Below are 55,731 nucleotides of genomic sequence, written 5' to 3' on the forward strand. Positions count from 1 at the left end.
TGCTGCCCTGTCGGGTAGCTACACCCACCTGACTGGGGAAGTCACCCTGTCCCTCGCATGTTTCCAGGATGAAGCAAGGAGTGGATTGGCACTGCCGCGGAGAGTGGATTTCTGTCTATTTTTAAATCCACAACTGTAGTGCAATGGGGCGGCGGGGGGCACTGCCGTGGCGGAAAGGCAGGCCCCCGGTCGCGGGCTCCCGTGGCTCAGGGTGTCGAGGCGGCGGTGGTGTTGCAGATGCCCGCCGTGACATCCTTGCGGAAGATGGCACGACCGTTCCACTCACAGTAGAAGCTGGTCGAGGGATTGGCGTTGGCGTTGAGGATGCAATTGTCCTTCGCCTCCTTGCAGGTGATGCCGTTCGTCTTGATGAAGGCGCTGTTGCTGTTGCAGATGTAGCCCGTGTAGCTGCCGAGCAAGGTACTGGTCTGGCAGTCGACCTGGTTACAGAGACCGGCACTCAACTCCCGGCGATAGATGACGTTGCCATTCCAGGTGCACAGCAGGCTCCTCGTGGGGTTGTTGTTGGCGTTGAGCACACAGTTGTTGTAGGCGCTCGAGCAGTCGATGTTCCGCGTCTCGATGAATTGGGAGCTGGAGTTGCAGAAGAACCCCTCGTAGGTGCCGGTGCCGCTCTTGCCCGTGCAAGGATTCGCCGGGTCCACCACGGTGATGGACACAGCGGGCGTGGCCGCACCGAAACGGGTGACCGCCTCCTGCAGCATCTGCCACTGGAAGGTGTAGGTGCCCGGGGTGGAGGGCGCCACGAGTGACAAGGTGAAGGTCTTCTGCCCGCCCTGCAGCACCTTGTCGCTCGAGGACAGGAGGATGCGTTGAGTACCCCAGGTGGTGTTGTCCTGCGGGCTCTGCGAGCCCAGCCGGATGTTGTTGGCCGCCGTCCACGCCAGGGTGCCCGTGTTCTTCATCGTCACCGTGGCCGTGAAGGCCGTACCCTTGCTCACCTGGGAGGGCACCGTCTGACTGACGAAGTCCGCGCCCCTCACGGGCGTGTTGAGGAACCCCTCCAGCACACCCTTGCGGAAGGGGAGGAAGGTGTTGAGCAGCGCCGGGGAGATCTGGAAGCGCGTCGGGTCCACCGGGTCGCTGGCCTCACTGTTGTGGACGAAGCCAGCCGAGGCGGGCCAGGTGAGGCCACCGCCGAGGGTGTTGGCGGGGGAGGAGGCGCTGCGCTGGTGGCAACCCCCACACGAGAGCGCCTGGGCCCGACGGACGATGTCATCCGGCGTCAGTGGACTACCCAGGCGGGTGAGCTCGTTCTGGATCCGGGTGCGGAAGGGACTGGCGCCCGTACCGAATTGGGCCGGGTAGTCGTCCACCACCCCGGGGGACTGGGAGTTGCTCTGACCACTGTTGAATGCGTCCAGCACCACGTAGTCGAAGCGGTTGATGTCGCCGCGGGCCAGACTCGCCACCTGGGTGACGAAGTGATCCTGGAAGCTCGTGGCCTGGGCACTGGTGTTGGTGGGGTTGAACAAGCCTCCAAAGAGATTGACCTTCACCGTGGCTGGCGTGAATTTGATGATGCAGCCTGTGCTCGGACAGGTGCGCTGCAACTTGAACTCGCGCAACATCCACGGGGAACCGATGAACTGATTGGTGCGCACCTGGCCTACGCCCCGCGCATTGTTGCCATAGTGGTTGATGTGCACCACGGGCGAGAAGCCGGGCAGACCCGTGAAGTAGAAGTCGCGGAGCCTGGTAGCGCGCGAGGCCGGGTCCGCATCGCTGGAGAGGTCCGCCCAGAACCGGGCCACCGGACGGCAGCCCTCCAGACCCAGGCCGGGGTTGGGGTTGGGAAGCACAGCCTCGAAGATGAGGAAGTTGCGGCCGCTGCCGCCACTCGTCTTGCCGAAGACGATGCGGTACTCGCCGCAGTCCGAGCCATCCACCGGGGCCAGGTCGAAGCGGTTGAACAGGCCAATGGCCGAGTACGAGGCCAGGGTGGTGGGTGAGGAGGTACTGGCCTGGGCGCCCTCCCCCGGGCGGCAGGCATAGGGGAAGCCGTTGAGCGTGTTGCCGTTGTCCGTACAGTGCGCGCTGGCCGTCACGGCGTTGAGGTCCGCCTGTCCCGGGGCCGCGTTCTGCGTGTCCCACAACTGACGAAACAGCTGCTCGCTGGTGAATCCCGTACCACCATTCTGTGCCACCAGTTGGTTCAGCACCGCCTGCAAGGTGAAGTTGGCCAGAATCGTCTTGTCATTGACAGCCAGCGAGCGGCGCATGTCCACCGCCACCGCTTGAGCGGACACCCGGCCTGGCTCGGGTGGCAGCAGGCCAATGCCCCCACGCTCCGAATGCAGGGCCTCCTTCCCTCCCTCCTCCTCCACTCGTGCGTCCTGCCCCTCGGGATTGATCCCCAGATCCTGACTGCACGCGCACATCAACGTCAGCGTCAGCAAAACCAGCTGCTTTTTGAACACAAACAACCTCCCCCAATATAGAGTGGCGCCCCTTCTAACACTGCCATGCCAGGGTTTGCGTCAGCGACAGAGGAATCACCTGCTTGTTCACCTGGTTGCTGATGAAGCGGTTCGACGTGTCGGCACGTCTGTTTCGACTCGTCGAAGCCGGCCGCCAGGAGTCCATCGGCGAGTAGATGCCGGGCGCGCCCCTCTGAGCGCCGTACTGGTCCACCGCTTGCTCTTCCCCGGAGCCAGTCACACCGGGGCCATCGCTCCGGGAGCAAAAGGGGGAGACATGCGGTTTCATTGGGCTCTGATGAGTGGCGTGTTGCTCGTGGCGCAGGTGAGTCAGGCCAGCATCACCGGCAGTTCCGGCTCGGCCCTGGCGGATGTGACGGGGGATCGCCGGGCCGACTTCATCACCGTGACCCCCTACGGTCTCAAGGTCAACGTGTCCAACGGGGGCACGTTCCTGGGCACGGCCTCATGGACCACCGACCCGTACTACGGCAGCCGCGGCACCTGGTTCGCCGACGTGACCGGGGATGGACGGGCGGAGGCGCTCGCCATCAATGAGTGCGGCAGCAATTGCGTCATCGTGAGCATGAGGCGCTCCAACGGCTACGAGTTCCTCCCGAATGAGTCCTCGTACGCGGTGAACGCACCCTCGACGGCCAGCTTCGACTTCGCGGACGTGAACGGAGACGGCCGGGCGGACTTCATCCAGGTTCCCAGGGACGGCAGGCAAGGCGTGCTGGTGTCCCTCTCCGTGGGGGCGGGTTTCGACTTCCCCGTGGCGTGGACCGACATCCCCTACCACGGCACCTACGGCACCTGGTTCGCCGACGTGACGGGGGACGGCAAGGCAGACGCCATCGTCTCCAATGAGGGCGAGCTGGTCGTGCGCCGCTCGGATGGGACGCGCTTCCTGCCGAACGAGAAATGGAGCTGGAGCTCCTACTCCGGCACGAAGGGCACGTGGTTCGAGGACGTCACGGGCGATGGCAAGGCGGACGCCATTGTCGAGAACGCGGATGCGGTGGTCGTCCGGCGCTCCAACGGCTCCGGGTTCCTCCCGAACGAGGTCTGGTCGGGCCCGCTCGCATCCAACACGCAGAGCTGGTTCGGAGACCTGACCGGTGACGGCAAGACGGACCTGGTGTACCGGGCCGGCATCACGACGTGCTACTCCTGGCCGGGCCATCCCTGGCCCCAGACGTACTGCACCTACACCTTCAGGTGGTATCTGGCGTATTCGAATGGCACGGCCTTCGGGCAGCCCTTCGTCTGGCAGTGAGCAAGGTGCTCCTGGTGGTCAACGTGGCGAGCCGAGGACGGCGAGCGACCGTGGCGCTCACCGCCGGCGCCGGCGTGCTCCGGCATACAGCGGCAACAGGAAGAACAGGAGCCCGGCCGTGAGGCCCGGGCCGGCATTGCAGCCCCCACAGCCCTGCCCCTCCCCGTCGCCGGTGCCCGGGAGGGGATCCGGGTTGGTGCCGGCGTCGGACTGACTGCGCGTTGAAGTCGCGGATGCGGCTGTTGCGCAGCACGAAGCCTTCGGCGTGGCCCGTGACGTGGAACGCGTGCTCGCAGTTGTCGTCCTGGGGGCAGACGCCCTCGACGGTCAGGCCGTCGAAGGTCCAGTACCGGCCCGACACCTTGAAGCCCTCGAGTGCGTTGAACCGGATGAGCGCGGCGTGCCGGTTCGCGGCGCGCACGGTGATGGGCTGGGTGACGGTGCCCTCCGCCGCGCAGCTCAGGTTCACGTTCACCGCGTACGTGCCGTCCGCGAGGACGATGTCATCACCCGCTTGCGCCGAGGCGAGCGCGGACTGCAACTGGGCAACCGTCGAGACGTTCTTCACCGCGGCCACGGCGTGCAGCGGCAGGAGCAGCAGGACCAGGGGGGTCATTCGCATGAGCGGCGAAGCTACCCGATGCCCGCTTGGATGGGCGGAGTGGATGGCGCGACAGCCGCGTCCTCACTGGCAATAGGGGCAGCTCGGCATCTTCGGGTTGTCCGCCTGCATCTGGCGGTAGATGGCGCAGTTGGCCTGGACCTTCTCCGTGTCGCCGCTGCACTTGTAGTTGTAGGCCGCCTTGCAGAACGAGTCGGACTGCGGGTCCCCGGTGGGGCCGGTGTACGGGGTGTTGCCGCACGCGCCACCGCCGCCCGTGGTGCCGGTGCCATCGCAGAAGGCCTGCGCGGCATCATGCGAGGTGGCGCACCGCCCCTCGATCCACAGGCTGTCGTCGGCGCCGTCGCACAGGTAGCAGTACTGGTTGGAGTCCCCACAGAGGGTGAAGGTGTCGTCGCACCAGTCGCCCTCCACGGCCTCGCAGCCGGCGATGAGCGTGAGAAGGAGGACTGGAATCAGCCGGCGAATGGGGATGTCGAGCATCCCGGCAGATTAATCCGAATGCCATCTGGCCTGTTTCTTTTATGGATTAGCCTGCCGGTGGAGGTCCGTCCCATATGGCGAAACAGTTTCCCCGGCTCGAGCCCGCCCACCGTGAGTTCATCCAGCGCCAGCGGGTGTTCTTCACCGCGTCCGCCGCGCCCACCGGACACGTGAATCTCTCGCCCAAGGGGCTCGACGCACTCCGGGTGCTCGGAGACAGGGCAGTGGCGTACCTCGACCTCACCGGCAGCGGCAACGAGACGGCCGCGCACCTGCTCGCGGACGGGCGGCTGACCCTCATGTTCTGCGCCTTCGAGGGGCCGCCCATGATTCTGCGCCTCTACGGCCGCGGCCGGGCCCTGCGCCGCGGCGGTGAGGAATACACGCGGCTGCTCGCCTCCGGCTTCGGCGGCGTGGAGCCACTCGGTGCGCGGCAGCTCATCCTGCTCGACATCGAGCTCGTGCAGACCTCGTGCGGCTACGGCGTGCCGCTGTACGAATACGAAGGCGAGCGCCCCACGCTCACGAAGTGGGCCGAGGCCAAGGGCCCGGAGGGGCTCGACGCCTACCGGCGCCAGAAGAACACGCGCAGCCTCGACGGGCTGCCGACCGGCCTCTTCGACGAAGGGACCTGACTGTCCCGTCTGCCCGAGACGCGACATGAATCCCTTGAATCTGGTGAAGACTGAGGGGGAGGCGGCTCACGGGCGTGGGGCTGGACGTGGCCAACCTGCACGCCAACACATGCCTGCTACAGTGGCGTCCCCGCCACCCCGGCCTTCCCTCCCGGCGGGCCCGAGCACGCTATGGGACACCCCACCGTCGAGAACGAGACCCCCTTCGCCTTCGACATCATGGGCCTCGCCGATGAGGAGGGGCGCCCACTGCTGCTGCTCGTGGTGAAGGCCACGTACATCATGGGCGAGTCGGGGTTGAAGCTCGCGGACGAGCAGGTGCCGGTGTGCTGGAGTCCCCAGCCCTGGGGCAAGCCCGGCGAGTCCAGCGACAAGTACGAATCCGAGGGCGCCTTCTTCAAGCCGGCCACGGACGTGGCACTCATCGGTCATGCGTACCCGCCGCAGAAGGGCGCCACCGAAACGCTCGTAGTCCTCCAGGTGGGCCCGCTGAAGAAGGCCGTGCGCGTGGTGGGCGAGCGCACGTGGTTCCGCAGCATGAGCCGGGTGGACGCGACCCGGCCGCTGCCCTTCGACAAGCTGCCCCTCACCTGGGAGCGCGCCTTCGGCGGGTGGGACCGGACGGACGCAGCAAAGCCCTCGTTCGAGCTGCGCAACCCCGTGGGCACGGGCTTCCGCGCCAGCCCGCGCCATTTCGAGGAGGGGCTGATGCTACCCAATTTGGAGGACCCAGCGGAACCGCTGCGCGAGTTCGGCCAGCGTGTGACACCCGTGGGTTTCGGCTTCACCTCGCCCCACTGGCAGCCGCGTGCGAAGTACGCGGGCACCTACAACGAAGCGTGGAACAAGACTCGCAAGCCGCTGCTGCCCAAGGACTTCGACCGGCGCTTCTTCAACGCCGCGGCACCGGGGCTCATCGCTCCCGGCTACCTGAAGGGCAACGAGTCCGTGGTCATCACGGGGGCCTCACCAATGGGTCGGTTCGCCTTCCGGCTCCCCGGACAGGCAACTCCCATCGTCACCGTGGCGCTGGCCGGCGGCGAGGACGTGAAGCCGGACATGCATCTGGACACTCTCATCCTCGACACCGACGCGGAGGAGGTCCTGCTGCTGTGGCGCGGGCATGTGGTGCTGGGTGAGGGCATCCACGACGTACGCGGCCTGCGCGTCACCGCGGAGGGCGTGGCCGGGCCCACGAAGAAGGCTTGAGCGAATGGATGGGCTCTCTGGCTTTCCGGGGCCTGCCGCCCCATACCCGGACAGTTGAGCCGTCGTGTGCTCGCGCCATGTGATCCTGATGCGGTACGTTGTCCTGCTCGCGGAGGTCGAGACCATGCCCATCAATACCGGTGTGAACAACATGTCCGTGGTGACCAAGGACTCTGGCGGCGTCACAGTGGCCTTCCCGGACGTGTGCAAGACGCCCAGCCCTGCCGGGCCCGCGCCCATCCCCTACCCCAACGTGGCCCAGTCCTCGGACACCGACAAAGGCACCAAGAAGGTGTCCGTGGCCGGCAACCCCGTGTGCGTGAAGGACTCCAACTTCAAGACGAGCACCGGCGACGAGGCGGGCACCGCTGGCGGTGGCGTGGCCTCCAGCAAGACCAAGGGCAAGGCCGAGTTCGTCAACTTCTCCTTCGACGTCCAGTTCGAGGGCAAGAACGTGGCACGCGCCCTGGACCTGATGCTCCACAACGACAAGAACACGCCTCCCTTCCCACTCGTTCAAGGCCCGGTCATGGCCATGGGCGGCAGCACGGAGAAGCCCGTCTGCCCCATTTGCAAGGACCACTACTGAAGGCGTCAGGACGGCATACTCAACCGCATCAAGGGCGGTCATGTCCAAATCAACTGAATCCGCCACAGCAGCCCTGACGGACATCCAGCGGAGCGTCTGTGCTGAACACCTGGATGAGGCGGCCTTTCTTTGGACCCAGTGGGAGTCCTCGCTCGACTCCCCGTTGCTGACCCTCGGCGAGCTGTATGACGTCGACGAGCGTCGGCTTGTGGCCCACCTCGACGCGCTGGTGCTGGGTGGGGAAGGCGTACGGAAGGAGCTCATCACCCCGGCGCTCGCGAGCGGGGAGCCAGAACTCGTCACGGTCGCCGCGCTGGTGCTGCTCGCCATGCCCTCAGAGGATGAAACCGCGCTGCGCCAGGTGCTGGATGCGCTCGTGGAGGGCGGGCCCGATCTGCGCCCGTGCCTCCAGCGCGCATTGCAGCTCAGCGCCACGCCCACCCGGGTGCCCGCCGTCCAGGAACTGCTCCAGCAAGAGGTCCCGGCGCTCGTGGCAACGGCCCTGGAAGTGCTGACCTTCTGGGGCGCGGACGTCGGCCCCGCGCTCCCCACCTTGTTGGCCCACCCAGCGCCGGAAGTCACAGCAGCGGCCCTGCGCGCTGCGCGGGTCATGGCCGGACGGGTGAGCCCAGCACCGGTGCTCCGTGCGCTGGACTCCCCCCATGCGGAAGTCCGTGACGAGGCGCTCGTCATCGGCACCGCGCTGGGCCTGATGCCGGCCTTCACCCAATGCCGACAGCTCGCCTCCCATCCGAAGACCCCCAGCCGCACCGCAATGCTGTTGCTGGCCATGGGTGGAGACGCTGCGGACGTGCGGCTCCTGCTGGAGCAACTCGGCACGCCGGGAGCCCAGGCCGACGCGCTCTGGGCGCTGGGGTTCAGCGGCCGCAGGGAGGCGGCAGAGTCCTGTCTGGAGCTGCTCGATACGGCGGGGCTGGAGGGGCTCGCGGCGGAGGCATTCTGCGCCATTACCGGACTCCGCCTGGAGGGTGCATTCCTGCGCCCCGAGCCCGAGAATGACGAGGAGGAGGAGGCGCCGCCCCCCCTTGCGCCCGCGCTGCCGCGCGCCGATTCCGGCCTCGTCCGGCGCTGGTGGCTGGAAGTCGAGCACCGGCTGAAGCCCCGAGGGCGCTACCTGCTGGGCCAGCCCCTGGTGGGTGAGTGGTTGCTCGAATCCTTCGAGCTCGTGCCCCTGAGACGGCGCCATGCCATGGCCCTGGAGGTAGCGCTGCGCGGACGGGGGGCCCACCTCATCCAGACACGAGCGTTCACCGACTTCCAGCGCACCCAGCTCCGCGCGGCGGTTGCGTCCGCCCGGCAGTGGAACCTGGAGAGGCCCTTCCAGACCCTGTCCGCTCCATGGGGGGCGGACAGTGCTCACACGGCCGCCAATCCCCGGCCGTCGGCACGCCGCCAGGAGGCACCGCTCTCCGCCGAGGCGCTCGCCGTCACTGGCATGGGATTGGTGTCGGCCCTGGGTGAGGACGCGACGGGCTCCTGCGCCGCCGGTCGCGCGGCGGTGCTACGCATCCAGGAGCTGGAGGAGGCCTACGTCTTCGACCCGACCTCCCGCGAGCTCGAGCCCGCCTACGGCCACAGCGTGCCCTGGGTGACGCGCGGCTTTGCCGGACTGGGACGGCTGGCGGTCCTGGGGGGCGCGGGCCTGAGCAGCCTCCAGCGCGCGACCGGCCAGGAGGACTGGGAAAGAGTTGCGCTGTTCGTGACGACCCGCAGCGGGTTCCATGACCAGCTGCACGCGGAGCAGGAAGGAGCGACTCCGGACGGCCCGGCCTCCCTCCAGAAAGAGCTCCAGCAGTCTCTCATCCCGCGGATGCTCAAGACCCTGGGAGTCCGTCAGGCCCCCTGGGTACAGAAGGCCTTCCTGGGGGAATCCGGCTTCATCCAGGCGCTCCAGGAGGCGGCGGAGCTGCTGCGGCAAAGGCGCGTCGAGCAGTGCATCGTGGGCGGCGTGGATAGCCTCGTCGAGCCAGAGATGGTACGGCAGTTGGATGCGCTGAGGTTGCTCAAGAGCCCGTCCAACCCGGTGGGCTTCATCCCCGGAGAGGCGGCAGCCTTCCTGCGGCTGGAAGCACCGGGCGCGGCGCTCCGGCGCAAGGCGCCCATCGAGGCCCTGCTGGACTCCCCCCGGCGCCAGGCCGAGCCATTCCACCGGAAGTCCCGCCAACCCGCCCTGGGCATGGCGCTCGCGAGTTGCATCGGCGCCGCGCTTGGCCCGGCGCGGGGGCATGACGCGCAGGTGGGACTGGTCATCGCCGGCTTGAACGGTGACGCATACCGTGCGCAGGACTGGGGCCACGCGCTCATCCGGCTGAGAGGGGAGGGCCTGCTGGAAGCGGGCGTCCCCGAGTGGTACCCGGCCTTCCCCTTCGGTGAGGCAGGCGCCGTCATGGGTCCACTCGGGGTGGCCATGGCTGCCCGCGGTTTCATGCGGGCGTATACTCCCCCGGGAACGACGCTGCTGTGGGTGGGCAGCGACACTGGCGAGCGGGGTGCCCTGCGCATCCACGCGCCCACAGTCCTCCAGCCCTGACGCGAGGTGCGGCCATGGCCGACAAGCAACACGTCCGAGCACTCTGGAAGAAGCCAAACCACGAGCAGGAGGAGGGCTGCATCAGCAGCCACGAGTACAAGTACTGGAAGCCCAATTACCCGAACTGCGCCTACCGGGTGAAGGGCTACCAGGAGATTATTGGCAATCCAGCCAAGTTGCGGCTGTACATGAAGAAGCCCGCGTGGGCCTTCGGTGGGAAGAACTACACCACCGAGAGCGAGCCCTTCAAACACCAATACCACCACATCATGCCCAGTGGGGTGCTCAAGGCCAGCCTGACGAACGACGAGCTCTCCATCCTTCAGGCATCCCGTTACAACATCAACGAGGGCATCAACCTCATCATCCTACCGTACCTCGATCCGGATGCGCTGGAGCTCGGCCTGCCGGCGCACGTCGGCTATCACAAGGAGTACAGCGACGACTGCAGCAAGGCCATCAACCAGATGAAGCAGGACATCTCCAAGCTGACCGAGGATGGCAAGCACGACATCACGGACGCCAACGTGGACTGCTTCCGGGCATTCCTCCGCCGCTGGGAGCAGGAGGAGTTCTGGCTCATCGTGGAGTACGGACAGGAAGAGGCCAGCCAGGGGCTGATTCCCCGCATGAACGACGGTATGGTGCCGATGGCCTTCTAGAGCCCCAGACCGAGACGACGAGCCCATGTCCAAATACTTCATCATGACCACCAGGCGTCATGACGACTTCACCGCCATCATGGCGTACCCGCGGGCCATGACGCATATCCACAAGCCCTCGTACGGCATCCGCATGGGGGCGGATTACAAGGCGGCCTATCCATTCGAGATGGACCCCGAGAGCACGGGCCTGAAGATCGCCGATGTCATCCACAACACGGTCGGCTATCTGATGGTGTCGGCCCGGATGAAGGCGTTCCTGGAGCAGCACACGAAGGCGGAGATTGAATTCCTGCGCTTCACCCTGATGAACCACAAGGGCCGCGTCGAGAGCGATGACTGCTATATCGTGAACGTCATCGGGGCCCACGACTGGCTCGACATGGAGAAGACCGAGGGGCAGAGACACCCCTTGGAGCAGGAACGCTTCACTCGGTTGAAGCGGCTGATTCTGCACGAGGACAGGATAGATCCGGAGACCAACCTCTTCCGGGTGTCCGCCGCGCCAGGGCTGCTCCTGGTCCGTGAGGACCTCAAGGCGAAGATCGAAGCTGCAGGCTTTACCGGGCCCGCCTTCTACGAAGCCGGCACGCCCATCAGGCTAATGGTCTGAGCATGGAGCCCCTGGCCCGAGCGCAACACAACTACAGCTTCCACCTGAACCGGACGCTGCAGGCCGTGAAGCGCCCGGAAGGGGCCACGGCGCAGGAACTGGCCACGCTCAGCTTCGCCTGGCGCATCCTGGCCCTGTGCTCACTGCTTCAGGATGCGGACGCGGACACCTTTGCCCTGCGGCTGCGCAAGTCCGCCCAGGCACGGCTGGCCCTGCTGGTGCTGGCGGAGCGAGCGCCGGTGGAGCCCCGGCTCCTGTGCTGCAGCAAGGACCTGGGCTTTGGCGCGGCCCTGGCCGCCGGAGACCTGGAGCTGGCAGCTGCCATCGCGGCCCGCTCCCCCAAGCACCACTTCCAGGGTGTGGAGTACGAGGATGACTTCCTCTTCTTCCACCTGCTTCACCGGATGCTCCTAGCGCCCGAGGACCTGGATGGACGGGCACGGCTGCTGAGCCGCTGGGAGCAGGTGGAGCAGGGCCAGCCCAGCGCGAAGTTCGAGCTCACCCAGGCGCTCGTCGAGAAGGACGCCAGACTGTTCCCGGCGGCGTTCACGGCCCTGCTCGAGGCCCGCCAGGAGAAGCTCCGGAAGTACTCACAGCGCCTCAGCTTCGACCCGGAGCTGAACGCCACCGAGGGCAAGGTCTCTGTCGAGGGACTCGCCATCCTCCGCATGGCGGAGCTCCATGGGCTGCCGACCCGGTCCAGCTACGACTTCATTCCGTCACTCGCACGAGTCGCCCCCGGGGGCCCGGCGCTGCCCGAGAACGCTTGGTGCAAGCCCTGAAGCCCGGCCCGCCCACCTCCCGGGAATGCCCTCGCGCCTCGATAGCACGAGAACCCGCGCCCCCCTGGTCCCGAACCCAGGGACTCCACGCGTCCGCCCTGCCCTACTCCCCGCGGCGCAGGCGCTCGATGTACTCCGCGGGCAGCCCCGCGCTCTGCGCGCCGCGCACCAGCGCGTCGATGAACCGCTGGCTGATGGGGCCCTCGGTGGACGCCCGGCGCGGCGACGTCACGAACGCCGTCGCCTGCAGCTCCTGGCCCTCCACCCGGACGCGCACGAGCCGCTCCACGCTCATGCTCGTCACCGCGCCCTCCTTGTGCTGGATGATCGGCCAGTCCTTCCCGCCAATCTCGAACAGCCGCCCGTACACGCTCTTCCCCGGCGCGTCCGTCAGCCCCGCCACCCGCCCTCCCCACCACCTCGAGGGGAAGTCGTACACCAGGTCCACGTCCAGCGCCTCGGCCAGCTTGCCCTCGGGCAGCTCGAAGAACTCGTAGCTGTGCTGCGCCCGCCACTCCTCGAAGGCCGCCCGGTCCAGGATCGTCGAATAGGCGAAGTACAGCTTCATGGCCGCCGTATCCGCCGTGCTCCGCGCCTTCATCACCTGATCGTAATGCGAGTCCATCCGTGCCTCCCTCGGCTCCCGGGCCGCCTCACTGCCGCGGCGAGTCCTCGCGCAGCGCGCCGAGGATGCCGCCCACGTCCAGGCGCGCCGTCTTGATGAACAGCCGTAGCGCTCTCTCCACGTGCTCGGCAAGCGTGGCCATCTTCTCCAGCCTCGCCAGGTGTTCACGGGGAACGTTCCCCGTCTCCACCGCCAGCCGGTGCGCCTCGGCCAGGTCCGCGCGGATGCGCTCGATGAACCCCGCCTCCCGCTCCTCAATCACGTGCGACACCATGCGGATGAGGTCCGTCTCCGCCGCGTAGCGCCAGGCGCTGTCCTGCGGCGAGCGCACGCGGCGGATGACTCCCCAGCGCTCCAGATCCCTCAACAGCATGGACACCCCGCCCTTGGACAGCTCCAGCTCGCGCTCGAGCTCCCCGGCGGTGAGGGGCTCCCCGCGCAGGTACAGCAGGGCCCAGACGCGGCCCTGGTTGCGCTTGAAGCCCCAGAATTCGATCACGTTGCCCACCGCGTCGATGGCGATGGCTTCCCAGGGAGCGAGATGACCGTTGCTGGAGCCCTCCCCCCGGGCCGCTTCGAGACCACTCGTCCACAGGTAGCCCTTCATGCGGCGCGGCTCCGCTCCTGGGCCTGGGCGGCCATGCCCAAGGACAGCTTGCGCGCCCAGTCCACCAGCTCGGCGCCCGGGCCCTGCTGCCCGTACGGCCCCAGCGCGTCCACGGCGGCGTCCAGCTCCCGGTTCATCCGCTCCATGGCCAGCTCGACCGCACCGGTGGCCTCGATGGCGTCGCCGATGGCGCGGGTGCGCTCGGGATTCACGGTGGTGAAGGCCCAGGCGTCCTTGAGCTTGGTCTTCAGCGTGCCGTCGCGCTCCACCGCCAGGAGGATGGGCAGCGAGGGCGTGCCCGAGAGCACGTCCGCGTAGCGCGGCTTGCCCGGATCCGTGCCGAGCACGTCGCGGATGTCATCGGCGATCTGGAAGGCCACGCCGAAGCGGCGGCCGAAGAGATCGAAGCGCCGGGCGGCCTCGGGCTGGTTGGCGAGCGTGGCGGCGGCGCTGCCGCACCAGCCGAAGAGCGAGCCCGTCTTGCCCTCGGCGATGAAGCGCAGGCGCTCCAGGGGCAGCTCCAGGTTGCCGCGGGCCTCCACCTCGGTGATGGCGGCGCGCGACATCTCCACCACCACGGCGAGGGCGGACTGGGTGAGGCGCGCATCCAGCAGCGACAGGCGGTGCAGCGCGGTGGAGAGGATGAGGTCTCCACTCATGACGGCGACGATGTTGCCCCAGCGGGCGTTCACCGTGGGCCGGGCGCGGCGGTACATGCCGGCGTCCACCACGTCGTCGTGCAGGAGGCTGGAGGAGTGGATCATCTCCGAGGCCACGGCCACGTCCACCAGCTTCTCGGGGGCCACGTTCACCGCGCCGCCGAACAGGCGCACCAGCATGGGGCGGGCGCGCTTGCCGCCGGTGCCGATGCACAGGTGGCGCGCGGCCTCCATCAGCGTGTCGCCCTTCACACCCGGGCCCGCATCCCCGTCCGCCAGCATGGTGCCCAGCCGCTGCTCCACGCTCCCCAGAAAATCCGCCAGCTCACGCGCGAGTTCCATGTACCCCTCTTCTCCCTCTGCGCCGTTCATATAGTTCAAGACCGCGTGAACTGCACCTGCTTCCTGCATGGACGGGCAGGCGCCGGGGCCTGGCAGGGGGGCGAGCGGGCACCAGGGGTCGGTTTGAGTGGGTGCGGTGCGTCATGAGAGAGACCCGGGAGCCCCCGCCCTCTCTCAAGGTCCGCGTGTCTCTCGCCGTCCTGCGCCGTCACGTCCTCCGCAGCTTCGCTGCCCTGGCCACCGCCGTCCCCCTCTTCCGGCCCGGTAACTCGCTGCCGGGCTCGGCCGCCCCGCTCCTGGGGGCGCCATCGGTAGGCACCACTCCCACATCCACCCCGGGTACCGAGGCCCGGAGCGCCCTGCGCGGCTCGCTGAGGGCCTCGGTGGCCGAGGGGATTGTGGCGGAGGTGTTCACCGCGTGCGCGGGGGCCACGGTGCTCACCGCGTGGGCGCTGGCGCTGAAGCTGGGGCCCTTGCTGGTGGGGGTGATGACGGCGCTGCCCTTCTTCGCCCAGTTCGTGCAGTTCCCGGCGGCGTGGCTGACGTCCACCTTCGGGCACCGGCGGGTGGCGCTGACGGCGGTGTGCCTGTCGCGCCAGGTGATGCTGCCGTTGTGCGTGCTGCCGTGGCTGCCGTTGGGGTTGCAGGGGCAGCAGCGGCTGCTGGTGGGGGTGGCGGCGGTGTCGGCGGTGCTGGGCGTCATCGGAAACAACGCCTGGGTGGCGTGGATGGGCGAGCTGGTGCCCGAGTCCATCCGGGGGCGCTTCTTCGGCCGGCGCACGGCGCTGTGCACGCTGGGAGGCACGGTGACGTCGCTGGTGGCCGGCGTGCTGATGGACAAGCTGCGCCCGCCCGAGGGCGTGGGCCTGGGCCTGCCGCTGCTGGCGGCGATGGCGTGCGGGGCGGGCGGGGTGACGACGCTGCTGATGGCGCGCCAGCATGATCCGGCGCCCGGCAAGGAGAAGGCGAAGCTGGACTTCCGCGTGGCGCTGCTGCCGCTGAAGGACGAGCGGGCGCGCCGGGTGCTGGTGTACCAGGTGGCGTGGAACGCGGCGGTGGGGATCTCCGCGCCCTTCTTCTCGTTCCACATGCTGAAGAACCTGAAGATGAGCTTCCTGACGATGGCGCTGTACCTGGCGGCGGTGGCCGGGATGCGCATGCTGGCCGCGCCGGTGTGGGGCCGGCTCATCGACAGGCGGGGGGCGCAGCCGGTGCTGCTGGCGTGCTCGCTGGGGATTGGCTTCGTCCCGGCCATCTGGCTCTTCCCGACGGCCACGTTCCTCTGGCCGCTGCTGGCGGACGTGGTGCTGGCGGGGGTGCTGTGGGGAGGCCATGGCCTGGCGGCCTTCGCGCTGCCGCTGTCGGTGGCACCGCGCCGGGGCCGGCCCTTCTACCTGGCGGCGTTCTCCACGGCGGGAGGCCTGGCCTACGCGGCGGCCTCGGCGCTGGGCGGGGGGCTGGCGAGCCTGCTGCCCACCGAGTTCGTCCTCGGGGGCCACCTGTGGGTGAACCTGCACGTGCTCTTCGTGCTGTCCTCGGTGGCGCGGCTGGCGGCGGCCTTCCTGGCCATGCGCATCGTCGAGCCGGACGCGAAGCCGGTGTGCTCGCTGGGGGCGCTGCTGTCGCTGGTGGGCTCGCGGCTCCAGGCGCGCGCGGCGCGGGTGCCCACGCCCGATCCGGTGCTCGCCGAGCCCCAATCCGCCCACGCGGAGTCCTGAGCGCGGAGGACGGACCCGGGGCCCTCGGGGACCCCGGGCGCCCGGGCCGCGTCAGTTGCGCGAGGGGAAGATGCCCTGGAGCGCGATGATGAAGTTCACGCACGTGTAGGGCGGCATGTTGTTGTGGGGCTGGTTGCCCCCCGCCGCGCCGATGACCGCGGGGTTCATCGTGCCGTCGATGGGAGCGCTCCGGTAGTTCAGCACCGTCGCCGTCGTGTCCGCCGCCAGGACCGTTCCCACGGGCGTCTCCACGTCACCGGCCTGGCTGCTGACATTGAGCGTGTGGTTGTGCGCCGGCATCTGGTTGCTGATCAGCGTCACGGTCTCCGAGCCGCCCTGCTCCCCCAGGGTGCGCGGCGACAGACCCGGGCCCTGGCCCGGCTGCATGGGGTAGCGGCCGCGCAGGTCCGGCAGTGCGAAGGTCGTCGTCCCGTTGCCACCGTAGGTGGTGCCCAGGATGGAGAAGAGGGCGGTGTTCTGCGCGATGGACAGGATCTGGCCCTGGCAGAACTGCCAGCCCCGAGGCGGGAAGTTGCCAGCGAACATCCGAATCTCTCCGATGAACGGATCCGACATGCGTGCTCCCTGCTGAGTGTTGAACCGACAACAAAGCATGTCCCGGGACGGAGGACCAGGACTCGCTGTCAAGCCCTGACGGAACGCGTTGTGAAGCCAATCACACCACCCCGGCCACGGACTGGCACATACTGCGCGCTTGCAACTGCAACAGGTTCTCGAAAGGACCGTGCCGATGACGATGCCGACCCTCCTGCGACTCCAACTGGGACCCTCCGGGTTCCGAGTCATGTCCCTCTGTGCCGCACTGGTCCTCTCGGCCTGCACGAACGAAGGCGGGCAGGGACCCCAGGGGCCCCAGGGACCGGAGGGACCCGCCGGGCAACCCGGAGCGGCGGGCGCGGGCACGCTGATGCGGACCTCGGCCGAGCCGGATGGGACCCAGTGCGCGCTGGGGGGCTCGAAGTTCGAGGTCGGTCTGGATGCCAACCGGAACGGAACCCTGGACGACTCCGAGGTCGACGCCGCGCAGACGCGCTACGTGTGCAACGGCGCCCAGGGACCCCAGGGCGAAGCGGGCCCCGCGGGTGGACCCATGGGCCCGGCAGGACCTGAAGGAAAGCGCGCGCTGGTGAAGACGTCGGCCGAGGCGCTCGGGGCCAACTGCGCCACCGGCGGTATCAAGCTCGAGGCCGGCGTGGACGCCAATGGCAACAGCACGTTGGACACGACCGAGGTGGACGCGGCCCTCACCCGCTACGTGTGCAATGGCGCTCAGGGTCCCCAGGGCATCCCGGGCGCGAAGGGTGACACCGGCGCCACGGGTGCCAAGGGCGACACCGGCGCCACGGGTGCGGCGGGAGCCCGGGCCCTGGTGAAGACGGCGGCCGAGGGGCTCGGGGCCAACTGCGCCACTGGCGGCATCAAGCTCGAGGCCGGCGTGGACGCCAATGGCAACAACACCTTGGACACGGCCGAGGTGGACGCGGCCCTCACCCGCTACGTGTGCAATGGCGCTCAGGGACCCCAGGGCATCCCGGGGGCCAAGGGCGACACTGGCGCCACGGGGGCCAAGGGTGACACCGGCGCCACGGGGGCCAAGGGCGACCCGGGTCCTCAGGGTCCCCAGGGCATCCCGGGCGCCACGGGAGCCAAGGGCGACACCGGCGCCACGGGTGCCAAGGGCGACCCGGGTCCGGCGGGCCCGGCCGGAACCATGGGTATCTACGGAGATGGCACGGCGGGCGCGTTGTCGGTGGCGTCCGGAAGCACCCTGGACCTCACCGCCTCCACCGGGTTCAACACGCTGGTGAGCCAGGGCAAGATCCACCTGCAGTTCACCACCATCGACATCGCCGGCACGCTCATCGTCCCGAGCGGGACGATGCTCCGCGCCACGGGGAACGTCACGGTGAGCGGCACCATCGATGTCACGACAGGCACCGAGGACAGTGGTGGCGGCGCGCCGCACCCCGGCATCTCCGTCGCTCCAGCGGGTGATCCGAACGGAGGAATCGGGCTGAACACCCTCCAGGCCCACCAGGTCCGCCGCCCCGTGGTCTTCGCGGGCGGCGCGGGCAGCCGCATCACCGCCACGTCGGGAGGCCAGGGTGGCGGCGCCCTGGTCATCGCCGCTGGAGGCAATGTCCTCGTCACGAGCACGGGCAACATCAACGCGAACGGCACGAACGGGGTGAATCCGCCCAGCAACACCAACACAGTGGGACCCGGAGGCGGAGCGGGAGGTGTCATCGTAATCGCCGCCAAGGGAACGCTCACCGTGAATGGCAACATCCGCGCCCGAGGTGGCAATGGCGGCAATGGAATCACTTCCGGTGGCCCTGGAGAGGGCGGTGGCGGTGGCGGCGGCGGCGGCATCATCCACCTGATCTCGATGACGACACCCAACGTGACCACAGGAGCCCTCCAAGTCCAGAACGGCACGGGTGGAACCTCCGCGGCGCCCACGTCCCCGAGCACCGCTGTCTCGGCCGGTGGCGGTGGCGGTGCATGCGGTGGCAATGGCGGCGATGGCAGCACCAGCACGGCGCAAGGCTCCGACGGAGCCATCGGCAAGACCTTCCAGACGGTGGTGAACGCCCCGGAGAACCTGCTGCTGTGAGTTGAACGGACGTCCCCCATTCCATCCGGGTGAAGCAAGCGGCCCGCGGGTGACACCACCCGCGGGCCGTGTCATCTGGGGCCCCACTCGAGCGCGAGATAGGGCTCCTGAGTCTCCTGCTCCGCCTCGGCCACGGGGGTGAATCCCAGCCGGGTGTAGAGCCGCAGGGCCGGGTTGTTCCGCAGGACGTGGAGCCTCAAGGGCTTGCCGGCTGCCAAGGCCTCCTCCTGGAGCGCGCGCAGCACCGAGGTGCCCAGGCCCGAGCCCCGGTACGCGGGCAGCAGCGTCACATCCACCAGACGCAGCTCGTGCTCGCCACGGACCACCCAGAGGCGGCCCACGGGACGGCCCTCGTGCTCGAGGATGCGGTGGCCCTCGGACGGGTAGCGCGCCTCGTAACCGCGCTTCTGCGCCAGCCACTGCATGCGCAGGAAGGGCTCCTGCTGCGCCGCGCTCCAGCCCCAGGCCGCCATCTCCTCGGCACGGGTGCTCGCGTAGAGCGCGAAGAGGAAGGGGTCGTCACTCTCGGCTACTGGACGGAGGGTCAGGCGGACGGGCTGGTTCACGGTGACCTCGAGGAGCGGGCACCAGAGACCTGGCTTGCCCGGGGACATCGGGCAGTTATACTCGTCCGATGTCCGCGCACGAGACCGTGCGCACTCCCGTGGTGACCGAGCCCATGATGCCCTCCACCTGCCCAGCTGCGATGAAGTCCGGTACGCGCTGGGCCGTGGTGCGTCGGGTGCTGCTCGCCCACGGCCGGGCCACCGCCTGGCTCCAGTCCCGCGCCGCCCGCCACCCGCTCTAAGCCCCGGCGCGCGGCGTCCCGCCCGCTCCGCCGGCCACCCGGACACGCTCGCGCGTCGTCACGGGTCCGCACGCTGACGCGGGTTGCCCCTCGCCTGACCTCCGCCCACTTCACACCCGGCCGCAACTCGGCCATTGCCCCATGAGGAACATGGAATGACCCACGAGCGACGCATCATCGTCACGGAGACCGACCTGGAGCGCCTTCAGCGCGTCATCGAGCAATACAGTGGTGGGCGTAACGCCACACTGGCCGAGATGTTGGACCTGGAGTTGGCCCGGGCCGAGGTGACGAGCTCCCAGAAAGTCCCTCCGGACGTGGTGACGATGAACAGCACCGTCGTCTTCGAGGACGAGGAGACGGGCGCGCGCCGGGAGGTGACGCTCTGCTACCCGTGGGATGCACGCAGCGACGAAGGCCGCGTCTCCGTGCTCGCGCCTGTCGGGAGCGCCCTCATCGGGCTGTCCGTGGGCCAGTCCATCGACTGGCCCATGCCGGGCGGGCGGACCCGGACGCTCCGCATCGTCGCCGTGCCGTACCAGCCGGAGGCGGCGGGGCACTTCCACCTCTAGCGCAGGCCGTTGCGAATCAACTCCCGGACCGTGGCCTCCGAGCAGTCCGGGAGTGCGTGGCGATACGCCCGGACGGCCTCCCAGAGCTCCGGAACGGGGCCCGAGCGCGCGATGGCCTGGCGCTCGGCCTCGTCCGGGATGTCCTCGGTCGCGCGCTCGGCCGTCCACTGGGAGGCTTCCAGGGCCATCAGGATGGCACGCCCGGAAGCCGCGGCCTGCTCGCGCTCGGAGGCGGCGCCCCAGGACGAGGCCTCGTCGTCATAGAACTCCGCGTTGCCGATCAGGTCGCGCAGGGCCGCGGTGCACGAGGCGAGCCCGGCGTCTCCAGGAGGCGCGCCTCGCGCCAGCCACGCGCGAAGCGCCGACAGGGCCTCCTCGGGCTGGGTCGAGGAGGCGAAGTGCCTCTGCCAACCTTCATCCCTGGGAGCGCCCTGGCGCCAGCGGTCCACACAGGCCCCGGCGATGGCGAGCCCGGCGCGAACGAGGACGCCCTTCCCCCACCGCGACAGCCCCCAGATCCAATCCGAGAGCGGGCGCACCCCGGGTGCTTCATCGAGATACGCCTGGAGTTCGTCACTCTCACCGGTGGCCATGCGGAAACCCTACCTCCCCCGCGAGCCCCCGAAGCCACTGTATCAATCCTGAAAACTCGTGTAAGTCCAGTCTTCTCTTACTTCCCAGAGGGAGGCGGACGACATGGGTTTCAACAAGACGCGGGGACTCTTCATCGCGACGTGGCTGACCGGGGCCGGGCTGGCGGGGTGCGGTCCCGCGCTGGAGCAGGAGGAGCCCGGGGACGAGACCCCGGGAGCGCAATCGCAGCCCCTCACGGAGGGAGCGCCGCTGACGGCCCATGACGCGAGCTGCCTCAAGCTGCAGGACCAGAACACGTGGAGCACCTACGCCTCGTACATGACGGGCGTGGGCCCGGCGCTGGGGCTGCCGGCGATCCTCCAGGACCTGAACCGCGCGGGCCCGGTGCTCACCTCGACCAACCACCCGCCGGCGGTGGGCTACAAGGGCGGCTTCCGCTGGAACGACGGCGACATGTCCACCACGGACTGGGTGCCGCAGGGACTGACGGCGGGCGTGTCCGGCAGCACCAACGTGGCCATCGTCTCCTGGCACTACACGCTCACCAGCCCGGACAAGGGCGTGCGCATCTCCGTGGCGGACATCTCGGACATGTCGCTGAGCGCGGTGAACTACCGGCACCTCCTGCTGGTGCGGCCCACCAGCTCCGGCAACTTCACCACCATCCCCGAGCACGGCGGTGGCCTGGCCTGGTACGGCAACTACCTCTACATGGCGGACACCTCGGATGGCATGCGCGTGTTCGACCTCACGCAGATCCGCGAGGTGAGCACCAGCACCACGTGTGACACGGCGATCGGCAAGGTGGGCACCGAGTGGTGCGCCTACGGCTACAAGTACGTGCTGCCGCAGGTGAGCGCGTACGTGGTGCCCTCGACCATCGTCAGCCCCTGCCGGCCCAAGTTCTCCTTCCTGGGCAAGGACACGCGCGGCACCACGGACGTGCTGCTCTCGGGCGAGTACTGCAACAACACCGGCACGGGCTGCCCCTATGACGGCTCCACGCCGGGGCTCGGCGGGCGGCTCTACCGCTGGCCGGTGGACTCCACCACGTACCGCCTCCAGACGGTGAGCGGCCTGGTGGCCCCCGAGCGCGCCTGGATCATGAACGAGCCCAACGTGCAGGGCGTGGCCCCCATCATGACCACGACGGCGACCACGTCGTACTGGCTGAGCTCGACGCGCTACAGCGGCGCCCTCTTCAAGGTGTCCACGGGCGCCTCGCGCACGGCGTACCTGTCCGGCAATGGCGACTGGGCCCGGATGCCCGAGGGCATGCACGCCACGGGCAGCGGCACCAACCTGTGGACGGTCACCGAGGGCTACAACGGCAGCACCAGCCCGGCCAGCGGCGGCCGGGTGGTCTTCTTCGCGGACCAGGCCTCGCTGGACTGAGCCGCCCGGACCGGACTGTCCACCTCCATGGCTCAGGAGGTGGGCAGATCGATCTTGAAGCCCGAGCGCTCCAGCATCTGCTTGAACTCCCCCTTGGCGATGGCCTTGATGTAGGCGTCGTTGGGCTCGCAGAGCTTCTTCTTCACCAGATCCAGCAGGGCATCGTTGAGCGTCTGCATGCCGATGCCGCGCGAGGTCTGCATGATGGAGGGAATCTGGAACGTCTTGCCCTCGCGGATGAGGTTGGCCACGGAGCTGGTGCACAGGAGCACTTCCTGCGCGGGCACGCGGCCTCCGCCGATCTTCTTCACCAGCATCTGCGAGATGACGCCCTTGAGGGACTCGGAGAGCATCATGCGGATCTGCTCCTGCCGGTCCGCGGGGAACTGGTCGATGATGCGGTCCACCGTCGAGGGCGCCGTGTTGGTGTGCAGCGTTCCGAAGACGAGGTGGCCCGTTTCGGCCGTTTCGATGGCGATGGCGATCGTCTCGAGGTCTCGCATTTCGCCGACGAGCACGATGTCCGGGTCCTCACGGAGCGCGGCGCGCAGGGCGTTCTTGAAGCCGTGCGTGTGGACGTGCACCTCGCGCTGGTTGACCAGGCACTTCTTGTTCGGGTGCACGAACTCGATCGGGTCCTCGATCGTGATGATGTGATCCTCGCGATTGCGATTGATGTAGTCGATCATCGCGGCGAGGGTCGTGGACTTACCGGAGCCCGTGGGGCCGGTGACGAGCACCAGACCCTTGCTGAGGTAGCACAGGTCGAGGATGTGCTTGGAGAGCCCCATGTCCTCGGCGGACATGATCTTCGTGGGGATCTGCCGCATCACGGAGCCGATGCCCTTGCGGTCCTCGAAGACGTTGACGCGGAAGCGGGCGCGCTCGGTCTCGTGGGCGAAGTCCGTGTCGCGCGTCTCCTCCCACTGCTTCTTGTTCTTCTCCGGAGCGATGGTCCAGAGCATCGCCTTGAGGCGATCGTTCGTGAGGGGCCGGTAGTCTTCCTGCGCCACCATGTCGCCATCGATGCGCAGCATGGGCACCACCTGGCTGGACAGGTGGAGGTCGGAGGCCTTCTTGTCGAGCATCCGGTCCAACAGCGCGCGCAGGGCCTGGGCCGCATCCGAGTCCGGCCCGTCGTTGACCGGAATCACCTGGATGGAGGACTTCGCCTCGGCGGCGGGAGCGGGCGTGGGGGCCTTGGCGGCGGCCGGAGCGGCGGTGGGGACGGCGCGAGGACCCGCGGCCGGAGCGGTGGGCGCACGCGCCGGGGCGGCACCGGGGCCGGCCGTGAAGGCACCCCCAGCGCCGCGGGCGGCCAGGTCCATCATGTCCGCCGGAGAGGCCAGCTCCAGCTTGTCCTCCTCGGAGGCGGGCGGCAGATCCAGACCACCCTGGGACGGAGCCGGGAGCGGCACCGCGACGACGTTCGCGGCCGGCGCCGCCTTCTGGGGCACCAGCGCCACCTTCAGGTGGCCCGCGACGTTCTGCACCTTGACCTGCACCGCGCCCGCGGGAGCGGCATAGGAGAAGGTGGAGACCCCCTCGGTGGGGAAGCTGCCCCGCATGTCGGCGGGGAGGATCTCCGAGAGCGCGCCGATGATCTGCTGCGAGTTGAGACCCGCCTTGACCATGGGGACGTTGCCCGCGGCGGTCCGCAGATTGATGCCGCTGCCGGTCTCCAACATGATGGCGACACCGGCTTCCTTGTAGAGCTTCTCGATGAAGGCGTCGAACCGAGCCATGGCTTTTCAGGCTTCTCAGCGGCGAAGGGTTTCCACGTAGGCGACGTGGCGCTTGTTGACCAGGGCGACCTGCTCCCCCTCCAACACGGGGAAGAACGCGGGCGCGCTGTTGTTGAGGTAGTCGGTGAGGCGGGAGTGGGCCTCGGGCAGCACGTAGGTGATGAGCCCGCGCAGCTTCTGGCCGTCCATCATCGTCACCTCCACCTCGTGCTCGGTGGGGATGGTGAACTGATCGACGACGTTGGGCTCGAGCTCGGCGGCCACGCGCGCCAGGGCGAGGTTCTCGCAGTGCACGAACGTCATGGCGTCCGTGTCCGCGTCGACCGCGGGGATGAACAGGGAGCCACTGCCGTTGAGCAGGTCCGACAGGCGCTCACCGCCGGTGTGTCCGGGAGCGGCTTCGGCGAGGAACACGGCCACGTTGCGCGAGGCACCACCCGGCAGGACGAACTGGGCCGCTACGCGTCGCTTCGGTACGGAGAGGGATTCCAGCATGGGGGGGCAGTATCAGTCAGTCTGAGGTGCGTTGTTTAGCACACTCGGCGAGTCTCCCAGGAATCCGGACCGGGGGTGAAGGCCGTTTCTACAGCCCTCTACAGGCCGGAGCCACCAGGAGGGCAGCCGAGCGGATGGTGGATTGGGAGCCGGGACCCGACGCCTCGGAGGACCCGCGGATGAATCCCGGTGACATGGCCGTGGCCTGGGTGACCTCGCTCCGAGCAGCGCTCCGCGCGCCTCTTCCGCGCCCTGCGCGCGTTCACGCTGACCACCCTCGACGCGAGGTGAGGCGCCGGGAGGAGCGGCACTGGAGATCTCAGTAGCAGCGGACACGCCTCCTTGGCATCTTGCGCGCCATGAAGACGTTCCGCTCCATCAACCCTGAGCTCCTCCCCAAGCACTTCGAAGCCGAGGCCATCGAGAAGAAGCTCGATGCCCGGTGGGAGTCGGAGGGCACCTACCGTTTCGATCCCTCGCGCACCCGCGAGGAGACGTTCGTCGTGGACACCCCGCCCCCCACGGTGTCCGGCTCGCTGCACGTGGGCCACATCTTCAGCTACACGCACACGGACGTCATCGCCCGGCAGCAGCGGATGCTCGGCAAGAACATCTTCTACCCCATGGGCTGGGACGACAACGGCCTGCCCACCGAGCGCCGCGTCCAGAACTACTTCAACGTCCGCGCCGACGTCCGCACCCCGCATGAGCCCGGCCTCCGCCTGGAGCCGGCCACCGCCGAGTCCTCCAAGCAGCCGCCGCGCACCGTCTCGCGCCCCAACTTCATCGAGCTGTGCCACCAGGTGACCCAGCAGGACGAGCAGGTCTTCAAGGGCCTGTTCCGGCGCATCGGCCTGTCGGTGGACTGGGCCGAGGAGTACGCCACCATCGACGATGACAGCCGCAAGCTGGCGCAGCTGTCCTTCCTCGACCTGTACGAGAAGGGCCATGCCTACTCGGTGAAGGCCCCCACCATGTGGGACGTGGACTTCCAGACGGCCGTGGCCCAGGCCGAGGTGGAGGACCGGCCCCAGGCGGGCGCGTTCCATGACATCGAGTTCGGCGTGGAGGGCTCGGACGCGCGCTTCACCATCGCCACCACGCGCCCGGAGCTGCTGGCCGCCTGCGTGGGCGTCACCGCGCACCCGGACGACGAGCGCTACAAGGGCCTCTTCGGCAAGCGCGCCATCACTCCCCTCTTCCGCGTCCCCGTCCCCATCTTCCCCAGCGAGCTGGCCGACCCCACCAAGGGCACCGGCATCCTCATGGTGTGTACCTTCGGTGACGCCACGGACGTGCTCTGGTGGCGCCAGCAGAAGCTCCCGCTGCGGCAGATCATCGGCCGCAACGGGCGGCTGATGGCCGTCACCTTCGGGGACTCGGGCTGGGAGAGCCTGGACGCCCCGGCCGCGCAGGGCTTCTACGCGGGCCTGCTGGGCAAGACGGTGAAGCAGGCGCGCACGGCCATGGTGGAGCTGCTGCGGCGCGAGGACGGCGCGGCGAAGCCCGGCATGGGCGTCCCGCTCCAGGGCGAGCCCAAGCCCATCCAGCGCGAGGTGAAGTTCTTCGAGAAGGGAGACCAGCCGCTCGAGTTCATCTCCACGCGCCAGTGGTTCGTGCGGTTGATGGACAAGAAGGATCAGCTGCTGCGCTTCGGTGATCGGGTGAAGTGGCACCCCGAGCACATGGGCTCGCGCTACCGCAACTGGACGGAGAACCTGCAGCTGGACTGGTGCATCAGCCGCCAGCGCTACTTCGGCGTGCAGTTCCCCGTGTGGTACCCGCTGGACGCGGACGGCAACCCCCTCCACGACGAGCCCATCGTCGCCACGCGCGAGCAGATTCCGGTGGACCCCACGGTGGACGTGCCCACGGGCTACGAGGCCTCGCAGCGGGACCAGCCCAACGGCTTCACCGCCGAATCGGACGTGTTCGACACCTGGTTCACCAGCTCGCTGACGCCGCAGATCGCCTCGGGCTGGGAGCTGGATCCGGAGCGCCACGGCAAGCTGTTCCCCGCGGACATCCGCCCGCAGAGCCACGAGATCATCCGGACGTGGGCCTTCTACACCATCGCCAAGGCGATGCTGCACGAGAACTCCATCCCCTGGAAGCACGTGCTCATCTCCGGGTGGATCCTCGATCCGGACCGCAAGAAGATGTCCAAGAGCAAGGGCAACGTCATCACGCCCATGCACCTGCTGGAGAACTACGGCGCGGACGCGGTGCGCTACTGGTCGGCCTCGGCGCGGCTGGGCACGGACACGGCCTTCGACGAGAAGGTGTTCAAGGTGGGCAAGCGGCTGGTGACGAAGCTCTTCAACGCCGGCAAGTACGTGCTGAGCCAGACGGCGCAGGAGCACCCCATCACCCACGAGCTGGACCGCGCCTTCGTGGCGAAGCTCGCGGAGGTGGTGGAGACCGCGACGGCGTCCTACAAGGAGTTCGAGTTCGCTCCGGCCCTGGCCAACACGGAGAGCTTCTTCTGGGCGAGCTTCACGGACACGTACCTGGAGCTGGTGAAGGCGCGTGCGCGCGGAGAGGGCTCCGGTGGCGAGGAGGCACGCGGCTCGGCGGTGGCGGCGCTGCGGCTGGGGCTCAACGTGCTGCTGCGGCTGTTCGCCCCCGTGCTGCCCTACATCACCGAGGAGGTGTGGAGCTGGGCCTTCGCCGAGGAGACGGGCCGCAAGAGCATCCACCGCGCCCGCTGGCCCGACGCGCGCACCTTCGCGGGCATCGAGAAGCCGGCCAACCCCGCCTCCTTCGCCATCGCCGAGGCCGCGCAGCAGGCCATCAACAAGCGCAAGAGCGAGTCCGGCGCGGGCGTGGGCCGGGGTGTCACCCGCATGAAGCTGGCGGCGAACGCGGCCACCCTCGCCGGCTTCGGGCCCGTGCGCGAGGACGTGCTGTCCGCCACCCGCAGCCAGGGCGTGGAGCTGGTGGAGAAGGCGGATCTCGCCGACGGCACGTTCGAGATCCAGGACTTCGAGCTGGCCCCCGCCGCCGAGAAGGAGAAGGCCCCCGAGGCCTCCGAGGGCTGAGCGGAAGCCTCGAGCGGAAGCCCTGAAGTGAAACGGGCCCGGCGAATCCCATGAGGATCGCCGGGCCCGTCGTTCATCGGGTGCTGCTCGCCGCTATTACAGACGCGCGGTCAGCGACAGCATGAGGCGGCGCGGGAGCACCGGCCGGGCCAGGAAGATGTCCGGCACGGCGCCCAGCGACTCGTCCACGCGCGGGTTGCCCTCGGTGAGGCCGATGCTGTTGAGCGCGTTGAAGAGCTGCAGGTCCAGGGTGACGTTCTCGTACGTGTAGCCCGCGCGGACGTTGAACTGGCCGAAGCCGGGCAGGTCCACCGTGTTGGCGTTGTTCGAGAACCGGTGGCCCACGTAGCTCCAGTTGATGCCGAGGCTGGCGTTCCCGAACATGAAGGTGCCCGTCAGATCGCCAATCACCTGGGGGATGCGGCGGATGCGGTTGCCGGTGAAGTCATTCGCACCCTCGTTGAACTCCGTGTAGCGCGGGTCCTGCAGCGTCAGCATGCCCTGTCCGCGGAACCATTTGACCGGCTGCACCGCGCCCTCCAGCTCCAGGCCCAGCGTGCGCGCCTTGCCCGCGTACACGGTGACGAAGCGCGTGTCCCCCGTCACCGGATCCACCCGGGCGTCCTGGCTGGGGAAGTTCTCGATCTGCATCCAGTAGGCCACGGCCGCCAGGGCGTACCAGCTGCCACCCAGCTTGAGGCCCGCCTCGTTCTGCCACAGCAACTCCGGCGTCCGCGGGAACGCCGGGTCGGCCGGATCCGTGGCGGTGAGGTACTGGTCGAGCAGCGGCATCTTCGTGCCCCTCGCCGAGACGGTGACACCCCACAGCGGCTCTCCATAGGCCGCGGTGACCCGTCCCTGCACCGACCCGCCCTGGGCCGCGGGCGCCGGTGCGGGTGCCGGAGCGGGCGTCTGTGCCGGCATTGCCTGCTGCTGCGCCCATGCCGCCTGTCCGGACACCAGCGTGAGAGCGATTGTCGTGCACAGGACATTCGCTCGCGGCTTCATCGTACCTTGCTTGCTGCGCACTACCGGGGGAACGCCTTAGAACCGGCTCGACTTCATCAATGCATTGCCTCCTGTACAGAGGAGCGGGCGTCCCCCCAATGTCACCGAGGTGAGCATCATCGCGCGCGAGGGGAATCGCCCCTTCGAGGTCATACGGACGCTGCGGCTGTCCCCCGGATGATGCCGCGACAACTCGCCACAGGGGGGTGGCGAGCCCTCGCCGGTAGAGTGGCCGTATCATGTGGAAGTCCTGTCTCGCCGTGCCCCTGCTCGTGGCCACCCTGCTCGTTCCCCTGGAGGGACAGGCCTGCGCCACCTGCGCCTGTGGTGATCCGACCCTCACGTCCATGGGCACCGAGCAGCCCTTCGCCGGGCGCCTGCGGCTCGCCAACCAGGTGCGCGCCTGGAGCCTGACGACCGGCCAGGACGCCGTGGACGCCGTCTCCCTGCGCGAGCTGCGCATGGACCTGTCGGTGGCCTACGCCCCCCTCCCCTGGCTCTTCCTGTCCGCCACCCTGCCCCTGCAGACGCGCTCGTTGCAGCAGGTCAGCCTCGCGCGCGAGACGGCATGGGGACCCGGAGACATGGAGGTCGGCGCCAAGGTCTTCGTCTTCCGCGATCGCGAGTTCTCGGCGGACCACCTCATCGGCGTGCTCGCCGGGGCCCGGCTGCCCACCTCGCCCACGGTGCACGACGCGGATGGACGCCCACTGTCGCTCGATGCCCAGCTCGGCACCGCGTCCCTGGATCCATACCTGGGGCTCTCCTACTCGACCTTCCGCGGCGACTGGTCCTTCCTCGCCAGCGCCACGGGCTACCTCCCCACACGCGGGCGCGAGGGCTTCCGCGCCGGGGCCTCGCTGCGCACCACGCTCGCCGCGCAACTGCAACCGGGCCCGCGCTGGGCCGTGCGCCTCGCCGTGGACGGCCGCCTCGAGGGCCCCGGTGATCTGCGCGGCGTCGCCGATCCGGTGGGCAGCGGGGTCCTCGCCTTCGTGTCCCCGGACGTGCTCTTCAGCCCCGTCACCGATGTGGTGCTGGAGCTCGGGGTGCGCGTGCCCGTGCTCAACCTGCTGCGGGGCAACGTCCGTCAGAGCCCCATCCTCCAGGCCTCCATCGTCTACGATCTATGAAGTCCCGCTCCGCTCCCGTCCTCCTCTTGTTGGCCCTCTGCGCATGCGGCGCTCGCGAGGAGGGCATCCGGCTCCACCTCGGGCTCGACTTCCGCCCCGCGCGCCAGACGCTGGCGGGAGGCACCTCGCGCCAGTTCACCAACGACCGGGGAGATCGCATCACCCTGGACCGGGCCCACGTCACCCTGGGCAGCGTGGAGATCATCCCCTGCCAGACGAGCAGTGCGTGGCGGTGGCTGCGCGCGCTCTCCCCCATCGGCACGGCCCAGGCGCACGAGGCCAACACGCCCCGGCGGCTGGGCACGCCCCATGTGAGCGGACTGGAGCTCGCGGATGGCGAGCCGAAGATGCTGGGGACGTTGGAACCGCCGCCCGGCAGCTATTGCCGCGCCCGCCTCGTCTTCGCGCCCGCGGACGAGGACGCCGAGGGGCTGACGCCCGAGGTGGACATGGAGGGAAGGACGCTCCTGCTGGAGGGCCGTCTCCTCCCCGCCAGCGGTGGACCCGAGCAGACCTTCCGCCTGGAGTCGGCCAGCCTCATCAACGCCGAGCTCTGGCTGGAGGGGCTCGCGCTCACCCCGGACGCGCTGGAGGCGAGCCGCACCCTCCACCTGGCCTATGACCGGTGGCTGGACGGCGTGGAGCCCACGTCGCCCGGAGCCGCCGAGCAGGTGCTGCGCAACGTGGCCAGCTCCGCCACGATCGGCCCCTGAGCGGCCCCGGGGCCACGGGGCTCAGCGCAGCTCGGCGCGCTCGAACACGCGGGTGCCGAGCACGAGCGCACCCCAGGAGCCCACGAAGGCCACGGCCAGCGCGATGGCCGCGAAGAGCGGCACCGAGGCGTCGAACCACAGGAGGTTCGGCCCCAGGACGAGCAGATCGCGCAGCCGCTCACGTCCCTCGTACACATCGGGGCGGTAGAGCAGGAACACGGTGGGGATCATCGGCAGCATCCAGACCAGGAACGCGATGAGGAGTCCCTGGAACGCATCGCGCACCAGGAGCAACGGGCCGACGAGCACGCAGAGCAGCAGCACCACCAGGGCCGTGAAGATGAGCCCGGAGCCGATCGCGCCCGCCACGCTCACGGAGGACCCCTCCCCCACGAAGGGCCGCACGGCGAGCCCCGTGAGCAGGGACATCACCAGGCCCACCACCGAGGAGGCGAGCAGCACGGGGCCCACGCGGGCCATGAGGAACGCACGGCGCGAGATGGGCTTGCTGAGCAGCATCTCCATGGAGCGGTTCTCCCGGGGCTCCACGAGGGCGCGCATCAACCCGGCGACCCCACCGAAGAAGGGCAGCATGTAGATGCCGGTGTAGACGTTCACCAGGATGACGGCATCGAGCCCGCGGATCAGGAACGCGCGCTCCATGAAGGCATTGACCGCGGCGGGCAGGCGCGGAATGAGCGCGGCCGTGACGAGCACCACGACGATGCCCACGAGCAGGGACACGAGGGGCACGCCCCCGAGGGAATGGCGGGCCTCGAGGAGGCGGTAGCGGCGAAGAGGAGCCTGCATGGCGTCACACCTCCAGATGGCGCGCCCGCAGGGCGCCGAGAGCGAGCACGGCCGCGTTCATGCCCAGCAGGGCCGCGATGGGCCCCACCATGTGGGCGGGGCTCGGATCATCCAGGTGGCCGAGCATGGAGATGCCCTGGGTGAGGGGGTTGAAGGCGGAGAGACCACTCCAGGCGGGGTTGTAGAAGCCGATGAAGGCCATGCCCACGAGCAGGCTGAGCACCAGCAGGCTCACGAGCGCCGCCAGCGCCCGCTTCTGGATGAGCACGGCCATGAGCGCGCTGAAGCAGACGCAGAAGAACGCGGCGAACAGGTGCACCGTCATCGAGGCGAAGAAGATCCCCGGGCGGAACCCCGGGAGGCTCCGCGAGACGAGGAGCGCGGTGGCCAGGTGCGAGCCGATGTAGAGCACCCCCATGACGGCACAGGCCGACAGCGTGCGCGCCAGGAAGTACGCGGCGGGTGACACGGGCTTGGACAGCAGCACCGCGAGCTGTCCCGTCTCCTTCTCGCGGATGAGCAGGCTGCCCGCGAGCACCACCCCGAGCACCATGATGCTCTTGTTCATCGCCAGGTCCGTCCAGATGAACAGGAAGAGGATGGAGGGGTCCGACGTGGAGAACCACCCCTGCAAGGCCGAGAGCACGTGCGCGGGCGGCTTCGCGGCGATCACCGGCATGGCGAGCGCCGCGTAGGCCAGCATGCCCGCGGCCAGCCACGTCTTCCGCTCACGGAAGGTGGCCCGCATGTCGAGCCAGAGGAAGCGCGCCTTCATGCGGCCCTCCGCGCGAGCGACAGGTAGAGCTCGTCCATGTTCCCCGAGCGGTGCTCGCTCTTGAGCGCCTCGATGGGGCCGAAGGCGACCAGCCTGCCCTGGTGCAGCGCCGCGACGCGCCGGCACAGCGTCTCGATGTCCGACAGGATGTGGCTGGAGAAGAGCACGGTGACACCGCGCTCGGAGGACAGGCGGCGCAGGTGCTCGAGCAATTCGTGACGGCCGAGCGGATCCAACCCGGAGGTGGGCTCGTCCAGCAGCACGATGCGGGGCTCGTTGATGAGGGCCTGGGCGAGCCCCACCTTCTGCGTCATGCCGGTGGAGAAGCCGCCGAGCTTCCGGTCCGCCGCGGCCTCGAGGCCGAAGAGCTGGAGCAGCGACTGGATGCGCGCCTCGGCCATGCCGGTGTCGAGGTCGAACATGGCGGCGACATAGTGGAGGAACTGGCGCGCCGTCATGTGGGCCGGGAGCGCGTAGCTGGCGGGGAGGAAGCCGCACTGGCGGCGCACCTCGAGGCTCTCGCGCACCACGTCGTGGCCGAGCACCCGGGCGCTGCCCGAGGTGGGCCGTGTCAGCCCGAGCAGCATCCGGAGCGTGGTCGTCTTCCCCGCGCCGTTGTGCCCCATGAAGCCGAAGATCTCCCCGGGCTCCACGTGGAAGCTCACTCCATCCACTGCCCGGACGGGGCCGTAGACGCGGGTGAGCCGATCGATCTCGATGGCATGCATGGCATTACCTCTTGGAGCCGCGGCCCGGGCGCTTGCCCGGGGACGGCGGGGTGGGCGCGGGCGCGGACAGCCCCGCGATGAAGATGTCGATGACGGCGTCGAGCAGCCGCTCCCGGGAGATGCGGTCTCCCGTGGTGACGAGCCCGGTGTGGTAGTGCAGGAAGCGCAGCAGCCCGATCACGAAGGGCACCGCGTCGACGTCCAGATCCGCGCGGAACTCGCCCCGCTCGATGCCCTCGCGCACCCAGTTGCGGATCATCTCCACCTGGGCATCCGCCTTGCGCGGGTTGTCTCCGGACTCCGCCAGCGAGCGGAGCACCGTCAACTCCGGATCCTCGCGGACGAGCCGCTCGAGCAGGGCATCCCGGGCGAGCTCCCGGTAGGCGAAGCGCAGCGTGGCGCGCAGCCGCTCGCGAGGAGACTCCTGCCCCATCACCTCCGCGGCATACCGGCGCCCCGTCTCCGCGAGCACGGCCTCGATGACCGCGTGGAGCAGGACCTCCTTGCTCTCGAACTCCAGGTAGACGGCCCCCTTGGCGATCCCCGCCTCGCGGGCGATGTCCTCGATGCGCGTCCGGCGGAAGCCGAAACGCTCGAAGTGGCCCTTGGCCACCTGGAGGATGCGCTGGCGCCGGACCTCGACGGATGTTGCTGCCATGTGGACATCATGACCGGATTCGAATTTCCGGTCAAACGGTCACGGTGACATGCCGCCTCCCCTATCTGGGGGTGGACACGTCCCCCTGGAGGGGGAGGCAAGGGAGGGAGCACCGCCGCTATACCGCGCCAGACTCGGGGACCAAGGGAGCCCACATATGGCGATGTTCACGACGAAGGACGGGACGCAGCTCTATTACAAGGACTGGGGTTCGGGTCAGCCGGTGGTGTTCAGCCACGGCTGGCCGCTCAGCTCGGACGCCTGGGAGGACCAGATGGTGTTCCTCGCCTCCCATGGCTTCCGCACCATCGCCCATGATCGGCGCGGGCATGGCCGCTCCAGCCAGCCCTGGGCGGGTCACGAGATGAACACCTACGCCGATGATCTCGCCGAGCTGTTGGAGAAGCTGGACGTCAAGAAGGCCATCCTCGTGGGCCACTCGACGGGCGGCGGCGAGGTGGCGCGCTACATCGGCCGGCACGGCACGAGCCGCGTCGCCAAGGCGGTGCTGGTGGGCGCGGTGCCGCCCATCATGCTCAAGACCGCCGCCAATCCCGGCGGACTGCCGATGTCCGTGTTCGATGACATCCGCAAGGGCGTGGCCGCGGACCGCTCGCAGTTCTTCAAGGACCTGACCACGCCCTTCTTCGGCGCCAACCGCCCGGGCGCGAAGGTCTCGCAGGGCATGCGCGACAGCTTCTGGATGCAGGGAATGATGGGCGGCCTCAAGCCCGAGCTCGACTGCATCAAGGCCTTCTCCGAGACCGACTTCACCGCGGATCTCGAGAAGTTCGACGTGCCGACGCTGATCATCCACGGCGATGACGATCAGATCGTGCCCATCGACGCCTCGGCCCGCCGCACGGCCCAGCTCGTCAAGGGCGCGACGCTGAAGATCTATCCCGGTGGCGATCATGGCCTCGCCGCCACCCACAAGGATCAGCTCAACGCCGATCTGCTGGCGTTCGCCCGGAGCTGACCCGATGTGGGGCGCGCGCCGGGCGCTCCAGGCTTCCCGGGGAGGGACGAGTGCCGGCCCGCTCGCTCCCGCGGCGGGCGACGGGCGAACCCGGTGGCGCGTCTCCCTTCCACCGCTCCAGGGTGGCGAGCCGCTCCGCCAGTGGCGCGCCATGGGTCTTCACGCAACCCTCGAGCCCCTGTGAGCCCAGGTCGCCTCGTAGGAGGGCACTCTCCTTCCGGACCTCCTGGGCCACCTCCCTCGCCTCGTATGCCCTGGCCTCGGAGAGGACCTCCCACGCCAGGGTCTGGGAGTGGAGGGCTTCGCAACGCAGGGAGGCGCTCCGCCTGTGCTGACCCAGCGCCCAGAGCGCGTGCCCCAGCTGGTACTGCGTCCGGGCCCATTCCAGGGGCTCGCGCTCCCGCGTCCGTTCCTCCAGAGAGGCCCGGTAGGCCGCCACCGCCTCCTCCAACCGCACTCCGCTGCCCTCCTTCTCGCTCAAGGCTCGCAGCACCCAGCCCAGGTTGTGCTGCGCCAGAGCCCAGTCCAGGGGCTCGCGCTCCCGCTTCCATTCCTCCAGGGCGGCCCGGAAGGCCCCCACCGCCTGCTCCAACCGCGCCACGCTGCCCTCCCGGGTGCCCAGGGCCGCCAGCGCCATTCCCAGGCCGTTCTGCGTCCGGGCCCAGTCCGAGGGCACGCGCTCCCGCGTGAACTCCTTCAGGGCCGCCCGGTGCGCCTCCACCGCCTGCTTCAACCGCGCGACGCTTCCCTCTCGCTCGCCCAGGGTTGCCAGCACCAGTCCCAGGTTGAGCTGCGTCCGGGCCCACTCCAGGGGGATGCGCTCCCGCGTGAGCTCCTTCAGGGCCGCTCGGTAGGCCCCCACCGCCTGCTCCAGCCGCGCCGGGTTCCCCTCTCGCTCGCCCAGGGCCGCCAGCGCCACGCCCAGGCTGGACTGCGTCGTCGCCCACTTCAGGGGCACGCGCTCCCGTGTGACTTCCTTCAGGGCCTCCTGGTGTGCCTCCACCGCTTCTTCCAGCCGCGCCACACTCCCCTCCCTCTCCCCCAGGGCCGTCAGCGCCACGCCCAGGCTGGCCTGCGTCGCCGCCCAGTGCAGGGGCACGCTCACGCGCGTCCATTCCTTCAGGGCGGCCCGGTGGGCCTCCACCGCCTCCTCCAGCCTCGCCGTGCCCCCCTCCCTCGCGCCCAGGTTCATCAGCGTCCACCCCAGGCTGGCCTGCGTCGTCGCCCAGTCCATGGGTGTGCGCTCCCGCTTGAATTCCTTCAAGGCCTCCCGGTAGGCCGCCACCGCATCCTCCAGCCTCGCCGTGCCTCCTTCCCACGCGCCCAGGTTCATCAGCGTCCACCCCAGGCACAGCTGCGTTCGGGCCCAGTACAGGGGCACCCCCTCCCGCGTGAGTTCCTCCAGAGCGGCCTGGTAGGCCGCCACCGCCTCCTCCAGCCTCGCCGTCCTCCCCTCCCTCGTTCCCAGGGCGGTCAGTGCCAATCCCAGTTGGGTCTGCGTCTGGGCCCATGTCAGGGACTCGCGCTCCCGCGTGAGTTCCTCCAGGGCCGCCCGGAAGGTCGCCACCGCTTCCTCCAGCCGCTCCGTGCCCGGCTCCCGATCGCCCAGTCTGGCCAGCGTCCACCCCAGATGGGCCTGCGTCATGGCCCACTCCAGGGGTTCGCGCTCCCGCGTCCGCTCCTCCAGGGCGGCCCGGAAGGCCCCCACCGCTTCCTCCAGCCGCAGCGTGCCCCTCTCCCGCTCGCCCAGGGTTGCCAGCGCGACCCCCAGGCTGTGCTGCATCCCGGCCCACTCCAGCGGGTCGCGCACTCGCGGCCTCTCCTCCAGGGCAGCCCGGTACGACGCCGCCGCCTCCACGAGCTCCTCACGCTCTCCCGACTGGCTGCCCATGAGCAGGAGCGCATCGGCGAGGAGCACGCGCATGCTGGCCCGTGTCTCCACGCTCCACCCCTGGCCCTCGCTGCTCTCCAGCAGCTGGCGCACCTTCTGCACGAAGGGCTCGAGCTTGTCGGCTACGTAGCGCCCTTCCGCGGCTTGCAGCTCCGTACTCTGGGTGAGCAGGCGCAGGCGCAGGAGCTCCTCGAGTTCGTCCCAGAAGAGGGACGGGAGGTTCAGGTTCTGCGTCTCCGGCGCGTAGCGTCCCGAGTGCTTGCGCTCCAGGCCGCGGGCATCCGTCAGGAAGAGCTTGGGCGTGCTCTGGCCCCCCACGCGGAGGACCGTGCCCCAGATGAGCACGTCCGCTCCCGTCTTCCGCAGGTACTTCCGGGCCCGGGCCTCTCCTTCCTGGAAGCGCTTGTCGGACACGGAGTGTTCGGACATCACCTCCCTGTCCACCTGGATGACCTCGATGCCCTCCTGTTCATCGAGGGACTCCCGGATGAGGCGCTCGTACTCCCGGCCCTCGTCGTTCTCCAGGCGGGCCACCGCCACGGTGAACTTCCCGTCGGGGGCGGGTGGCAGCTCCTCCCGCGAGAGCAGCTCCACGAGCTGGGAGAGGAGGGGCAAGGTGCTCACCTTGTCCCAGTTCCACCAGACGAAGAACCCCAGGCTCACCAGGGCGAGCGTCACCAGGCCCCAGGTGCCAAAACGCTGGTAGAGCCATTGATGGATCACCCCCTTGAGCGTGGGGGGACCCTTGTCGGGAGCAGGGGGAGCGCCCCCTGGGCCCTGGGGCTCCGGGGCGGGAGGAGACACGGCGGGCGGCGTGCCCTCCGGGAGCCGAACGTTTCCCTCATCGGGCATGGTGACTTCCCCTCCGCTCCAGCGTGGCGAGCCTCCGAGCCATGCGTTTGCCGTAGGTCTTCAGGCATCGCTCCAGCCCCTGTGAACCCGGTTGGCTCCGCAGGAGGTCGCGCTCTCTCCGGACCTCTCGTTCACTGACCATGGCCTCGGGGGCTCCGACCCCGGAGAAGACCTCCCACGCCAGCCCGTGGGAATGGAGGGCTTCGCACCGCAGGGAGGCGCTCTGCTTGGACTCGCCCAGCATCCAGAGCGTATTCCCCAGGTTGAAGTGCGTCCGGGCCCAATCCAGGGGCTCACGCTCCCGCTTCAATTCGTCCAGGGATGTCTGGAAGGCCTCCACCGCCTCTTCCAGAAGTGCTGCGCTCTGCTTTCTCTCCCCCAGGATGGCCAGCGTGATCCCCAGATGGTTCTGCGTGTGGGACCACGCCAGGGGCTGGCGCTCCCGCGCGTTCTCGCGCAGGACGGTCCGGTACACCGCCACCGCCTCCTCCAACCGCTCCGTGCCCTGCTCCCGCTCTCCCAGCAATCGCAGCGTCTGCGCCAGCCGGTGCTGTGTCGCGGCCCATGCCACAGGATCGAGCTCCTGCGTCCATTCCTCCAGGGTGGCCCGGTAGGCCACCACCGCTTCCTCCAGCCTCGCCGTGCTCCCCTGCCTCTCGCCCAGAAGTCGCAGCGTCATCCCCAGCTCGTTCTGGATCCTGGCCCAGTACAGGGGCTCGCGCTTCCGCGGGAGTGCCTCCAGGGCCGCACGGTGCGCGACCACCGCTTCTTCCAGCCGTGCCGCTCCCCCCTCTCCCGTCTTGCCCAGCGTGGTCAGCGCCAGTGCCAGGTTGTTCTGCGCCTGGGCCCACTCCAGGGGCCCGCGCTCCCGCGTCCGCTCCTCCAGGGCCGCCCGGAAGGCCCCCACCGCCTCCTCCAGCCGCGCCCTGCTTCTCTCCTTCGAGCCCAGGGTGGCCAGCACCAGACCCAGGTTGTTCTGCGTCCGGGCCCACGCCAGGGGCTCACGATCTCGCGGCCTCTCCGCCAGGGCGGCCCGGTACGCCGCCACCGCCGCCACGAGTTCCTGGCCCTCTCCAGCATAGGTGCCCATGCGCAGGAGGGCGTCGGCGAGAAGCACGCGCATGCTGGCCCGTGTCTCCACGCTCCACCCCTGTCCCTCGCTGCTCTCCAGCAGGTGGCGCACCTTCTCCACGAGGGGCTTGAGTTTCTCGGCGGCGAAGCGCCCTTGCACGGCTTGCAAGTCCGCGCTCTGGGTGAGTACCCGCAGGCGAAGCACCTGTTCCAGTTCGTCCCAGAAGAGGGAAGGCAGGCTCAGGTTCTCGGGCGCATAGCGTCCCGAGTGCTTCCGATTCAGGCCCAGGGAGTCCGTCAGGAAGAGCTTGGACGTGCTCTGGCCCCCCACCTGGAGGACCGTGCCCCAGATGAGCATGTCCGCTCCCGTCTTCTCCAGGTACTTCCGGGCCCGGGCGTGCCCGGCCTCGAGGCGTTCCCCGGAGACGGCATGTTTGGACATCACCTCCCTGTCCACCTGGATGACCTCGATGCCCGCGTATCCATTGAGGGTGTCGCGGATGAGGCGCTCGTACTCCTGACCCTCGTCGTTCTCCAGGTGGGCCACCGCCACGGTGAACTTCCTGGCCGACGCTGGAGGCGATTTCTCCCGGGAGAGCAGCTCCACGAGCTGGGAGAGGAGGGGCAGGGTGCTCACCTTGTCCCAGTTCCACTGGACGAAGAACCCCAGGCTCACCAGGGCGAGCGTCACCAGGCCCCAGGTGCCGAAGCGCCGGTAGAGCCCGTGATGGAACAGCTCCTTGAGCGTGGGGGGACCCTTCTCGGGAGCGGAGGGAGGCCCCCCTGATGGGCCTTGGGCCTCCGTCTCGGGAGCAGGCACGGCGGAAGGCGTGCCTTCCCCAGGCCGGGCGTTTCCCTCATCGGGCATGGCGACTCCCCCTGGTCCCCGAGGCGCCCCTGCTTCCGGCCACGAGGACCCGGAACCGAGCTTCCTTCCTGAGCCCCATCGGGAACGCGTGTGCGGCTCTCTCCTTCTTCAATCGAGCCCCGGGAGAACGGATTCCCCTCCGAGCGAGCCCCCGCTCAGTGTCCGGGGGCTTAGAGGGGACGAGCCAGCACGAGATCGCGTTGGGCATCGCCGCCGATGACGAACGTCGTCTCGCCCACCTCGGTGAAGCCCCAGCGTGTGTAGAAATCCCGGGCGCGGAAGTTCCGCTCCCAGACCCCCAGCCAGATCACGTCATGGCCCCGGGCCCGGGCCTCGTCCAGGCAGCGCCCCATGAGCGCCGCACCCACGCCGGTGCCATGGAAGGGCTTGTCCACGTACAGCCGCTCGATACGCAGCGGCCGGCGCCCCGGGACACCTGGCCCGGGTGGAATGTCTTGGAGCAACGCGAAGCCCGCGGGAACACCAGCGGTCTCCGCCAGCAGGAAGGAGCGCTGGGGATCCCGCAGCTCCCGCTCCTGGAGGGCGGGCGAATAATGAGAGGCCAGGTGGGCCGCCAGATCCTCGGGCCGGTTGTCGGCGGCGAAGGCATCCCGGAACGTGCGAGCGCCCAGCTCTGCGAGCAGGGCGGCATCGGCGGGCGTGGCGAACCGGAGGGTGAAGCTCATGGGCGCGGCGACCATACCGCCGCGCCCAGACGTCCGCCCAGCCCGGAGCGCGGCTACTTCGTCTCGGGCGCGGGGCGCGGCCGGGCGTCACTGGCCGGCGCTGGCGGCGCGACGGGAGTCTCCGGGGCGGGCTTCACCGCGAAGGGGCTCTGGGGCCGATCCTTCGCATACGGGTCGGCCCGGGAGATGAGCCGGGTGGCGGACACCTCCACCCACGCGGAGAGCCCCCCCGTCTCCACCACCGAGGCACTCCGGCCGATGACCTTCCGGGACTTGAGCTCGATGAGGCGCAGATCCACGGCGAGCCGCCCGGCGGACACCGGGCGCAGGCTCAGGAGCAGCAGGCGCGTGGCGCCCGAGAGCCCGGGGGCCGCCAGGAGGCAGCGCGGATCATCCTGACACCCCTGACCCCGGGATTTGAGGTAGCCGCCCAGGTCCACATAGGGGGCCTCGAGACGCGAGCCGAGCGTCCGCCCCGCCTCGAGAGCGGCCTTCTCCAGGCCTGGGTCCGCGGTGGACACCACCATCAGGGACGAGACCGGAGAGGACGAAGCCGGTGGAGCCGGGTCCGCCGACAGCAGGAGCAACGTGAGCGCGGTGAGCATCATGGGCGCCCCCTTCTACCAGCCGTAGCTCGCCACGAGCCCCAACGTCGGCCCGCCGCCCTGCGAGGCGCGCGCCTGATAGCCGATCTGGGTACCGAGGGCGAAGGCATCGGAGAACAGATAATCCACGCGGTAGAGCAGCCGCACACCGGAGGGACCCGAGGGCACGTTGGTCACCTGGGCCGCGGCGCTCATGGGGAAGCGGCGCACCGTGTCCCAGGCGAGCCGGATCGTCGCGGAGCCGCCGAGTCCTCCGGTGTAATCGCCCTCGAGCTCCACGCGAGCCCCATTGGGCCGGCCGAGGCGCACCTTGCCGCCGATGCCCGCCGAGAAGCCGGTCGCGTTGCCACCGAGCGACAGGCGCACGCCGAGGCCGAAGTACGGGCTGAAGCCCACGTCCACCTCGGAGAAGCCGTAGTCGAGGCCCGGGCGCAGCTGCGGCAGGCTCCCGCCCTCCGGAGCGCGCAGCTCGAAGGGCGGCGTGTGCGCGCGCAGGTGGCCCACGCCGATGCGGATGGAGTCGATGCGCATGCCGCCCACCTGGGTGAACAGGCGGTAGAGGTAGTCCGCCTCCAGCCGGTAGTAGCTGTCCTTGTAGCGCGTGCCATTGAGCGTCTGGAAGCCGTAGTCCACGTACTCGCCGGAGGCGCTCACGCGGGAGCGGCGCTGCCCGTACACCTCGAGCAGGGCCTCGCGCTCCAGCGTGTACCGGGGCACCTCGATGAGCACCGGGTACGGAGCGTCGGCGCTGGCGAAGCGCACGGTCTCCACACCATCGGTGTCCCGGGCGGTGACGTAGTACTCCACGGGCACGCGCTGCTCGGGGGACAGGGCGATGACGGCCGCGTAGGTGCCGTCGGCGCTGAGCTCGAAGGCCTGCTCGCGGAAGGCCGTCTCGCCCGCGGAGCGGTAGTGGGCCACGAGCGCCCCCAGGCGCCAGGACGGAGCCACCTCGGCGCGGAGCACCAGGTTGTTGCCGACCAGCACCTGGGCGGCCGGGACGTGCCGCACCTCGAGGGGCTCGGCGGGCGCGGCCGCGGGCGCAGTGGCCGGAGCGGCGGTGGACGGCTCGGCCCTGGCCGGCGCCGTCTGGGCAGGAGGAGCGAGCAGCAGCAGGAGGCAGGTAACGGTGGAAAGGGTCATCATCGGAGGTGTTCTCCCGGGGTCCGCTACCAGTGGAAGGTGGTGCCCAGCCCGAAGCCGAGGCCGGAGTGGTTGATGTCCCGCAGCTGGTAGCTCACGCGGCCGGAGACATCGAGCCAGGGGGTGATGGAGCGGCCCACCGTGTAGATGAGGCGCACGCCCAGATCCTCACCGATGGGCTCGTTGGTGACGACGACCTCGGCGCTCATGGGCCAGTTCTTCACGGCGTCCCACGACAGCGCGAGGCTGCCGCGCGCGCCGATGTCCGCGATGGTGGCGCCGCGGATCAGCAGGGACGTGCCCGTCTCGCTGCCGATGCGCAGGCCGAGATCGAAGCCGCCCTTGAGCCCGTCCCGGGTGACACCCGCGGTGCCCTTCACCAGCAGGGCGAGGGACGGGTGCAGGCGCAGCTCGATTTCACTGAAGCCATAGGTGTAGCCCACCTCCTGGCCGGGGATGCTCGGGTCATCGAGCTGATAGCGCGGCGTGCCGGTGCCCCGGTAGTTGCCGAAACCCACGCGCACGGCGTGCACCGTCGAGTAGACGCGGTAGAGGAAGTCCGCCTCGAAGAGGTTGTAGACGTCGTTGCCCTTGAAGCGGTTGAAGTCGACGTACTCGTCGCTGACGCGCACGCGGCTGCGGTTGCGGTACTCGATGCGCTCGTCGCGGGGCGGGCGGCGGATGGTGATGTGCTGGGGCCGGGACGGGAGGCCCGCCGCGGCGAGCGTGGCGCCCGAGGGCTCCACCGCCTCGACGTAGTACTCGATGGCCGGCTCCACCGCCGCCTCCTGGGGCAGCGTGGCGCGGAAGTGGCCATGGGGCTCGGCGCGCATGTGCACGGTGCGGTAGGTGGGCGAGCCGCGCTCACGCCAGTGCACCATCACCGCGCGCGGCGTGGGACCCGCCAGGCTGGAGAGGGACACGGTGATGAGCTCGTCGGTCAGCGCGCTGGTGGGGGCGCTCACCTTGAGGACGGGCGGCACCGGCGAGGCGGGCACCTTCGTCGTCGAGGAGGCCACGGGCGCCTCGCGCAGCAGGGAGATCTCCGTGCGGATGGGGCCGGCCAGGTCCGACTGGGGCCAGTTGGCGAGGAAGCCCTCCCACACCCTGGCGCGCTCGGCGGGCGGGAGCTTCAGGGCGGTGTTCCACGCGGTGCGCAGCGCGGCACGCTCGGCGTCGGACGGGCCGGCGGAGGCGGTCGCGGACCCCGCGGGAGGCTGCGCCGGAGCCGTCGCCCCCGGCGTGGCGGGGCGCTCGCGCGGGGCCTGGGCATTCACCTGCTCCACCTCGTCCCCCACCTCCATGCGGGCGAGGAGCTCGTCCGGGGCGGAGATGCGCGAGAGCGTCTCGCCCGCCTCCAGCACCGTGGCCTCGCCGAGCAGGAAGCGGTCGCGCAGCACCTTGCCCGTGGCCGGGTGGCGCGCCTCGATGACGCGGTAGACGCGCAGCCGTTCGCCGGGCTGCGCCGTATCCGCGCGCCCGAGGTCCACGAAGGCATCCGCGCCCTCGATGCGCAGGACGAACGCCGCGCGGGGGGCCGCGAGGGCGGGAGTGGACAACAACAGCAACAGGAGGAGCGGGAGCTTCATCATCACCTCTCGGAGGCCCCGCGGGGCGAGGCCATATGCCCCAGGCGAGGGGCGTGCGTGGCTCTGCGGACTTCGTGCCAACCCGTGAACACGAGGAAGCCCCTTGGGGCGATGGCGCCAGGGAACCTGGATCCGGCACGCGGGCTTCGCGGCCGATGTGCAGAGCGGTTCACATCTGTGCAGGGCTGGCTTCTACCGGGCCTGGGACGCCGGCGCGAGTACCTCCAATGAGAGTCTGGCCGGGAGCACGCGAGACGGTTAGAACCGGGTCCGCCCCATGGCTTCCCCCCACCCCGTCCCCTCCTCTCCGTCCACGACCGGCCCTGGCAGGGAGGGCGTCCGCGTGCGGATGTCCGGCCTCCGGCGCACCTTCCCGGGAGGAGTCCCCGTCCTTCAGGGGATGGACCTGGATGTCGGCGCGGGCTCCTTCGTGGCCCTGGTGGGCCCCTCCGGCTGCGGCAAGTCCACCCTGCTGCGCCTGGTGGCCGGACTGGACCAGCCCAACGCCGGGACCCTCACCTTCTCCCCTCCCCTGGATCACACTCCGGGTGCGCGCACCCCCATCGCCTACGTCTTCCAGGACGCGCACCTGCTGCCCTGGCGCTCGGTGCTGGACAACGTGGCCCTGCCCCTGGAGCTGGCCGGGGTGCCGGCCGCGGAACGCCATGCCTCGGCCCGGGCCATGCTGACGCAGGTGGGGCTCGGCGACGCCACCGCGCGCTACCCGGCCCAGCTCTCCGGCGGCATGCGCATGCGCGTCTCCCTGGCCCGGGCGCTCGTCACCCGCCCCCGGCTGCTGCTGCTGGACGAGCCCTTCGCCGCCCTGGACGAGCTCACCCGCCACCGGCTGGATGATCAGCTGCTGGCGCTGTGGAAGGAGCTGGGGATGACCGTCCTCTTCGTCACGCACTCGCTGTCCGAGGCCGCCTACCTGGCCGAGCGCGTCGTGGTGCTGTCGCGCAGGCCCGCGCGGGTGATGCTGGATCGGCACCTGGACCTGCCCTCCGAGCGGCTCCCCGCCCTGCGCGCGGATCCCGGCTTCGCCCGGGAGATGGGCCTGCTGTTCCACGCCCTGGAGCAAGGAGATGCCGCTTGAAGATCCTCCGCGAGGCCCTGGCGCCGCTGACCGCGCTCGCCATCCTCCTGGTCCTCTGGGAGACCGTGGCGCGCGTCTTCTCCGTGAGCCCCATCGTGCTGCCGCCCCCGTCCGCCATCGGCCTCGAGGCGAGCCGGGCCGCGGACACGCTGCTGAGTGGGGCGCTGTCCACCGGCCGCTCGGCGCTGCTGGGCTTCGGGCTGAGCACCGCGGTGGGCGTGCTGGCCGCCATCGTGCTGTCCTCGTCCCGGGTGCTGGAGCGGGCGCTCTACCCGTATGCCCTCTTCCTGCAGATGGTGCCCATCATCGCCATCGCCCCGGTGCTGGTGGTGTGGTTCGGCCATGGGGCGCGCGCGGTGGCCGTCTCTTCCTTCATCGTCTCCGTCTTCCCCGTCATCGCCAACACGCACACCGGGATGCGCTCGGTGGACCCGGCCCTGCGGGACATGTTCCGCCTCTATGGCGCGCGCCGGGTGGCCACGCTGTGGAAGCTGGAGCTGCCCGCCTCGCTGCCCCACCTGTTCACCGGCCTGCGCGTGGCCTCGGGCCTGTCCGTCGTCGGCGCCATCGTGGGCGAGTGGGTCGCCGGAGTCGTCGAGGGCGACGCCGGACTGGGCATCCTGGTGCTGGCCGCCAACCGGCAGGGCAACACGGCCCGGGTCTTCGCCGCCGTCCTGGCGGCCTCGATGTTGGGGCTGATGCTGTTCGGCGCGGTGAGCCTCACCGGCGAGCGCATGCTGCGGCGCTGGCACCCATCCGCCTCGGGCTCGTGAGGGCCCCCTTCCCTTTCCGCTGCTTCTTCCGGAGGAAACCACACGTGAGAGGACGTCTCGTCGGATTGCTGGGGAGTCTGGTGCTGCTCGTGGTGGCGGGGGCGTGCTCGCGCTCGAAGGAAGGCGCGCAGCAGGCGGGAGGCTCGGACGCTGGGGGGACGCAGGCCGCGGCCCAGGTGGCCCGCGTGAAGCTGGCCCTCAACTGGGTGCCCGAGCCCGAGTTCGGTGGCTTCTACGCCGCGAGGGATCAGGGCGCGTTCAAGCGGCACGGGCTGGAGGTGGAGATCCTCGGCGGCGGGGTCGGCGTGCCCGTGTTGCAGATGGTGGCCACGGGGCAGGTGGAGTTCGGCATCGTGGGCGGGGACGAGCTGCTCACCGCCCGGGCGCGTGGCGTGGACCTGATTCCGCTGTTCGCCGTGTACCAGACGTCGCCGCAGGCCATCATGGTCCACGCCTCCCGCGGGGCGAAGGGCATCCAGGACGTGCTCTCCTCGGGCACCATCGCCCTGGAGCCCGGCCTGCCCTATGCCGCCTGGCTCAAGAAGAAGTACGGCTTCGACAAGGTGAAGGTGGTGCCCTACGACGGCGGCGTGGCGCAGTTCGTGACGAACAAGGACTTCGCCCAGCAATGCTTCATCACCTCGGAGCCCATCGCGGCGCGCAGGCAGGGCGCGGATCCGGTGGTGTTCCTGGTGGCCGATGAGGGTTTCAATCCCTATTCAGCCGTGGTCGTCACCCGCCGGGAGATGTGGAAGGAGCAGCCGGAGCGCGTGAAGAATTTCGTGGCGGCGGTGCGCGAGGGCTGGCGCGCCTACCTGGACAATCCGGCACCGGCCAACGCGGTGATGGGGAAGCTGAACACCACCCTGGACGCGGAGACGTTCGCCGCGGCGGCGCAGGCCCAGAAGCCCCTCATCGAGACGGAGGAGACACGCACCCAGGGCCTGGGCTTCATGAGCCGCACGCGCTGGGAGACGCTGGGACGGCAGCTCGTGGAGCTGGGCCTCCTCGAGAAGGCGCCGGCTCCGGACGAGTTCCTCCTGCCCGAGTTCACGCAAGCCGCTGGCAAGGGCTCTCCGTAAAGCATTACCAGACACCCAATCACAAACAAGACAACACACAAAGACAAACACAAACAACAGACGCGAAATACAGACAAACACAAACACAAACACAAACAAAAGCAAGAATCAGGCCAGACAATCACCTTCACAAACAAGATCAAATCAAATGCAAGCATTTATTGTCAATATCAGACATAAATGCCAATATTTAATGTATTTCCATTTGGCACCCAGGACCTACATGCATGGAAATGTAGGCACGACATCCGGCCCAGTGGTATGCATAGGTCGCGAAATGTAGGCATTACAACCCCGACAAAGGCCACACATGTCGCGAAATGTAGGCACGATATCCGACCCACTGCGCGGTCGGACGCACGAGATATGCCGAAATGTAGGCATGGCATGATCCACGGCGAGCATCCGCGAACCTCGAGGAAGGCGCGCCCATGAGCCGTCCGCCCGAGTCCGCCTCCACCCCGGCAGCACCCCGCCCGGCGCTCCTGGCCCTGTCGTACCTGGCCTTCGTCAGCCTGGGGCTGCCGGATGCGGTGCTCGGCGTCGCCTGGCCGTCCATCCGCGAGGCCTTCACGCTCCCGCAGGTGGCACTCGGCGCGGTGCTCGCCATGGCCGCCTCGGCGTACTTCACCTCGGGCCTGTTCGCGGGGCGGTTCATGCGCACCGCGGGCATCGGCACCCTCCTGGCCGCCAGCACCGCGCTCGCCGCCACCGGGGTCGCCGGCTACGCGGCCTCTCCCGCCTTCGCCCTCTTCATCGCCGCGGCCTGTGTGGTCGGGTTCGGGTCGGGCGCGGTGGATGCCGGGCTCAATACGTACGCCGCCCACCACTTCGGGGCGCGCCACATGACCTGGCTGCACGCCGCCTACAGCACCGGGGCCGCGCTCGGACCGGTGCTCATGACGGCGCTCCTCACGCGCGGCGCGGGGTGGCGGGCCGGTTATGCCGTCATCGGCGGGGTGCTCGCGCTGCTCGCGGTGGCCTTCACCGGGATGCGCCGGCAGTGGGACGCCGGGCCGGGCTCGAGCCCTCCCACGGCCGAGGCCCCGGCCCCCGTGGACGCCACCTCCCCCACCGTCACCGCGTGGGCCACGCTGCGCCGTCCCCGCGTCTGGCTGCAGATCGCCATCTTCTTCCTCTACTCCGGCGTCGAGGTCACCGCGGGACAGTGGAGCTACACCGTCCTCACCGAAGCGCGCGGGCTCGGCACCGCGGTGGCCGGCACGTGGGTCAGCCTGTACTGGGCGGGTCTGCTCGCCGGACGCATCGTGCTCGGCTTCGTCGTCGAGCGGGTGGGCGCCGTGCGGCTCCTGCGGCTCGGCACGGCGGGGGCCATCCTGGGCGCGCTCCTCGTCGCGATCCCGGCGATCCCCGCCGTCCTCGGGCTGGCGGTGCTCGGCTTCTCCCTGGCACCCATCTTCCCGGCCCTCATGTCCGAGACGCCCCGGCGGGTGGGCGCGGATGCCGCCGCGCACGCGGTCGGCTTCCAGGTGAGCGCGGCCACCCTGGGCGTCGCGGTCCTCCCGAGCGCCGCGGGCCTCGTCGGCGAGCGGCTCGGGCTCGCGGCCATCGCTCCGTTGATCCTCGGCGTCGCGGTGCTGCTGGCCGCGGTCCACGAGGTGCTCGTCGCACTGGCCGACCGCCCCACCCGCTCCGAGCCCACCTCCGGCTCAGGCAGCGGCCACACCGCCCCCGGAGGCTGAGCCGTTCAGCGCTTGTCCTGGCGGACGCGGATGAGCCCTTCCTGGGCCACGGACGCCACCAGCCGGCCCTCGCGGGTGAAGATGTGCCCGCGCGCCAGGCCCCGCGAGTTGCCCGCCCACGGACTGTCCATGGCGTACAGGAGCCAGTCGTTCACGCGCAGGTTGCCGTGGAACCACAGCGAGTGGTCCAGGCTCGCCATCTGCATGTTGCGCTGCATGAAGCTGGCGCCATGCGGCTGCAGTGTCGTGGTGATGAGGTTGAAGTCCGAGGCGTAGGCGAGCACGTACTTGTGCACCTGCGGATCCTCCGGCAGCACGCCGTCGGCGCGGAACCACACGTACTTCACCGGCTCGCTCACCTGGGGCTCGAATGGATCGAAGAGCGTCACCGGACGGATCTCGATCGGCTTCTCGCACAGGAACTTCTCCCGCACGCGCTCGGGGATGAGGCCGGCCCGGCGGCGCAGCAGCTCGATGTCCGAGGCCAGCCCCTCCGGTCCGGGCACCTCGGGCATCTTCGCCTGGTGCTCGTAGCCGGGCTCGTCCCCCTGGAAGGAGGCCATCATGGTGAAGATGGACTCGCCCTTCTGGATGGCCACCACGCGGCGGGTGGTGAAGCTGCCGCCGTCGCGCACGCGATCCACCGTGTAGACGACCGGCAGGCTGGCATCCCCGGGGCGCAGGAAGTAGCCGTGCACCGAGTGCACGTGGCGCTCGGGCATCACCGTCTGGCTGGCCGCCGACAGCGCCTGGCCGATCACCTGCCCGCCGAAGAGCTGCCGGTAGCCCAGGTCCTGGCTCGCCCCCCGGAACAGGTTCTCCTCGATGGGCTCCAGCTTGAGCAGCGCCAACAGTTCATCCAGAACGCGACTCATCCCTTCTCCTTCGTCTCCACATGGCCCCGAGGCGCTCGGCTCCCGGGCTGGTACGGCTCCGTACCATGGAGGAAACGGCGGGGCTTGGCCAGTGGGAAGGGCCCGGCTCCCGGGTGGACGGGCGGCCAGGAGCCCCCCGAGGGCCGGGGTGGGCAGAAGCGGAAGCCCGCTGCTGTTGGGCGAGGACCGTCAGGGTGGGCCCGTACACTGTCGTCCATGCGCCCCGGCGGCGAGGGACGGTGGAGCAGCCCGTCCCCATACCCCGGAGGAAACCTTTGCCCATGCGAATCCTGGTGGTTGCCGCCTGCTTGATGGGGCTGTTCGGAGCCCTCCCCGCCCACGCCTCGGAGCTCGAGGACGTGTTCGGCCGGGAAGTGCCGCTCGGACAGGGGCGGCCGGCGGTGGTGCTCTACGCCAACCGGGACACGCGGGACGTGCTGCGCGAGCACGCCCTGCGCTTCGCGTATGACCTGCGCCGCCAGCACCCCATCGTGGTGGTGCGCGTGGACCTGCGCGGCATCCCCGGCTTCTTCAAGGGCGCCGCCAGCCGGGAGATCCGGAAGATCCACGGCGAGTCGCTCGAGAAGGTCCGCGCGATGTTCCTCTCGCAGGGCCAGCAGCCGCCCGCCGATCTGGAGCAGTCGCTCTACATGGTGGCCGACACCACCGGGGCGCCCCACAGCGCGCTGGGGCTGGAGAAGGGCTTCCGCCAGGTGCTCGTCCAGGCGCTGGGGCCCCGCGGCCGGGAGCTCGCGCGCGGACCGTTCCCCGAGGCCGCCGGGGCCATCAGCCGGGCCATCAGCCGGGCCCTCGCAGCGCCCTCCCCGTCGCTCGTCAGCGCCGTCTCCCGGTAGCACCCCCGCGGCACGGCTCGCGCGAGGGTGCTTCCAGGGTACTGCTCGAAGCGCACGGCTCAGGGAGCGGTGATCGTCGTCTCCACCGCGGGGCAGGACACCGGGCGGGACTGGAGCTGCTCCAGCGAACGCGGCACCTCCGCCTGCTTCTCCACCACGTCCATCAGCTCGCCGTTGAACGCGATGCGGTAGCGCCCCGGCTGCTTCATCTCGTAGGCCTGCGAGAGATCGACCTGGGCGTCCACGGAGGCGCCGGGCGCGATCGTCACGTACGCATCCGCCGACGGGTTGCCCCGCTTCACCATGCGCCCCAGGTAGGCGACCTCGGTGCCATCGCGGGTCACCTCGAAGTCCTTGCCCATCAACCCCTCGAGCGGCGTACGCCACTTGAGCACGGACAGCGGTTGCGCCGTGCGGTTGGTGAGCTGGAAGCGCAGCTGCACCGGCTCGCCCGCGCGCACGCTGGCGGGCACGCTCACCACACAGTCCAGGGACGCCGCCATCGCCGGGTTCTCCTTCTGCGGCTCGGGAGCCGCCTGCGGGGCCGGGGCCGGTTGCTCCGGCACGGGGGCCGGCTTCGGTTCCACGGTCTCCTTGCGCGGCGCACACGCGCCCGCGCTCAACGTCAGACAGCACAGCGCGACCCAACGGCCATATCCACGAGTCATGGGACGGATGCTCTCCTCCGGGAAAGACGACTGCGGGAAAAAGAAAAACGGGAGCGTCGCCGCTCCCGTCTCGTCCTGCTTCACCTCACGCTCTCCGATTACGGCAGCGCGGGGGTGTTCTCGGCGAAGTACTCGTGGCTGTCCGCGTTGTCCAGCGCCTTGGTGGGGCTGGAGATCGCGAGGTTCTTGGCCGCGCTCTGGCCGTAGGCCCAGTCATCCGTGGCGGCCACCACGTTGAAGTGGCTCATCTCGTGGACCAGCGTGCCGGCCTTGGAGTCCGTGCCCGTGGTGGGGGCGCTCCAGAAGGCGTTGCACACGTAGATCTTGTACGGCGAGGACGGGTACACGTAGGCGTAGTAGCTGTCGTTGCAGCTGCAGTCGACCACGATCGCCGCGTTGGCCAGCGCGTTCTTGATGTTGGTGAAGTGGCTGCGCGCCGTGCTCAGGTTGGTGCTGGAGTACGCGCCGAACCACGTGGTGTAGCGCGTGGTGCCCGAGGAGATGCCGTTGAGGTAGGTGGACGCGTTGTTGGCGTACGTGCGGGCATAGCTCAGCGCCGAGGAGATCGACGACTGCTCGGTGCTGGTGCAGGCGCCGGAGTACGACAGGCCCTGGGCGGACACCGTGCCCTGCGACTCGAGCTCACTGGCGCGGCCCTCGATCCACAGGCTCACCAGGTTGGAGTCGAGCTGCGCCGCCTTGGTGATCACCGCGCTGTGCTGATCCAGCGAGCGCGCGGCGTAACGGATGGTGTAGGCGCCGGTCTCGGTCAGGTCATACATGCCGGAGACGGGGGCCGAGCCCGAGATGCTCTCGCCGGGGGCCAGGGTGATGTAGTCCTGGGCGGTGGGGGCCGCGCGCTTGATGTGCGGACCGATGTACTCCACGGGCTCGCCATTGCGCGTCACCTCGAACAGACCCTCCTTCAGGCGGCTGTCCGGGACGTAGAACTTGAGCAGCTGCACGGGCTGGGACGAGACGTTGGTCAGCGTGACCGTCACCGACACGTCCTCGCGGGCGCTCAGCGTGGCCTTGCTCACCGACAGGCTCACCGCCACCTCGCCGGTGGCCTGCGCGCTCTGCTCCGAGGCCGTACCGAGCTCCTCCGGTGCGCCGCACGCGCCCAGCATGGACACTCCGACGATTCCCCCCACCAGCCACTTGAAACCACGAACGCTCTTGCTCACGCAGTGACTCCTTTGTCTGACAGAACCGTTAGCTCCAGGGCTAACCCGGTTAATCCGTTCTTATACCAGAGTCAGGAATGTCGTCTATGTGAGATTACTCGCCGTAATATTTATTCACGCGATTTGATTGACGCACAAACCATCCCCCTCAGGGCCGGGCGACCACGGCGAGGATGATGTCGCGGGCGCGGCCGCGAACGGAGTCGACGTACAGCCCCGCCTCGCGCAGGAGCGCCAGGGTGTCCCGGTCGGGGTTGCAGCCCACCGCCTTGCGCGTGAGGGGGGCGAGGGCCTGGGCGACCCGGGCCAGGGGCCGATCCCTGGGGAGCACGTGCTCCAGCAACAGCACGGAGCCGCCGGGACGGCACACCCGGCGCATCTCGCGCAGCGCGGCGAGCGGCTCCGTGAAGGTGCAGACGGCGAGCGTGCACGTCACCGTGTCGAAGCTCGCATCGGCGAAGGGCAACGCCGTGACATCGCCTTCGCGGGGCTCGAAGGGGCGATTCAGCGCCCGGGCCCGGCGCGAGGCCTCGTCGAGCATGGCGCGCGAGAAGTCCAGGCCCGTCACCCGGCACGCCTCGGGGTAGAAGGGCAGGTTCTTGCCCGTGCCGACGGCCACCTCGAGCACCTCTCCCCGGGCATTCGCGAGCAGCTCGCGCCGCCACCGGTCCAGGAAGAGGCGGTCCGGCAGCAGGGTCCACACATCGTATTTCTGGCCGAGATCGTCGTAGATCTCTCGAACGTCAGGGTTCACCGAGTCACCTCCACGGCGCAGTCTTCCACGCTCACTGCTCCGCTTCCACGGGAGGGGCGAGGGGACGGCAGTGGATGTTGTCGGGACAGCGGCCCTCGGATCGGGGAATGCAGATGCCGCAGCAGTTCATCTCCTCCGGCGCGCAGGGCTGGGAGCACTGCCCACAGTCCACCGAGCCGCCACACCCATCGGAGATGACACCACACCGGGCCCGGGCCTTCAGACAGGTGAGGGGCACACAGCGGAGGCCCGCGTCCACCGGCGCCAGGCCCGCGTCCGGCGAGCCCGGGCCCGCGTCCACGGAAGCGGCGGCGGGCACCGGCTCGGAGCGGGCCGACACACAGGAGAGGCCCAGGAGACACGGGACCCACACCCACAGCAGCCGGGAGCCCCCGGCGAGTCGCGACACGGTCATGACGGGGGAGGTGAACACAAGCCCTCCCCCGCGGGTACGGGATTCTTCCCGGACTCAGGAGGAGGAAGCGGCGGCGGCGGCGGCGCTCGCGTCGAGGATGGCGCTGAGCTGCTTGGACAGCTGGGAGAGCTGGTTGGCCGTCTGCAGCGTCTGCGCGGAGGTGGACTCGGCCTGACGCGCCGTCTGGGCCACCTCGAGGATGGCGGTGTTCACCTGCTCCACCGCCGTCGTCTGCTGCTGGGTGCTCAGCTCGATCTCCCGCGCCACGTCCAGGTTGGCGCGCACCAGCTCGGCGATGCGCCGGAAGTTGCCGGCCACCTCGCCGAACTGCTTCGCGCTGCTCTGCACCGCCTTGGAGCCGTCCTCGGTGGCCATGATGGTGGTGTTGGAGGCGGCGCGGATCTCGTCGATGAGCACGCGGATGTCCTTGGTGGCTCCACCGACGCGGTCCGCCAGCTTGCGGATCTCATCGGCCACCACGGCGAAGCGCTTGCCGTGCTCGCCCGCCCCGGCGCTCTCGATGGTGGCGTTGATGGCGAGGATGTTCGTCTGCTCGGCCAGCTCGTTGATGATGTCCAGGATGCCGCCAATCTCCTGCGAGCGCTTGCCCAGCTCCAGCATGTGATTGACGATGGAGTCCACCTGGCGGCTCACCACGTCGATGGCCTCCTGGGCGCGCAGCACCGTGTCGTTGCCGGTGCGGGCGGCGCCGGCCGTGTCATCCGCCACGCGGGCCACCTGCTGGGCGCTGCCGGCGATCTGCCGCGAGGTGGACAGCAGCTCCTTGACGGTGGTGGAGATCTCCGTGGTGGCCGAGGCCTGCTCGCGCGCGCCGCTGACCTGCTGCGAGGCCGCCGAGTGGAGATCGGCCGAGGAGCCCTGCACCTGCGCGATGGCGGTGGACAGCCGGCGCTCCAGGCTCCTGCCGATGACCGTGGCGATGGCCATACAGATGACCAGGAGCCCGATGCCGTCGATCCAGTAGAACTTGTCGAGACCCCGCAGCTCATCGTGCTGCTTCGTCTCGCGCGCCGCGAGCAGCTGCTCCTCGTGCTGGCGCAGCTCCGAGACGGCGGTGCGGAGGTTGTCCATCAGCCGCGCGCTCTCACCAGAGTTGAGGCGGGCCAGGGCGACGTCCATCCCCTGGGCGCGGCGCACCTCGACGTTGCCACGCACGCTGTTCAGCTTCTGCTCCAGGGCGGCCGAGACCGACTCCAGGAGCCGCAGCCGCTCGGCGTCGCCGGACAGCAACTGGCGCAGCCGCTCGAGCTCCTTGGACACGCTGCCCTGGGCCTGGCGGTAGAAGTCGAGGGCGGCCTCGTTGCCGGTGAGGATGTAGTCGCGGTGGCCCACGTCCGCGTCCTTCACCAGGGAGAAGGCGCGCTCGATGTGGGTGAGCGACTCGTGGCTCTGCATCACGAGCTCCGCGGCGTCCATCACCATCTGGGTGCCCTTGCGCGTCAGGACGATGAAGCCCCCGATCAACGTCGACATCAGGAGCAAACCCACGAGGAACTGCCGCCCCACTGTCCATCTCGAAAACATCGTCTCGTTCTCCTCGGCCGGGGGGGAACGGAGGCCCCGCGGCAGCGCGCCCCGAGTCTAGTTCAATCGCGGGATTTCGGCGCGCCGGGTGGGAAAAGACGAAGGGCCTGGAACCGGCTCGCGGCTCCGGGCCCTCTTCCCTGGGCGAGGAGTACGGAAATCCCGAGTGAATCCGGGCACTTGGAGCCCACGGAGGCGTCTCCGGCAGTCCCACCCGAGCGGGCGCCCTGGCCCAGCAGCCCCGGCGCCGGGGCTCGCCAGTCCGAGCCCCCGAATGCCCGAGCACCACCCGGCGCCGGCCCGGTAGCCCAGAGGGGCCATCCCACCGGAGGGGCGCCGGAAGGTGTCCGTCGGGCAGGAGAGCGGCTCGGCGGCTGGGGGCTCTTCCACGCATACGCTTGCATCTGGATCACGGACTCCTTGTCTGACAATGGCCGCGAGGTAGAGACAGGCTGGGAAGGATGTGACAGGGGGGATTTATTTTTTCCGGCCCTAGCGTGGGTGAGCGGAAGAAGGGCTGGCAGCGAATCAACGGCACCCTCCCCCAGGGCTCCAGCACCCTGGTGCTCTCCTCGGCCGCCCCGGACTGGGCCGCCGGCGACCGCATCGTCCTGGGCCCCAGCAGCTACAACTTCGCCGAGGCCGAGGAGCGCCTCATCACCGCCATCTCCCCCGACGGCAGGACGATCCAGGTGGACCGTCCCTTCTCCTACAACCACCACGGCGTGACGCAGACCTACTCCAATGGCTCACGCGCGTGGACGCTGGATGAGCGCGCCGAGGTGGCCAACCTGAGCCGCAACATCCGCATCGAGCCCGACGGCTCCGAGGCCGAGCTCGATGCCGCCGCCTTCGGCGGCCACGTCATGGCCATGCGCTCGGCCTTCGCCTACCTGGACGGCATCGAGCTGGTGCGCATGGGGCAGATGGGGAAGATGGGACGCTACCCCTTCCACTGGCACATGGCGGGCGCGGTGCCGGGGCAGTTCATCCGCAACTCGAGCATCCGCAACTCCTACCAGCGCTGTGTGACCGTGCACGGGACGCACGAGGCCCTGGTGCAGAACAACGTCTGCTTCAACCACTTCGGCCACGGCTTCTTCCTGGAGGACGGGAACGAGGTGGACAACCAGCTCATCGACAACCTGACGCTGCTCTCCAAGCGCGTCCCCGTGGAAAAGGCGCTCCTGGCCTCCGAGTACATGTCGGCGGGGGTGGACCTCACGCGCTTCTCTCCGCCAGGCGCCTTCTGGATTTCCAACCCGCGGAACATCGTCCGCGGGAACGTGGCCTCCGGCTCGGAGGGCACCGGGTTCTGGATGTCGTTCAGCCAGAGGCTGGCGTGTACGGAGAGCGGCTGCTTCTTCCCGGAGGGCCCGGCGCCCGCCGGGGCCACGACGCTGGCTCCCGCCGAGCTGAGCACCACGCTCTTCTCGGACAACGTCGCGCACAGCTCGGATGTGGGAATGACGTGGGACGGCGCGCCCGATGGAGCGCTGGTGGGCAACCCTCTCAACGACCGGGACCGGCACATCGTCGCCTCGCACTACCACCACCGCGGAGCGACCAATCCCACCGGGGCCATTCCCGTCATGGACCGGCTGGCCGTCTTCAAGAACAAGCTGACCGGCATCTATACGCGCGGCGCGACGATGACGCTCCGCGAGCTCATCGCCGCCGACAACGGCAACTCCCTGTTCTTCGCCTACAACCAGATCGTCTCGGACTCGCTCGTCGTGGGCTTCAGCGCCAACCACTCGAGCGCGGACCTCGACTTCCACGTGAGCCACGGAGGCTGGGCGGGAAACTTGTTCCAGGGCGTGCGGCTGTATGACGGTCCGTTCGATCTGCGCAACATCCACTTCGCGGGCTTCCCGTCGCAGCGCGTCTTCCACGGCACCTGGGACGTCACGCCGGTGCCCTTCTATTCGGTGGGCGGGGCCATGCGCTACGTCAACACGGTGAGGGGCCTCACCTTCTCGCCCGAGCCCTCCCAGCGAATCGCCCTGGATCCGGCGGCCGGTGTCCTCGGGCCGGTGTGGCAGGACTCGCTGCTGAACTCCGCGGTGAAGGATCTGGATGGCTCGCTCGGCGGCGTGCAAGGCGCGCTCATCGTCGCCAACCACCCGATGAACCAGGACACGGCGTGCTCCCCGTTGCCGAAC

General features: G+C 69.4%; 51 protein-coding genes (1 of these 51 only partly in view). 23 read left to right on the forward strand and 28 right to left on the reverse strand.

The features are described 5' to 3' along the window. Positions 1-206 precede the first annotated feature (206 nt). Positions 207-2,441, reverse strand: a complete 2,235-nt coding sequence (locus VFZ09_RS14145) for an NBR1-Ig-like domain-containing protein (RefSeq protein ID WP_329728087.1) — start codon at positions 2,439-2,441, stop codon at positions 207-209. Positions 2,442-2,718: 277 nt separating this feature from the next. On the opposite strand from VFZ09_RS14145, the gene VFZ09_RS14150 reads away from it, so the two are divergent. Beyond that, positions 2,719-3,720 (forward strand): VCBS repeat-containing protein, encoded by a 1,002-nt coding sequence (locus tag VFZ09_RS14150; protein WP_329728088.1) that lies wholly within the window; start codon positions 2,719-2,721, stop codon positions 3,718-3,720. Here the strand turns inward: VFZ09_RS14150 and VFZ09_RS14155 are convergent. Next, the gene (locus VFZ09_RS14155) at positions 3,659-4,342 is read right to left on the reverse strand and encodes a chondroitinase-B domain-containing protein (protein ID WP_329728089.1); all 684 of its coding nucleotides are present in this window, start codon (positions 4,340-4,342) and stop codon (positions 3,659-3,661) included. The two genes, VFZ09_RS14150 and VFZ09_RS14155, sit on opposite strands and share 62 nt — an antisense overlap. A 63-nt stretch (positions 4,343-4,405) precedes the next feature. Then, positions 4,406-4,825 (reverse strand): hypothetical protein, encoded by a 420-nt coding sequence (locus VFZ09_RS14160; protein WP_329728090.1) that lies wholly within the window; start codon positions 4,823-4,825, stop codon positions 4,406-4,408. Between the two features lie 74 nt (positions 4,826-4,899). Between VFZ09_RS14160 and VFZ09_RS14165 the strand changes: the two genes are divergently transcribed. The 7 genes from VFZ09_RS14165 to VFZ09_RS14195 all read left to right on the forward strand — a co-directional run bounded on the left by VFZ09_RS14165 (position 4,900) and on the right by VFZ09_RS14195 (position 11,866). Next, a complete protein-coding gene (locus tag VFZ09_RS14165) occupies positions 4,900-5,460 on the forward strand; it encodes a pyridoxamine 5'-phosphate oxidase family protein (protein WP_329728091.1) in 561 nt (186 codons plus the stop codon). Positions 5,461-5,631: 171 nt separating this feature from the next. Next, positions 5,632-6,669, forward strand: coding sequence for a DUF2169 domain-containing protein (locus tag VFZ09_RS14170; RefSeq protein WP_329728092.1), 1,038 nt, complete (start codon positions 5,632-5,634; stop codon positions 6,667-6,669). Positions 6,670-6,793: 124 nt separating this feature from the next. Beyond that, entirely contained in the window at positions 6,794-7,258 is a 465-nt protein-coding gene (locus VFZ09_RS14175; RefSeq protein WP_329728148.1) for a DUF4150 domain-containing protein, read from the forward strand. A 40-nt stretch (positions 7,259-7,298) separates the two neighbouring features. Then, positions 7,299-9,809 carry a TIGR02270 family protein gene (locus tag VFZ09_RS14180; RefSeq protein ID WP_329728093.1) on the forward strand — a complete coding sequence of 837 codons (2,511 nt, stop codon included), beginning with the start codon at positions 7,299-7,301 and terminating at the stop codon, positions 9,807-9,809. A 14-nt stretch (positions 9,810-9,823) separates the two neighbouring features. Then, positions 9,824-10,471 (forward strand): AHH domain-containing protein, encoded by a 648-nt coding sequence (locus VFZ09_RS14185; RefSeq protein ID WP_329728094.1) that lies wholly within the window; start codon positions 9,824-9,826, stop codon positions 10,469-10,471. 25 nt (positions 10,472-10,496) lie between these two features. Further along, positions 10,497-11,084 carry an imm11 family protein gene (locus VFZ09_RS14190; protein ID WP_329728095.1) on the forward strand — a complete coding sequence of 196 codons (588 nt, stop codon included), beginning with the start codon at positions 10,497-10,499 and terminating at the stop codon, positions 11,082-11,084. A 2-nt stretch (positions 11,085-11,086) separates the two neighbouring features. Beyond that, complete coding sequence (locus tag VFZ09_RS14195; RefSeq protein WP_329728096.1) at positions 11,087-11,866, forward strand: hypothetical protein; 780 nt, start codon at positions 11,087-11,089, stop codon at positions 11,864-11,866. 103 nt (positions 11,867-11,969) lie between these two features. Here the strand turns inward: VFZ09_RS14195 and VFZ09_RS14200 are convergent, their stop codons facing one another. From VFZ09_RS14200 to VFZ09_RS14210, 3 genes are read right to left on the reverse strand one after another with little or no spacing between them, the layout of a single operon-like run. Beyond that, a complete protein-coding gene (locus VFZ09_RS14200; RefSeq protein ID WP_329728097.1) occupies positions 11,970-12,491 on the reverse strand; it encodes a gamma-glutamylcyclotransferase in 522 nt (173 codons plus the stop codon). Between the two features lie 28 nt (positions 12,492-12,519). Continuing rightward, complete coding sequence (locus VFZ09_RS14205; protein WP_043410265.1) at positions 12,520-13,098, reverse strand: GbsR/MarR family transcriptional regulator; 579 nt, start codon at positions 13,096-13,098, stop codon at positions 12,520-12,522. Next, positions 13,095-14,099, reverse strand: coding sequence for a polyprenyl synthetase family protein (locus VFZ09_RS14210; protein WP_329728098.1), 1,005 nt, complete (start codon positions 14,097-14,099; stop codon positions 13,095-13,097). Before VFZ09_RS14210 ends, VFZ09_RS14205 begins: the two co-directional genes overlap by 4 nt. Before the next feature lie 143 nt (positions 14,100-14,242). Here VFZ09_RS14210 and VFZ09_RS14215 point away from each other — a divergent pair, with 143 nt between their 5' ends. Further along, entirely contained in the window at positions 14,243-15,817 is a 1,575-nt protein-coding gene (locus VFZ09_RS14215; RefSeq protein WP_329728099.1) for an MFS transporter, read from the forward strand. Between the two features lie 51 nt (positions 15,818-15,868). On the opposite strand, the gene VFZ09_RS14220 is transcribed toward VFZ09_RS14215, so the two are convergent. Then, positions 15,869-16,393 (reverse strand): phage tail protein, encoded by a 525-nt coding sequence (locus VFZ09_RS14220; RefSeq protein WP_329728100.1) that lies wholly within the window; start codon positions 16,391-16,393, stop codon positions 15,869-15,871. A gap of 229 nt (positions 16,394-16,622) precedes the next feature. Between VFZ09_RS14220 and VFZ09_RS14225 the strand changes: the two genes are divergently transcribed. After that, the gene (locus VFZ09_RS14225) at positions 16,623-18,455 is read left to right on the forward strand and encodes a DUF7151 family protein (protein ID WP_329728101.1); all 1,833 of its coding nucleotides are present in this window, start codon (positions 16,623-16,625) and stop codon (positions 18,453-18,455) included. A gap of 71 nt (positions 18,456-18,526) precedes the next feature. Here VFZ09_RS14225 and VFZ09_RS14230 read toward each other — a convergent pair whose 3' ends face one another. Continuing rightward, complete coding sequence (locus VFZ09_RS14230) at positions 18,527-19,021, reverse strand: GNAT family N-acetyltransferase (protein WP_329728102.1); 495 nt, start codon at positions 19,019-19,021, stop codon at positions 18,527-18,529. Positions 19,022-19,089: 68 nt separating this feature from the next. Here VFZ09_RS14230 and VFZ09_RS14235 point away from each other — a divergent pair, with 68 nt between their 5' ends. Then, positions 19,090-19,263 carry a hypothetical protein gene (locus VFZ09_RS14235; protein ID WP_329728103.1) on the forward strand — a complete coding sequence of 58 codons (174 nt, stop codon included), beginning with the start codon at positions 19,090-19,092 and terminating at the stop codon, positions 19,261-19,263. 155 nt (positions 19,264-19,418) lie between these two features. Further along, positions 19,419-19,835 carry a nucleoside diphosphate kinase regulator gene (gene rnk, locus VFZ09_RS14240; RefSeq protein ID WP_329728104.1) on the forward strand — a complete coding sequence of 139 codons (417 nt, stop codon included), beginning with the start codon at positions 19,419-19,421 and terminating at the stop codon, positions 19,833-19,835. Here the strand turns inward: rnk and VFZ09_RS14245 are convergent. Further along, the gene (locus tag VFZ09_RS14245) at positions 19,832-20,428 is read right to left on the reverse strand and encodes a hypothetical protein (RefSeq protein ID WP_329728105.1); all 597 of its coding nucleotides are present in this window, start codon (positions 20,426-20,428) and stop codon (positions 19,832-19,834) included. The two genes, rnk and VFZ09_RS14245, sit on opposite strands and share 4 nt — an antisense overlap. A gap of 103 nt (positions 20,429-20,531) precedes the next feature. On the opposite strand from VFZ09_RS14245, the gene VFZ09_RS14250 reads away from it, so the two are divergent. Further along, a complete protein-coding gene (locus tag VFZ09_RS14250) occupies positions 20,532-21,824 on the forward strand; it encodes a hypothetical protein (protein ID WP_329728106.1) in 1,293 nt (430 codons plus the stop codon). A gap of 32 nt (positions 21,825-21,856) precedes the next feature. Here VFZ09_RS14250 and VFZ09_RS14255 read toward each other — a convergent pair whose 3' ends face one another. Further along, complete coding sequence (locus VFZ09_RS14255; RefSeq protein WP_329728107.1) at positions 21,857-23,569, reverse strand: type IV pilus twitching motility protein PilT; 1,713 nt, start codon at positions 23,567-23,569, stop codon at positions 21,857-21,859. A 15-nt stretch (positions 23,570-23,584) separates the two neighbouring features. Next, positions 23,585-24,064, reverse strand: a complete 480-nt coding sequence (locus VFZ09_RS14260; protein WP_329728108.1) for a hypothetical protein — start codon at positions 24,062-24,064, stop codon at positions 23,585-23,587. 359 nt (positions 24,065-24,423) lie between these two features. On the opposite strand from VFZ09_RS14260, the gene valS reads away from it, so the two are divergent. Beyond that, entirely contained in the window at positions 24,424-27,105 is a 2,682-nt protein-coding gene (gene valS / locus VFZ09_RS14265; protein ID WP_329728109.1) for a valine--tRNA ligase, read from the forward strand. A gap of 96 nt (positions 27,106-27,201) precedes the next feature. Here the strand turns inward: valS and VFZ09_RS14270 are convergent, their stop codons facing one another. Further along, positions 27,202-28,029, reverse strand: a complete 828-nt coding sequence (locus tag VFZ09_RS14270; protein WP_329728110.1) for a TonB-dependent receptor — start codon at positions 28,027-28,029, stop codon at positions 27,202-27,204. A 323-nt stretch (positions 28,030-28,352) separates the two neighbouring features. Here VFZ09_RS14270 and VFZ09_RS14275 point away from each other — a divergent pair, with 323 nt between their 5' ends. After that, positions 28,353-29,246, forward strand: a complete 894-nt coding sequence (locus VFZ09_RS14275; protein ID WP_329728111.1) for a transporter — start codon at positions 28,353-28,355, stop codon at positions 29,244-29,246. Further along, positions 29,243-29,959, forward strand: a complete 717-nt coding sequence (locus VFZ09_RS14280; RefSeq protein ID WP_329728112.1) for a hypothetical protein — start codon at positions 29,243-29,245, stop codon at positions 29,957-29,959. The genes VFZ09_RS14275 and VFZ09_RS14280 overlap by 4 nt, the downstream gene beginning before the upstream one ends. Positions 29,960-29,980: 21 nt before the next feature. Here the strand turns inward: VFZ09_RS14280 and VFZ09_RS14285 are convergent, their stop codons facing one another. From VFZ09_RS14285 to VFZ09_RS14300, 4 genes are read right to left on the reverse strand one after another with little or no spacing between them, the layout of a single operon-like run. Continuing rightward, the gene (locus tag VFZ09_RS14285; RefSeq protein WP_329728113.1) at positions 29,981-30,769 is read right to left on the reverse strand and encodes an ABC transporter permease; all 789 of its coding nucleotides are present in this window, start codon (positions 30,767-30,769) and stop codon (positions 29,981-29,983) included. 4 nt (positions 30,770-30,773) lie between these two features. Next, a complete protein-coding gene (locus VFZ09_RS14290) occupies positions 30,774-31,544 on the reverse strand; it encodes a hypothetical protein (protein WP_329728114.1) in 771 nt (256 codons plus the stop codon). After that, positions 31,541-32,272: an ABC transporter ATP-binding protein gene (locus VFZ09_RS14295; protein ID WP_329728115.1), complete on the reverse strand. Its 732-nt coding sequence runs from the start codon at positions 32,270-32,272 to the stop codon at positions 31,541-31,543. Before VFZ09_RS14295 ends, VFZ09_RS14290 begins: the two co-directional genes overlap by 4 nt. Positions 32,273-32,276: 4 nt before the next feature. Further along, on the reverse strand, positions 32,277-32,930 hold the full coding sequence (locus VFZ09_RS14300; protein ID WP_329728116.1) for a TetR/AcrR family transcriptional regulator: 654 nt from the start codon (positions 32,928-32,930) through the stop codon (positions 32,277-32,279). A gap of 157 nt (positions 32,931-33,087) precedes the next feature. Here VFZ09_RS14300 and VFZ09_RS14305 point away from each other — a divergent pair, with 157 nt between their 5' ends. Beyond that, complete coding sequence (locus VFZ09_RS14305; RefSeq protein WP_329728117.1) at positions 33,088-33,909, forward strand: alpha/beta hydrolase; 822 nt, start codon at positions 33,088-33,090, stop codon at positions 33,907-33,909. On the opposite strand, the gene VFZ09_RS14310 is transcribed toward VFZ09_RS14305, so the two are convergent. The 6 genes from VFZ09_RS14310 to VFZ09_RS14335 all read right to left on the reverse strand — a co-directional run bounded on the left by VFZ09_RS14310 (position 33,875) and on the right by VFZ09_RS14335 (position 42,617). After that, complete coding sequence (locus VFZ09_RS14310; protein ID WP_329728118.1) at positions 33,875-36,652, reverse strand: tetratricopeptide repeat protein; 2,778 nt, start codon at positions 36,650-36,652, stop codon at positions 33,875-33,877. The two genes, VFZ09_RS14305 and VFZ09_RS14310, sit on opposite strands and share 35 nt — an antisense overlap. Continuing rightward, on the reverse strand, positions 36,642-38,591 hold the full coding sequence (locus tag VFZ09_RS14315) for a tetratricopeptide repeat protein (RefSeq protein ID WP_329728119.1): 1,950 nt from the start codon (positions 38,589-38,591) through the stop codon (positions 36,642-36,644). The genes VFZ09_RS14310 and VFZ09_RS14315 overlap by 11 nt, the downstream gene beginning before the upstream one ends. A 170-nt stretch (positions 38,592-38,761) precedes the next feature. Continuing rightward, positions 38,762-39,277 (reverse strand): GNAT family N-acetyltransferase, encoded by a 516-nt coding sequence (locus VFZ09_RS14320; protein WP_329728120.1) that lies wholly within the window; start codon positions 39,275-39,277, stop codon positions 38,762-38,764. A gap of 53 nt (positions 39,278-39,330) precedes the next feature. After that, a complete protein-coding gene (locus VFZ09_RS14325; RefSeq protein WP_329728121.1) occupies positions 39,331-39,885 on the reverse strand; it encodes a hypothetical protein in 555 nt (184 codons plus the stop codon). A gap of 12 nt (positions 39,886-39,897) precedes the next feature. After that, the gene (locus VFZ09_RS14330) at positions 39,898-41,028 is read right to left on the reverse strand and encodes a hypothetical protein (RefSeq protein WP_329728122.1); all 1,131 of its coding nucleotides are present in this window, start codon (positions 41,026-41,028) and stop codon (positions 39,898-39,900) included. Positions 41,029-41,051: 23 nt separating this feature from the next. After that, positions 41,052-42,617, reverse strand: a complete 1,566-nt coding sequence (locus tag VFZ09_RS14335) for a hypothetical protein (RefSeq protein WP_329728123.1) — start codon at positions 42,615-42,617, stop codon at positions 41,052-41,054. A 346-nt stretch (positions 42,618-42,963) separates the two neighbouring features. On the opposite strand from VFZ09_RS14335, the gene VFZ09_RS14340 reads away from it, so the two are divergent. The 4 genes from VFZ09_RS14340 (at position 42,964) to VFZ09_RS14355 (ending at position 47,268) form a co-directional block, all read left to right on the forward strand. Then, positions 42,964-43,710, forward strand: coding sequence for an ABC transporter ATP-binding protein (locus VFZ09_RS14340; protein ID WP_329728124.1), 747 nt, complete (start codon positions 42,964-42,966; stop codon positions 43,708-43,710). After that, positions 43,707-44,483, forward strand: coding sequence for an ABC transporter permease (locus tag VFZ09_RS14345; RefSeq protein WP_329728125.1), 777 nt, complete (start codon positions 43,707-43,709; stop codon positions 44,481-44,483). Before VFZ09_RS14340 ends, VFZ09_RS14345 begins: the two co-directional genes overlap by 4 nt. Positions 44,484-44,527: 44 nt before the next feature. Continuing rightward, a complete protein-coding gene (locus VFZ09_RS14350) occupies positions 44,528-45,565 on the forward strand; it encodes an ABC transporter substrate-binding protein (protein ID WP_329728126.1) in 1,038 nt (345 codons plus the stop codon). 431 nt (positions 45,566-45,996) lie between these two features. After that, entirely contained in the window at positions 45,997-47,268 is a 1,272-nt protein-coding gene (locus VFZ09_RS14355; RefSeq protein WP_329728127.1) for an MFS transporter, read from the forward strand. Positions 47,269-47,273: 5 nt separating this feature from the next. Here the strand turns inward: VFZ09_RS14355 and tesB are convergent, their stop codons facing one another. Next, the gene (gene tesB / locus VFZ09_RS14360) at positions 47,274-48,143 is read right to left on the reverse strand and encodes an acyl-CoA thioesterase II (protein ID WP_329728128.1); all 870 of its coding nucleotides are present in this window, start codon (positions 48,141-48,143) and stop codon (positions 47,274-47,276) included. A 281-nt stretch (positions 48,144-48,424) separates the two neighbouring features. Between tesB and VFZ09_RS14365 the strand changes: the two genes are divergently transcribed. Then, a complete protein-coding gene (locus VFZ09_RS14365; protein ID WP_329728129.1) occupies positions 48,425-48,997 on the forward strand; it encodes a hypothetical protein in 573 nt (190 codons plus the stop codon). A gap of 59 nt (positions 48,998-49,056) precedes the next feature. Here VFZ09_RS14365 and VFZ09_RS14370 read toward each other — a convergent pair whose 3' ends face one another. The 5 genes from VFZ09_RS14370 to VFZ09_RS14390 all read right to left on the reverse strand — a co-directional run bounded on the left by VFZ09_RS14370 (position 49,057) and on the right by VFZ09_RS14390 (position 53,515). Continuing rightward, entirely contained in the window at positions 49,057-49,665 is a 609-nt protein-coding gene (locus VFZ09_RS14370) for a protease (protein ID WP_329728130.1), read from the reverse strand. 98 nt (positions 49,666-49,763) lie between these two features. Continuing rightward, complete coding sequence (locus tag VFZ09_RS14375) at positions 49,764-50,852, reverse strand: M35 family metallo-endopeptidase (protein WP_329728131.1); 1,089 nt, start codon at positions 50,850-50,852, stop codon at positions 49,764-49,766. 148 nt (positions 50,853-51,000) lie between these two features. Then, complete coding sequence (locus VFZ09_RS14380) at positions 51,001-51,606, reverse strand: class I SAM-dependent methyltransferase (protein ID WP_329728132.1); 606 nt, start codon at positions 51,604-51,606, stop codon at positions 51,001-51,003. Between the two features lie 31 nt (positions 51,607-51,637). Beyond that, a complete protein-coding gene (locus VFZ09_RS14385) occupies positions 51,638-52,021 on the reverse strand; it encodes a hypothetical protein (RefSeq protein WP_329728133.1) in 384 nt (127 codons plus the stop codon). Positions 52,022-52,075: 54 nt separating this feature from the next. Further along, complete coding sequence (locus VFZ09_RS14390; protein WP_329728134.1) at positions 52,076-53,515, reverse strand: methyl-accepting chemotaxis protein; 1,440 nt, start codon at positions 53,513-53,515, stop codon at positions 52,076-52,078. Positions 53,516-54,063: 548 nt separating this feature from the next. Here VFZ09_RS14390 and VFZ09_RS14395 point away from each other — a divergent pair. After that, on the forward strand, positions 54,064-55,731 hold the 5' portion of the coding sequence (locus tag VFZ09_RS14395; protein WP_329728135.1) for a right-handed parallel beta-helix repeat-containing protein. Its footprint extends 180 nt past the window's final position; 1,668 of the gene's 1,848 nt are visible here — the first part of the coding sequence; it begins with the start codon at positions 54,064-54,066; the stop codon falls past the right edge of the window.

Origin of the sequence: Archangium sp. (assembly GCF_036277355.1) — a bacterium.
Taxonomy (GTDB): Bacteria; Myxococcota; Myxococcia; order Myxococcales; family Myxococcaceae; genus Archangium.

Coding starts and splice junctions, on each gene's coding strand:
- VFZ09_RS14150 (WP_329728088.1), top strand. CDS start 2,719: ATGCGGTTTCATTGGGCTCTGATGAGTGGCGTGTTGCTCGTGGCGCAG.
- VFZ09_RS14155 (WP_329728089.1), bottom strand. CDS start 4,342: ATGCGAATGACCCCCCTGGTCCTGCTGCTCCTGCCGCTGCACGCCGTG.
- VFZ09_RS14160 (WP_329728090.1), bottom strand. CDS start 4,825: ATGCTCGACATCCCCATTCGCCGGCTGATTCCAGTCCTCCTTCTCACG.
- VFZ09_RS14165 (WP_329728091.1), top strand. CDS start 4,900: ATGGCGAAACAGTTTCCCCGGCTCGAGCCCGCCCACCGTGAGTTCATC.
- VFZ09_RS14170 (WP_329728092.1), top strand. CDS start 5,632: ATGGGACACCCCACCGTCGAGAACGAGACCCCCTTCGCCTTCGACATC.
- VFZ09_RS14175 (WP_329728148.1), top strand. CDS start 6,794: ATGCCCATCAATACCGGTGTGAACAACATGTCCGTGGTGACCAAGGAC.
- VFZ09_RS14180 (WP_329728093.1), top strand. CDS start 7,299: ATGTCCAAATCAACTGAATCCGCCACAGCAGCCCTGACGGACATCCAG.
- VFZ09_RS14185 (WP_329728094.1), top strand. CDS start 9,824: ATGGCCGACAAGCAACACGTCCGAGCACTCTGGAAGAAGCCAAACCAC.
- VFZ09_RS14190 (WP_329728095.1), top strand. CDS start 10,497: ATGTCCAAATACTTCATCATGACCACCAGGCGTCATGACGACTTCACC.
- VFZ09_RS14195 (WP_329728096.1), top strand. CDS start 11,087: ATGGAGCCCCTGGCCCGAGCGCAACACAACTACAGCTTCCACCTGAAC.
- VFZ09_RS14200 (WP_329728097.1), bottom strand. CDS start 12,491: ATGGACTCGCATTACGATCAGGTGATGAAGGCGCGGAGCACGGCGGAT.
- VFZ09_RS14205 (WP_043410265.1), bottom strand. CDS start 13,098: ATGAAGGGCTACCTGTGGACGAGTGGTCTCGAAGCGGCCCGGGGGGAG.
- VFZ09_RS14210 (WP_329728098.1), bottom strand. CDS start 14,099: ATGGAACTCGCGCGTGAGCTGGCGGATTTTCTGGGGAGCGTGGAGCAG.
- VFZ09_RS14215 (WP_329728099.1), top strand. CDS start 14,243: ATGAGAGAGACCCGGGAGCCCCCGCCCTCTCTCAAGGTCCGCGTGTCT.
- VFZ09_RS14220 (WP_329728100.1), bottom strand. CDS start 16,393: ATGTCGGATCCGTTCATCGGAGAGATTCGGATGTTCGCTGGCAACTTC.
- VFZ09_RS14225 (WP_329728101.1), top strand. CDS start 16,623: ATGTCCCTCTGTGCCGCACTGGTCCTCTCGGCCTGCACGAACGAAGGC.
- VFZ09_RS14235 (WP_329728103.1), top strand. CDS start 19,090: ATGTCCGCGCACGAGACCGTGCGCACTCCCGTGGTGACCGAGCCCATG.
- rnk (WP_329728104.1), top strand. CDS start 19,419: ATGACCCACGAGCGACGCATCATCGTCACGGAGACCGACCTGGAGCGC.
- VFZ09_RS14245 (WP_329728105.1), bottom strand. CDS start 20,428: ATGGCCACCGGTGAGAGTGACGAACTCCAGGCGTATCTCGATGAAGCA.
- VFZ09_RS14250 (WP_329728106.1), top strand. CDS start 20,532: ATGGGTTTCAACAAGACGCGGGGACTCTTCATCGCGACGTGGCTGACC.
- VFZ09_RS14255 (WP_329728107.1), bottom strand. CDS start 23,569: ATGGCTCGGTTCGACGCCTTCATCGAGAAGCTCTACAAGGAAGCCGGT.
- VFZ09_RS14260 (WP_329728108.1), bottom strand. CDS start 24,064: ATGCTGGAATCCCTCTCCGTACCGAAGCGACGCGTAGCGGCCCAGTTC.
- valS (WP_329728109.1), top strand. CDS start 24,424: ATGAAGACGTTCCGCTCCATCAACCCTGAGCTCCTCCCCAAGCACTTC.
- VFZ09_RS14270 (WP_329728110.1), bottom strand. CDS start 28,029: ATGCCGGCACAGACGCCCGCTCCGGCACCCGCACCGGCGCCCGCGGCC.
- VFZ09_RS14275 (WP_329728111.1), top strand. CDS start 28,353: ATGTGGAAGTCCTGTCTCGCCGTGCCCCTGCTCGTGGCCACCCTGCTC.
- VFZ09_RS14280 (WP_329728112.1), top strand. CDS start 29,243: ATGAAGTCCCGCTCCGCTCCCGTCCTCCTCTTGTTGGCCCTCTGCGCA.
- VFZ09_RS14285 (WP_329728113.1), bottom strand. CDS start 30,769: ATGCAGGCTCCTCTTCGCCGCTACCGCCTCCTCGAGGCCCGCCATTCC.
- VFZ09_RS14290 (WP_329728114.1), bottom strand. CDS start 31,544: ATGAAGGCGCGCTTCCTCTGGCTCGACATGCGGGCCACCTTCCGTGAG.
- VFZ09_RS14295 (WP_329728115.1), bottom strand. CDS start 32,272: ATGCATGCCATCGAGATCGATCGGCTCACCCGCGTCTACGGCCCCGTC.
- VFZ09_RS14300 (WP_329728116.1), bottom strand. CDS start 32,930: ATGGCAGCAACATCCGTCGAGGTCCGGCGCCAGCGCATCCTCCAGGTG.
- VFZ09_RS14305 (WP_329728117.1), top strand. CDS start 33,088: ATGGCGATGTTCACGACGAAGGACGGGACGCAGCTCTATTACAAGGAC.
- VFZ09_RS14310 (WP_329728118.1), bottom strand. CDS start 36,652: ATGCCCGATGAGGGAAACGTTCGGCTCCCGGAGGGCACGCCGCCCGCC.
- VFZ09_RS14315 (WP_329728119.1), bottom strand. CDS start 38,591: ATGCCCGATGAGGGAAACGCCCGGCCTGGGGAAGGCACGCCTTCCGCC.
- VFZ09_RS14320 (WP_329728120.1), bottom strand. CDS start 39,277: ATGAGCTTCACCCTCCGGTTCGCCACGCCCGCCGATGCCGCCCTGCTC.
- VFZ09_RS14325 (WP_329728121.1), bottom strand. CDS start 39,885: ATGATGCTCACCGCGCTCACGTTGCTCCTGCTGTCGGCGGACCCGGCT.
- VFZ09_RS14330 (WP_329728122.1), bottom strand. CDS start 41,028: ATGATGACCCTTTCCACCGTTACCTGCCTCCTGCTGCTGCTCGCTCCT.
- VFZ09_RS14335 (WP_329728123.1), bottom strand. CDS start 42,617: ATGATGAAGCTCCCGCTCCTCCTGTTGCTGTTGTTGTCCACTCCCGCC.
- VFZ09_RS14340 (WP_329728124.1), top strand. CDS start 42,964: ATGTCCGGCCTCCGGCGCACCTTCCCGGGAGGAGTCCCCGTCCTTCAG.
- VFZ09_RS14355 (WP_329728127.1), top strand. CDS start 45,997: ATGAGCCGTCCGCCCGAGTCCGCCTCCACCCCGGCAGCACCCCGCCCG.
- tesB (WP_329728128.1), bottom strand. CDS start 48,143: ATGAGTCGCGTTCTGGATGAACTGTTGGCGCTGCTCAAGCTGGAGCCC.
- VFZ09_RS14365 (WP_329728129.1), top strand. CDS start 48,425: ATGCGAATCCTGGTGGTTGCCGCCTGCTTGATGGGGCTGTTCGGAGCC.
- VFZ09_RS14370 (WP_329728130.1), bottom strand. CDS start 49,665: ATGACTCGTGGATATGGCCGTTGGGTCGCGCTGTGCTGTCTGACGTTG.
- VFZ09_RS14385 (WP_329728133.1), bottom strand. CDS start 52,021: ATGACCGTGTCGCGACTCGCCGGGGGCTCCCGGCTGCTGTGGGTGTGG.
- VFZ09_RS14390 (WP_329728134.1), bottom strand. CDS start 53,515: ATGTCGACGTTGATCGGGGGCTTCATCGTCCTGACGCGCAAGGGCACC.